Source organism: Endozoicomonas numazuensis, assembly GCF_000722635.1.
GTDB classification, from domain to species: Bacteria; Pseudomonadota; Gammaproteobacteria; order Pseudomonadales; family Endozoicomonadaceae; genus Endozoicomonas_A; species Endozoicomonas_A numazuensis.
On the sequence record NZ_JOKH01000002.1, the window covers coordinates 1,149,636 to 1,207,306 of the forward strand.

The 57,671-nt window shown below is 47.0% G+C and carries 52 protein-coding genes (1 of these 52 only partly in view); 16 read left to right on the forward strand and 36 right to left on the reverse strand.

Going from position 1 to position 57,671, the window contains the following annotated elements; all coding sequences use genetic code 11:
- Positions 1–47: 47 nt before the first annotated feature.
- Positions 48–752, forward strand: a complete 705-nt coding sequence (locus GZ78_RS12295) for a hypothetical protein (RefSeq protein WP_236631538.1) — start codon at positions 48–50, stop codon at positions 750–752.
- 189 nt (positions 753–941) lie between these two features.
- Here GZ78_RS12295 and GZ78_RS27440 read toward each other — a convergent pair whose 3' ends face one another.
- The 15 genes from GZ78_RS27440 to gspC all read right to left on the reverse strand — a co-directional run bounded on the left by GZ78_RS27440 (position 942) and on the right by gspC (position 13,273).
- On the reverse strand, positions 942–1,697 hold the full coding sequence (locus GZ78_RS27440) for a type II secretion system protein N (RefSeq protein WP_081869810.1): 756 nt from the start codon (positions 1,695–1,697) through the stop codon (positions 942–944).
- Between the two features lie 5 nt (positions 1,698–1,702).
- Positions 1,703–2,233 carry a type II secretion system protein GspM gene (gene gspM / locus GZ78_RS12305; RefSeq protein WP_034835848.1) on the reverse strand — a complete coding sequence of 177 codons (531 nt, stop codon included), beginning with the start codon at positions 2,231–2,233 and terminating at the stop codon, positions 1,703–1,705.
- Positions 2,230–3,480 (reverse strand): type II secretion system protein GspL, encoded by a 1,251-nt coding sequence (gspL, locus tag GZ78_RS12310; protein ID WP_034835851.1) that lies wholly within the window; start codon positions 3,478–3,480, stop codon positions 2,230–2,232. The genes gspM and gspL overlap by 4 nt, the downstream gene beginning before the upstream one ends.
- Entirely contained in the window at positions 3,477–4,484 is a 1,008-nt protein-coding gene (gene gspK, locus GZ78_RS12315) for a type II secretion system minor pseudopilin GspK (protein WP_051786102.1), read from the reverse strand. The genes gspL and gspK overlap by 4 nt, the downstream gene beginning before the upstream one ends.
- The gene (gspJ, locus tag GZ78_RS12320) at positions 4,481–5,137 is read right to left on the reverse strand and encodes a type II secretion system minor pseudopilin GspJ (protein ID WP_051786103.1); all 657 of its coding nucleotides are present in this window, start codon (positions 5,135–5,137) and stop codon (positions 4,481–4,483) included. Before gspJ ends, gspK begins: the two co-directional genes overlap by 4 nt.
- Entirely contained in the window at positions 5,134–5,571 is a 438-nt protein-coding gene (gene gspI, locus GZ78_RS12325; RefSeq protein ID WP_051786104.1) for a type II secretion system minor pseudopilin GspI, read from the reverse strand. The genes gspJ and gspI overlap by 4 nt, the downstream gene beginning before the upstream one ends.
- 64 nt (positions 5,572–5,635) lie before the next feature.
- Entirely contained in the window at positions 5,636–5,812 is a 177-nt protein-coding gene (locus GZ78_RS29460) for a hypothetical protein (RefSeq protein ID WP_161787368.1), read from the reverse strand.
- A complete protein-coding gene (locus GZ78_RS12330; protein WP_034835854.1) occupies positions 5,793–5,996 on the reverse strand; it encodes a hypothetical protein in 204 nt (67 codons plus the stop codon). Before GZ78_RS12330 ends, GZ78_RS29460 begins: the two co-directional genes overlap by 20 nt.
- Before the next feature lie 2 nt (positions 5,997–5,998).
- Entirely contained in the window at positions 5,999–6,253 is a 255-nt protein-coding gene (locus tag GZ78_RS12335; RefSeq protein ID WP_051786105.1) for a BrnT family toxin, read from the reverse strand.
- 60 nt (positions 6,254–6,313) lie between these two features.
- Positions 6,314–6,880, reverse strand: a complete 567-nt coding sequence (gspH, locus tag GZ78_RS12340; RefSeq protein WP_034835860.1) for a type II secretion system minor pseudopilin GspH — start codon at positions 6,878–6,880, stop codon at positions 6,314–6,316.
- Positions 6,880–7,314, reverse strand: a complete 435-nt coding sequence (gspG, locus tag GZ78_RS12345; RefSeq protein ID WP_034835863.1) for a type II secretion system major pseudopilin GspG — start codon at positions 7,312–7,314, stop codon at positions 6,880–6,882. The genes gspH and gspG overlap by 1 nt, the downstream gene beginning before the upstream one ends.
- A gap of 56 nt (positions 7,315–7,370) precedes the next feature.
- Entirely contained in the window at positions 7,371–8,591 is a 1,221-nt protein-coding gene (gene gspF / locus GZ78_RS12350; protein WP_034835865.1) for a type II secretion system inner membrane protein GspF, read from the reverse strand.
- Positions 8,591–10,141, reverse strand: a complete 1,551-nt coding sequence (gspE, locus tag GZ78_RS12355; protein ID WP_034835869.1) for a type II secretion system ATPase GspE — start codon at positions 10,139–10,141, stop codon at positions 8,591–8,593. Before gspE ends, gspF begins: the two co-directional genes overlap by 1 nt.
- Positions 10,116–12,374 (reverse strand): type II secretion system secretin GspD, encoded by a 2,259-nt coding sequence (gspD, locus tag GZ78_RS12360; RefSeq protein WP_169741418.1) that lies wholly within the window; start codon positions 12,372–12,374, stop codon positions 10,116–10,118. Before gspD ends, gspE begins: the two co-directional genes overlap by 26 nt.
- Before the next feature lie 2 nt (positions 12,375–12,376).
- On the reverse strand, positions 12,377–13,273 hold the full coding sequence (gene gspC, locus GZ78_RS12365) for a type II secretion system protein GspC (RefSeq protein ID WP_034835872.1): 897 nt from the start codon (positions 13,271–13,273) through the stop codon (positions 12,377–12,379).
- Between the two features lie 603 nt (positions 13,274–13,876).
- On the opposite strand from gspC, the gene GZ78_RS30660 reads away from it, so the two are divergent.
- Positions 13,877–14,005 (forward strand): hypothetical protein, encoded by a 129-nt coding sequence (locus GZ78_RS30660; RefSeq protein WP_269078760.1) that lies wholly within the window; start codon positions 13,877–13,879, stop codon positions 14,003–14,005.
- A 117-nt stretch (positions 14,006–14,122) separates the two neighbouring features.
- On the opposite strand, the gene ptsP is transcribed toward GZ78_RS30660, so the two are convergent.
- The 17 genes from ptsP to GZ78_RS12455 form a co-directional block, all read right to left on the reverse strand.
- On the reverse strand, positions 14,123–16,642 hold the full coding sequence (gene ptsP, locus GZ78_RS12375; RefSeq protein ID WP_034835877.1) for a phosphoenolpyruvate--protein phosphotransferase: 2,520 nt from the start codon (positions 16,640–16,642) through the stop codon (positions 14,123–14,125).
- Between the two features lie 110 nt (positions 16,643–16,752).
- Positions 16,753–17,058 (reverse strand): PTS fructose transporter subunit IIB, encoded by a 306-nt coding sequence (locus GZ78_RS12380; RefSeq protein ID WP_034835880.1) that lies wholly within the window; start codon positions 17,056–17,058, stop codon positions 16,753–16,755.
- Positions 17,059–17,212: 154 nt separating this feature from the next.
- On the reverse strand, positions 17,213–21,682 hold the full coding sequence (locus tag GZ78_RS12385; RefSeq protein WP_034835882.1) for an OTU domain-containing protein: 4,470 nt from the start codon (positions 21,680–21,682) through the stop codon (positions 17,213–17,215).
- A 186-nt stretch (positions 21,683–21,868) separates the two neighbouring features.
- Positions 21,869–22,717: a helix-turn-helix transcriptional regulator gene (locus GZ78_RS12390; protein WP_034835885.1), complete on the reverse strand. Its 849-nt coding sequence runs from the start codon at positions 22,715–22,717 to the stop codon at positions 21,869–21,871.
- A 146-nt stretch (positions 22,718–22,863) separates the two neighbouring features.
- The gene (locus tag GZ78_RS12395; RefSeq protein WP_081869812.1) at positions 22,864–24,237 is read right to left on the reverse strand and encodes an undecaprenyl-phosphate glucose phosphotransferase; all 1,374 of its coding nucleotides are present in this window, start codon (positions 24,235–24,237) and stop codon (positions 22,864–22,866) included.
- A gap of 75 nt (positions 24,238–24,312) precedes the next feature.
- On the reverse strand, positions 24,313–25,191 hold the full coding sequence (locus GZ78_RS12400) for a glycoside hydrolase family 16 protein (RefSeq protein WP_051786108.1): 879 nt from the start codon (positions 25,189–25,191) through the stop codon (positions 24,313–24,315).
- An 8-nt stretch (positions 25,192–25,199) separates the two neighbouring features.
- Positions 25,200–26,120 carry a glycosyltransferase family 2 protein gene (locus GZ78_RS12405; protein ID WP_034835888.1) on the reverse strand — a complete coding sequence of 307 codons (921 nt, stop codon included), beginning with the start codon at positions 26,118–26,120 and terminating at the stop codon, positions 25,200–25,202.
- On the reverse strand, positions 26,120–27,052 hold the full coding sequence (locus GZ78_RS12410) for a glycosyltransferase family 2 protein (protein WP_034835890.1): 933 nt from the start codon (positions 27,050–27,052) through the stop codon (positions 26,120–26,122). The genes GZ78_RS12405 and GZ78_RS12410 overlap by 1 nt, the downstream gene beginning before the upstream one ends.
- A gap of 17 nt (positions 27,053–27,069) precedes the next feature.
- Positions 27,070–28,263: a hypothetical protein gene (locus GZ78_RS12415; protein WP_051786109.1), complete on the reverse strand. Its 1,194-nt coding sequence runs from the start codon at positions 28,261–28,263 to the stop codon at positions 27,070–27,072.
- A 77-nt stretch (positions 28,264–28,340) separates the two neighbouring features.
- Positions 28,341–29,219: a polysaccharide pyruvyl transferase family protein gene (locus GZ78_RS12420; RefSeq protein WP_034835892.1), complete on the reverse strand. Its 879-nt coding sequence runs from the start codon at positions 29,217–29,219 to the stop codon at positions 28,341–28,343.
- Positions 29,220–29,222: 3 nt separating this feature from the next.
- The gene (locus tag GZ78_RS12425; RefSeq protein WP_034835895.1) at positions 29,223–30,704 is read right to left on the reverse strand and encodes an oligosaccharide flippase family protein; all 1,482 of its coding nucleotides are present in this window, start codon (positions 30,702–30,704) and stop codon (positions 29,223–29,225) included.
- A 71-nt stretch (positions 30,705–30,775) separates the two neighbouring features.
- Positions 30,776–31,663, reverse strand: coding sequence for a glycosyltransferase (locus tag GZ78_RS12430; RefSeq protein ID WP_051786110.1), 888 nt, complete (start codon positions 31,661–31,663; stop codon positions 30,776–30,778).
- A gap of 1 nt (position 31,664) precedes the next feature.
- Positions 31,665–32,654 carry a glycosyltransferase family 2 protein gene (locus tag GZ78_RS12435; protein ID WP_034835900.1) on the reverse strand — a complete coding sequence of 330 codons (990 nt, stop codon included), beginning with the start codon at positions 32,652–32,654 and terminating at the stop codon, positions 31,665–31,667.
- 28 nt (positions 32,655–32,682) lie between these two features.
- Complete coding sequence (locus tag GZ78_RS12440; RefSeq protein ID WP_034835903.1) at positions 32,683–33,909, reverse strand: O-antigen ligase family protein; 1,227 nt, start codon at positions 33,907–33,909, stop codon at positions 32,683–32,685.
- A 10-nt stretch (positions 33,910–33,919) separates the two neighbouring features.
- Positions 33,920–35,977 carry a GumC family protein gene (locus GZ78_RS12445; RefSeq protein ID WP_034835906.1) on the reverse strand — a complete coding sequence of 686 codons (2,058 nt, stop codon included), beginning with the start codon at positions 35,975–35,977 and terminating at the stop codon, positions 33,920–33,922.
- On the reverse strand, positions 35,977–36,531 hold the full coding sequence (locus GZ78_RS12450) for a polysaccharide biosynthesis/export family protein (protein ID WP_081869814.1): 555 nt from the start codon (positions 36,529–36,531) through the stop codon (positions 35,977–35,979). Before GZ78_RS12450 ends, GZ78_RS12445 begins: the two co-directional genes overlap by 1 nt.
- A gap of 25 nt (positions 36,532–36,556) precedes the next feature.
- Positions 36,557–37,711, reverse strand: coding sequence for an outer membrane beta-barrel protein (locus GZ78_RS12455; protein WP_034835909.1), 1,155 nt, complete (start codon positions 37,709–37,711; stop codon positions 36,557–36,559).
- 957 nt (positions 37,712–38,668) lie between these two features.
- Here GZ78_RS12455 and GZ78_RS12465 point away from each other — a divergent pair.
- The 10 genes from GZ78_RS12465 (at position 38,669) to GZ78_RS12510 (ending at position 48,188) form a co-directional block, all read left to right on the forward strand.
- Positions 38,669–39,730, forward strand: a complete 1,062-nt coding sequence (locus tag GZ78_RS12465) for a PTS fructose transporter subunit EIIC (RefSeq protein ID WP_034835913.1) — start codon at positions 38,669–38,671, stop codon at positions 39,728–39,730.
- Between the two features lie 82 nt (positions 39,731–39,812).
- Positions 39,813–40,124 (forward strand): PTS fructose-like transporter subunit IIB, encoded by a 312-nt coding sequence (locus tag GZ78_RS12470; protein ID WP_034835915.1) that lies wholly within the window; start codon positions 39,813–39,815, stop codon positions 40,122–40,124.
- Between the two features lie 432 nt (positions 40,125–40,556).
- Positions 40,557–41,243, forward strand: a complete 687-nt coding sequence (locus GZ78_RS12475) for a thermostable hemolysin (RefSeq protein WP_081869815.1) — start codon at positions 40,557–40,559, stop codon at positions 41,241–41,243.
- Positions 41,240–42,691 (forward strand): AMP-binding protein, encoded by a 1,452-nt coding sequence (locus GZ78_RS12480; RefSeq protein ID WP_034835918.1) that lies wholly within the window; start codon positions 41,240–41,242, stop codon positions 42,689–42,691. The genes GZ78_RS12475 and GZ78_RS12480 overlap by 4 nt, the downstream gene beginning before the upstream one ends.
- On the forward strand, positions 42,688–43,362 hold the full coding sequence (locus GZ78_RS12485; protein ID WP_034835920.1) for a TenA family transcriptional regulator: 675 nt from the start codon (positions 42,688–42,690) through the stop codon (positions 43,360–43,362). The genes GZ78_RS12480 and GZ78_RS12485 overlap by 4 nt, the downstream gene beginning before the upstream one ends.
- Positions 43,362–44,165: an SDR family oxidoreductase gene (locus GZ78_RS12490; RefSeq protein WP_034835921.1), complete on the forward strand. Its 804-nt coding sequence runs from the start codon at positions 43,362–43,364 to the stop codon at positions 44,163–44,165. Before GZ78_RS12485 ends, GZ78_RS12490 begins: the two co-directional genes overlap by 1 nt.
- A gap of 32 nt (positions 44,166–44,197) precedes the next feature.
- A complete protein-coding gene (locus tag GZ78_RS12495; RefSeq protein ID WP_201772706.1) occupies positions 44,198–44,884 on the forward strand; it encodes a tetratricopeptide repeat protein in 687 nt (228 codons plus the stop codon).
- A 1-nt stretch (position 44,885) separates the two neighbouring features.
- Positions 44,886–45,578, forward strand: a complete 693-nt coding sequence (locus GZ78_RS12500; protein ID WP_034835923.1) for a response regulator — start codon at positions 44,886–44,888, stop codon at positions 45,576–45,578.
- A complete protein-coding gene (locus tag GZ78_RS12505; protein ID WP_081869817.1) occupies positions 45,579–47,003 on the forward strand; it encodes an ATP-binding protein in 1,425 nt (474 codons plus the stop codon).
- A gap of 192 nt (positions 47,004–47,195) precedes the next feature.
- Positions 47,196–48,188 (forward strand): Gfo/Idh/MocA family protein, encoded by a 993-nt coding sequence (locus GZ78_RS12510; protein ID WP_034835925.1) that lies wholly within the window; start codon positions 47,196–47,198, stop codon positions 48,186–48,188.
- A gap of 50 nt (positions 48,189–48,238) precedes the next feature.
- Here GZ78_RS12510 and GZ78_RS12515 read toward each other — a convergent pair whose 3' ends face one another.
- Positions 48,239–49,627 carry a glycoside hydrolase family 1 protein gene (locus GZ78_RS12515; RefSeq protein ID WP_034835928.1) on the reverse strand — a complete coding sequence of 463 codons (1,389 nt, stop codon included), beginning with the start codon at positions 49,625–49,627 and terminating at the stop codon, positions 48,239–48,241.
- 238 nt (positions 49,628–49,865) lie between these two features.
- On the opposite strand from GZ78_RS12515, the gene GZ78_RS12520 reads away from it, so the two are divergent.
- From GZ78_RS12520 to GZ78_RS27445, 4 genes are all read left to right on the forward strand, one after another.
- Positions 49,866–50,159, forward strand: a complete 294-nt coding sequence (locus GZ78_RS12520; RefSeq protein ID WP_034835931.1) for a PTS fructose transporter subunit IIB — start codon at positions 49,866–49,868, stop codon at positions 50,157–50,159.
- 267 nt (positions 50,160–50,426) lie between these two features.
- Positions 50,427–52,880, forward strand: coding sequence for a heavy metal translocating P-type ATPase (locus tag GZ78_RS12525; protein ID WP_081869818.1), 2,454 nt, complete (start codon positions 50,427–50,429; stop codon positions 52,878–52,880).
- Between the two features lie 3 nt (positions 52,881–52,883).
- On the forward strand, positions 52,884–53,291 hold the full coding sequence (gene cueR / locus GZ78_RS12530; protein WP_034835934.1) for a Cu(I)-responsive transcriptional regulator: 408 nt from the start codon (positions 52,884–52,886) through the stop codon (positions 53,289–53,291).
- A 120-nt stretch (positions 53,292–53,411) separates the two neighbouring features.
- Positions 53,412–53,840 (forward strand): peroxidase family protein, encoded by a 429-nt coding sequence (locus GZ78_RS27445; protein ID WP_051786112.1) that lies wholly within the window; start codon positions 53,412–53,414, stop codon positions 53,838–53,840.
- A gap of 47 nt (positions 53,841–53,887) precedes the next feature.
- Here GZ78_RS27445 and GZ78_RS12540 read toward each other — a convergent pair whose 3' ends face one another.
- The 3 genes in view from GZ78_RS12540 to GZ78_RS12550 are tightly spaced (at most 31 nt apart) and all read right to left on the reverse strand, a layout consistent with a single transcriptional unit that may run on beyond the window.
- Positions 53,888–54,337 (reverse strand): DUF411 domain-containing protein, encoded by a 450-nt coding sequence (locus GZ78_RS12540; protein ID WP_034835935.1) that lies wholly within the window; start codon positions 54,335–54,337, stop codon positions 53,888–53,890.
- Between the two features lie 31 nt (positions 54,338–54,368).
- A complete protein-coding gene (locus GZ78_RS12545; protein WP_034835937.1) occupies positions 54,369–57,497 on the reverse strand; it encodes an efflux RND transporter permease subunit in 3,129 nt (1,042 codons plus the stop codon).
- Positions 57,498–57,507: 10 nt separating this feature from the next.
- Positions 57,508–57,671, reverse strand: the end of a protein-coding gene (locus GZ78_RS12550) for an efflux RND transporter periplasmic adaptor subunit (RefSeq protein ID WP_051786113.1). Its footprint extends 1,432 nt past the window's final position; the window shows 164 of its 1,596 coding nt (coding positions 1,433–1,596); the start codon falls outside the window, past its right edge; the stop codon is at positions 57,508–57,510.

The following is a 57,671-nucleotide window of genomic DNA, read 5'->3' on the forward strand; positions in this document are numbered from 1 at the left end:
TAGAGGTTAAACCGATGTTGTGGTTAAAACGATTAACGGCTTCCAAGATGAAACCGGTTGGTATTCCCGATTTTAATAAAGCCCCCTGGCGAACGATTAACCTCTCTGGTACAGAACTCAGATTCAAAAATCCATCTCAAACCACAGGTATTTTTGCTGAACACTTTCCTGATAGGTTTTACCTATACGGCGAAGACTATGAATTGTGGCCAGATGGTCTTGGTATGACACAGGATATATTTAAAAGTGGCTGGTCATTTTTCGATCATCTGATCTGGGGGGAAGGTAGCGTAGGGGGACTAGATGTATACATCCAAGTTCAGAGAAGACACCCTCACAATCGCAGCATTGATTCCCTGTTCAAAGATGAAGATGCCAGACAGTGGATACAGCGAATTAATGATAATAGCTTTAATGATTCAGATTCAGATCAAAACTGGATATATCCCAGGGCCGCCCATGAACTGCCGATCTCCGAGATAAATGGGACGGCATTTTACTCTTATAAAGCAACTGATTGGCCTCATACATGGAAGAGTTATTTTGAAACTCCTATCACTGACGATCATCTTCTGATCTTTCGATTCAACCCCTCTTCATGGCACAAACACTTAATCAACGATCTCGATACAGTGTCAGAAGCAGCAGAGAAGACGGTTCAGTCCTTTATGGAAAACGTCCATATCAAGCTATCGGACGATGCGCTTCGGTGCCAGGCGGTTTATCAAAGCCCATCAAGTTGCCCAGCTTGATTGCAGGCTAGCATCGCTTGTTACCCTTTAAAAATATTTGCAGGGTTATACCAATCGTGCTTTCTAACTACCGTAATGAGCATGGCAAGCTGGACGGCAGAACAAGGCGGAACGACAAGTAATAGCTAGACGCAGGGCTACGTGTTCAGATTGTCAGCGCAATAGCGTAGTTAGAAAGTACGATGGGTATTATATCCGCCCCCTGAATGTCAGCGGATAACGCCCCTGAGAATCGGGTCTTCCCAGAACTTTCAGGCCGTTTTTCATGGTTTCTGGCAGGGCTTCACCTTCCGATACCTTGCCACTCAGAGAATAACTGCCGCTGAGATTGAAACTGAATACAGCATTGGTCGTCAGAAACTCTGAAGACTGGCGAATCTTGCCTTCGAGGGTATTTCCTTTACAGCTGAGGTCAGCATTAGCTTTACCCAGCTTCACATCACCCAGGGGGCTGCTGATCCGACCTCTTTCCCAGGCCATACGACCTTCCAGCTCAACGCATTGCCCTTCAGCATAGACCAAGCTATCAGCCACCAGATTGATATTGCCCCGAGCGGTTGCCGGAACAGGCATGGGCGCCAGCTGTTGCAGCCAGTCTGCTGAGGCATCGGCCTCAAGATCTTCGACGGTGACACCCTGCGTGCTGTAGGTGACTGTAGCCTCACCCACTACGGCAGAAAAATCATCGCCGACCTCAAGGTCTGCCCTGATCTTTCCGGTTAAAAGCGCAGAAGGCTGAAGATCCCAGCTGACCTCTTGCAGTTCGATCCCGTTCAGGGTGACTTCCTGAGCCGACCCGGACCAGACAGAGCCAGAAAGGCCTTCCAGTTCAATTCCCGGCATTTTGGGTGCATGACTCCAGACAAAAGCGGCTGGCAGCTCTGTCAGCATAAAACCTGTGTAGGAAACAACGGCCAGTGCAGCCAGAGACATTATTTTCTTCATGTGACTTAACTCTCGCTGAAGGCTCTCTGTATTCTCAGTGCATTAACATTCACCTGACCGGGCTTTTCTGCAGCTTCTACCTCCAGCTCCCTGATCTCAACACCACCCTGTTGCTCAAGATTGACCAGCCATTCCAGTAAACGATCAAAGCCCACTGTATCAAGATCGACCTGCAAGCTGTCACGAACGGATCGAACACCAGTGATCCGCAGGTCAAAATCTCGTGCGGTTCTGTTCACCATTTGATCCAGTGGTAAAACCAGATAACGGGTCTTGTCAGGCTGGCCCTGTCGCAGATTTACAATCTCGCTGGCCTGTTCCTGAATGGAAAGCAATAATTTCTGACTGGCAACCAGTTTACGCTCGGCAGCCAGCTGACGTTCTGCCAATGGATTAAGAATACCCTGCCAGATGATCCAGACAATAATGGCTGCACTACCCACCATACAGAGCTGCTGCTCGCGTCGACTCAAGCCATTCCAGTAGCTCTGAACCTGCTGCCAGAGCCCATTAAGATAACCCAGAATACCACTCATGAGTCGTCTCCCTTGATAATCAGCGTGCCATTGGCCAGATCACCGCTCTTCTCCAACGTTTCAACTGTGATCACCAATTGTTTTCCTGACTCTTCCCGGAATGCCGTAAAAGTATCAAAGTCTTTGGCTGTAGCTTCCAGTCGCAGTGATTGCTGAGACTTATTGTACGACAGAGTTACAGGTTTCAGTTCCGGGTACTGCTTAAATAATGGCGCGGTCTGATCCAGTAACTTCAAAAGACCCGAGTCATCGCTGTTATTGCTTTTCAATGCCATGAGCTTCTGCCTCATCTGCGACTGCAGACGTACAACTCGCTCACCGGGAAACATGTCACTGTAAATTTTCTGTGCCTGTGCCTGAAGCTGATCAGACTGCTGTTCCAACTGAACTGACTTCAGCACGGCCTGAGCAGCAAACAGACTGATGGTGAAAGCCATGAGCCCGGCAGCCAGTCCCCAGGGTTTCAGGCTTTTGATGACGGATGACTCAACCTGCCAGGCACCTTGCAGCAAGTTAGCACTCTCTTTCCCTATATAGCTCTTCGCTGAGGCCGCACTGACAGCGCCAGCAGCCAGAACTTCCATAGCCGGTCCCAAATCCTCCTGATACCACTCACCTGGACCGTTTTCAGCTATCTCGCTAAAACTATTTACCTTCAGAGGTTCTTTATCAGAATCACTCTCTGCCAGATAGAAACTCAGCCAGGATGGATCACAGGCGGCCCACTGCCAGCGACCATCACGGAGTAACCAGCGCCCATCCATTTCAAGTGCAGAACACTCACCCTCTGTCCAGGGCAAGGCCAGGGCTTCAGGAATCATTGTTTTGAATTTCAGCCCGGACTGGTTCAGGGCTTCATACCAGAAAGCCATTTTTTTCCGGGCTACCACTGAAATATGAACCTGATCTCCCTCTCTGGCCATCACTGAAATATGTAGATCATCAACATCTTCAGCCAGATCATCTTCCAGGCGATAAGGAAGCGATTTCAGTACTGCCTTACTCAGGCCACCTTCAACCTGAACCCGGTGAACACTCACCAGTTCAGAAGGTACCAGAGCAATGGTTTTAGTATCTGGGAATAACTCAGTCAGTGCCCCCAGGCCTTCAATAGACGACAGGCTACCAGAGGAAGCTCTATTTCCGTCTGCTGTCTGCGCCACTGGCTCCTGGTTTACAGGCCATAATTGCCAGTGAACGGGCTGACCGGGATCTCCGGGCAACCTGATGATAAGATGCTGGCTCATTCAAGCCCTCCAAACTGTCGGCGAATCACGCTGAACTTATTCTCTTCTTCCCGCCGCAGCAGGCTCTTTATTCGGACTTCCGAGTCCGCAAAGGAAGCGGTTGCATCCATCACAAAATATTGACTGTCGACCGACATCAACTCACTGGTGCCTTCAGCGCTGAAGTTGGAAAGTGAAGGTTGTTGAATAAACTCATCCACATTCTTCCAGCCCTCTTCCGGCCTTTGCTCCAATATCTCTTTAGCCTGCTCTACAGGGAGTTCTCCCAAATACAGAGCACTGAGAACGGCTGCATGATCCGGCGACAAGGTATTGATATTTATTTTCATCTCAGTGGCAGGGAGTGCACAGACATAAGGCTCTACTTTCCTCATCAGGCCTGCACTGACACCCTTCACGGCTCTTAGCTCTGAAGCGGATCTCATACTGGTGTTACTGGCCAGATAGGGGACCGGCAACGATTGATAGTAACTGTCTTCAGCTCCGGTGCCTGAACCCTGGGTATCATCACCATCTACCCAGTCTCTCGCCGATTGAGCAATGACATCCGCCTGATAAGGCTCAACCTCCAGAGCCTCCATCAGGGATTGAAAGACTTTCACTTCTGCCGGAGCCTCTCCTTCTTTATCCGCAAGATGCAGGGCATTCAGATTCAAACAAGCTTGGGCATCCATGATCTCACCGCTGATCGTTCCACCATCAACGGGAAAGGTTACCTCACCGGTAGCCCAGTTTTGACCAAGATTGACCGTTTCTTCTTTTTCTTCAAACTCATCCTGAAGCACCTTAACGGCCAGCTCTTCAGCAGATAGGGCATACCAGCGAGCCTGCTCCATTTGCTGCAGCGTCGCTGTCCGCCGCATTTGCAGCGAGAAGCCAAAGGTAATCTCTGCAGCAATCAGCACCATCAGAGTCAGTACAAACATGACAATCAACAGTGCAATACCAGACTGTCGACGTTTATACAAGGTAGCTTTTTCTATATTTGAGCTGAGGCGCCTCATGAAGCCTCCTCCTGAACTTCCCAGGTACCAGGAAGAACAAAGCGGCGTTCAATAACACCCAGGTCATTCAGCTCGAAGGTAATCATCAGCCCCTGGGGAAGGGTTTTGCCCAGTTTCTCGACCCACTTGCCGTTTATAAAGTACTGGAACTTGAGTGAACGAACATCCGTCAACAAATCCCTGACTACGGGCTCAGCATTTTCTTCCGGGTCCAGCACATAAAAGTGCTGCCGCTCTAATACACCATCTTTGAGTCGGTAACTGACTTTCTGAAGTTCTGACCGGGGCAACTTTTGCTGTGGATTGCGCCACCCCAGACGAATAAAGGCGGCCGCTTCATCATCCGATTCCAGCATATCTTCACCGGCAAACAGACTTTGTTCTGTCAGTTCACCGTCTACACGAACACCACGATCAATCATTTGCCTGAAATCCTGCTCCAGAACAATCATGGCGTAATCTAATTCTTGAATACGGTTCTGGTGATCGTTAGAAACGTCTCTGGACTTCATGACACCTTGTAAAATCTGCCAGGCACTCAAACTCACCAGTGCAAAAATGGTCAAGGCCACCAGCATTTCCAGCAAGGTAAAACCCCGATTATTTGGGCGTTTCATGCGGTTTGAAGCGTTCATGACTTTTGATACGTTCATGACTGCTTCACCATATAGGTTTGCAGACTTGCCAGCGCTGGCTTTTTCTCATCACGATCCAGCCTGACTTCTACCTGAATGGCTCGAAAGCTCTCGTCTCCCGTGCGAAGACTACGGTATCGTACCTGCCAGGTCTGATTGGCCAGCTCACGGGTTTCCTTCTTCCAGGTCTGGGGAGGCCATCCTTTTTTTGAAGAGCTGTGTGTCAGATAAAGGTCTGCCAGTTCATTGTCAGCTACCCAGCGAGCCATGGTCTTATTCTTCAGATACTGGCTGTTATCCAAGCTTTCACTGGTGGTTCTCAGCACCGTAATGCCAGCAATGGCCAGAATGGTCATAGCCATCAGCACTTCCAGCAGGGTGAAGCCTTTAGCTCTTCTGAAGCAGCCCTTTGACTTTCTGAACGTTCTTGAATGGTCTGAATGACGTTTCATTGCTGAGCCCCATTGTCAATTAATACCATGACTGACAAGCGGTTCTTGCCCCATTCCTCTAATTTTACTTCTCATCATTCAGGCGGCGAATCTTGCCTGATTTCAATACAGGGTTCTCACTATCAACCATGGCATCATGATCGACAGCATCCTGGGACTTTCCACAAACACGATTCCAGTCTGTTTTATCACTCAGTTTTTTAGCTTGATCAGCCCTGGTTCTAACTTTTTTTGCTTTCATCAGCCTTACCTCGTCTTTTTGCAGGCCTGAATTGTTCTAGCTCCTTCTCTGACTGAATAGGCACATCCGGATCAGACTGAGCATTCTCTCGAATTTCTTCATCAGTCATACTATTGACTCGCTCATAGTCTGTTTTTTCCTCCATACTATCGATCTCTTCCTTGGTATACTTTTTAACAGACATATCTAACCTCTTCTCCAAGAGCGGTATTTTGCAATTTCACTTCTTTCAGCACGTCTCGCCGATATGATTCTGATAGTATTTCCATCATCACGTTCAGTAAATGCAACGAATAATACACCTGGGCGTGCCATTCCAATAATTTGATAACGATCTTCAGAAGTCGAGTTTTTATCGTCAAATTGCTCTATAGCATTTGGATCATCAAAAATAGAAATGACAGAAACAAAATCTATTCCGTGTTTCTGCATGTTTTTCATGCCTCTTTTCTTCGTCCCATTCAAATTCCATTTATAATCCTTTTTATACTACCGAAAAACTTAGCCATCTTTATTTTGTACGACCTTTACTTCACCGGTTTCCCTGATCATCACGCTATAAAAACGACGACCGTCGCTGGCAGACTGGAACCGTACTTCGGCTGGAGTCACTTCTCCACTGGACCAGATATAGAGATCAGGTGTTTTCTTGCTCTCTTCTTCATTATCAAACAGCCCTGAGCGGGTAAAAAGAGAGCTACTATCTTCCTGTTGTTCGGCGTCCAGGGCTTCCTGCCAGACCAGTTCTCCCGGCATAAAGTCCAGACTCATGGCTTCTGGCAACTCTTTCTCTGTGAGCAGCCGGTCACTTTGCAATGGTTGCCACTTGCCTTCATGCCATTCCATGAACTGATAACCATTGCGGGTAAACTTGACGCCAAGATCCTTTCCTTTTACCAGCGATTCTTCATGGCCGGTTTTCACCAATGCAGCAAAGCGCTCAGCATCCGTTTTCAATCGGGCTGAACTGTCACCCGGTTCCAGTGTGGGCAACACCATGGCGGTAGCAATGCCCAGTAATACCAGAACCAGCATGATTTCCAGCAGGGTGAAACCGGCATTCTTCATTAGGAATTCATGTTCCAGTTGCCGATATCGTCATCAGAGCCTGCCTGTCCATCGGGTCCGGCCGAGAAAATATCGACATCGCCAAACTCACCGGGAGACTGCATCAGGTAGTCATTACCCCATGGGTCCTGAGGTAAACGACGGATGTAGCCGTTATCGCGATAATTTCTTGGCTGAGGAGTACCTGAAGGTAGCTCTACCAGAGAATCAAGACCTTGCTGAGTAGAAGGAAAATGATTGTTGTCCAGCTTGTACATATCCAAAGCATTTTCCAGTGCCACGATGTCACTGACCGCTTTTTGCTGGTCTGCTTTTTTCTTGTTACCCAGAACGTTCGGAGCCACCATACTGGCCAGAACGCCGAGAATCACGATCACCACCATGATCTCTATCAAGGTAAAACCCGACTGTTTTCTTTTACTTTCTCTCTTCATGTTTATTTACTCAAAATGAATAGGCTCAATTTTTTAAATAATGACTGGTATCTTACTTAGCCTGACACCAGAGAGTTCAGGTCCAGCATCGGCGTCAAAATGGCCATGACGATAAACAACACCATGCCTGCCATGGACACAATCAGCAACGGTCCAAAAACGCCAAGGGCTATATTGACCTGGTTTTCAAACTGACGATCCTGGCTGTCGGCTGCACGGCCCAGCATTTGCTCCAGCTCTCCTGACTTCTCGCCACTGGCAATAATGTGGAGCATCATGGGAGGAAATAACTGGGTTTTATCCAGTGCAATCCACAGGCTGGAACCCTCCCTAACTCGTTCGGAGGCTTCTTCAAGTGCCTTACGGATAAAACTGTTAGACATGACTTCTGCTGAAATTCTCATACCATCCAGCAAGGGAACCGAGCTACTGCTGAGAATACTGAGTGTTCGAGCAAAGCGTGAGGTATCAACCCCTGCTCCCACCTCACCAATGACCGGCATTTTCAACATAATTCTGTCGTAGGTGAGCCGTCGTTTAGGGTTTACCAGCAAACGTTGCCTTAGAAATAACAGAGCAACCAGTCCCCCGAGCACTGCAAAACCATAATCCCGGACGAAGTCACTCATGGCAATCAGGGCCAGAGTCATGCCTGGCAGATCCTGACCAAGGTCAGCAAACTGTTCTACAACCGTGGGAACTACGGTTGCCAGCAAGACCGCTATGACCGAGACCGCAACAATAGTCAGAATGGCCGGATAGATCATGGCCTGAATCAGTTTGCCACGGATGACCTGACGCTGTTCGGTGTAGTCAGCCAGACGTTCCAATACCGTATCCAGATGACCGGATTTTTCACCGGCCGCCACCATGGAGCAATACAGGGTATCAAACGTTTTAGGGTAAATAGCGAGACTTTCAGCCAGGGTTCGGCCTTCCAGTACCTTGGCCCGGACTGTAGTAATCATGGTTTTCAGATGGGATTTCTGAACCTGACGGGACAGCGCCTGCAAACACTCTTCCAGAGGAATAGATGCGGCCACCAGAGTCGCCAGCTGGCGAGTCAGCATGGCTACTTCGCCAGGACTGGCTTTTTTCTCAAACAGTGAAAACGATGCGCGCTCACCACTGCTTTTTTGCTCAGACTCAGCAATAGAAACCGGAGCCAGACCTTCAGAACGCAACTGTTGGCGGAGCTGACGGGCAGAGTCTGCCTCCAGCACGCCTTTGCGCTTTTTACCCTTTTTATCAAGAGCTTCGTATGCAAATACGCCCATTATTCCTCCCTGGTCACTCGCAGCACTTCTTCAATAGAAGTCTTGCCTGCAAGGACTTTGTGGAAGCCATCTTTCTGAATGCTTGGGCTGCTCTTGCGAATCACATCTTCCAGAGCCTGCTCACTGTCCCCTTCATGAATCATCCTTCGCACTTCATCATTCACCAGGAACAACTCATGGATACCGGTTCGGCCTCTATAGCCTCCACCGTGACATTCAGAACATCCTTCAGGGCTGGCTTCATGCACAGGACGATGATCAGACTCATCCATGGCCATCAGTTTACGTTCATGGGGCGTAGGTTCTCTGGCCACTTTACAGGATGAACACAGAGTTCGAACCAGACGCTGGGCCAGAACCCCCAGCAAGCTGGACGACAGTAGGAAAGGTTCTATACCCATATCCCGAAGTCGAGTGACAGCACCAATAGCGGTATTAGTGTGCAGTGTACTTAAAACCAGATGACCGGTCAGAGAGGCCTGAATGGAGATCTCAGCGGTTTCAAGGTCCCGGATTTCCCCGACCATCACCACATCCGGATCCTGACGAAGAATGGCTCGCAGTCCACGGGCAAAGGTCATATCAACCTTGGGATTCACCTGAGTTTGACCGACACCTTCAAGGTCATACTCCACAGGATCTTCAACGGTCAGAATATTACGTTCTGTGTCGTTTATTTCGGTCAGACCCGCATAAAGGGTTGTACTCTTACCCGAACCGGTAGGGCCGGTGACAAGAAGAATCCCATGGGGCTTATGCAGGGCTTCACTGATCTGTTCATGGATACCGGGGGTCATACCCAGACTGGACATGTCCATGCGAACACTGTTGCGGTCCAAAAGACGCAGTACAATTCGTTCGCCGTGACGGGAAGGCAGTGTCGATACCCGAACGTCCACTGCACGGCCACCCAGACGCAAAGAAATACGGCCATCCTGAGGCACCCGCTTCTCGGCGATATCCAGTTTGGCCATAACCTTGATACGAGACACCAGCAATGCTGCCAGTTTACGCTGAGGTCGCAGAATTTCTCTCAGTACACCGTCTACACGAAAGCGAATGACCAGGCAGTTTTCGAAGGTTTCGATATGAATATCGGAAGCCCCTTCCTTGATCGCCTCGCCCAGCATGGCGTTGATCATTCGAATAATAGGGGCCCCATCGTCGGCGTCCAAAAGATCTTCATTGTCTGGCAACTCTTCTGCCAAAGAATAAAGTTCCTCATCATTACCGATGTCATTCATCAGCTGTCGAGCTGCTGATGAATCTTTTTGATAATAAGCCGAAAGCCTGGCTTCGAACTCACCTTCTGAAAGGGATTTAATGTCTATAGGGCCTGCTACAAAACGCCGTACTTCAGTAATCGCCGCCTTTGAAGGACGCCCATTGACGTACAAACAGGGTTTACCCTGCTGTTCCTGCTCCAGCAGAACACCAAAGTTTCGGGCAAAAGCAAAGGGCAGCTCCAGAATACCAGCCGGGGTATTCTTGACTGTTTCTTGCGCGAAGGCTTCAGTTTCCTGATCAGCTGTTATCGCCGGACTCTGCATCGTTTTTCTCCGACTGATTACTGGCTACCGGACTTTCTTCTGAAGAGCTATCGTCTTCTTTAACGTTTTTCTCTTGCTCGGCTTCTTTCTGTTCCGCTTCTTTCTGTTCCGCTTCTTTCTGTTCCGCTTCTTTCTGTTCCGCTTCATCCAGCTTCTGGCGAGCTCTGTTCATTAAGTCAGAGTTCGATGGATATTCTGGAAGTACAGGCGTTCTTGCATTGGGCATCAGCTCAACGCCCTGATCACGACGGTCCAGCTGACGGGCACGCATATAGCTGTACTTCTTACCGCTGATGCTGGTCAGGATGTTATCGTCACGAATGATGGTGGGTCTCAGGAAAACCATCAGGTTGCGTTTTTTCACTTCACTGGATGTGGAGCGGAAAAGAGCACCAATAAAAGGAATATCTCCCAGCAGTGGCACTTTGGAGACACTCTCCTGAACGTCTTCATCCAACAGTCCGCCAATGACAATGGTGTCACCACTGCGGGCCAACACAGACGTTTTCACTTCACGTTTGGAAAAGGTTACGTCGACAGAAGTAGTACCATTTACTCCAGAAACTTCCTGTGTAATGGCCAGCTTGACCGAGTCACCTTCATTAATCTGAGGTGTTACCGTCATTTTTACGCCCACTTCTTTACGGTCAACCGTCTGGAAAGGGTTGTCGTTATTAGAGCCGGAGGCGGCTCCAGTAATAACAGGAACTTCGTCACCTACAATAAACGACGCTTCTTCATTATCCAGTGTCATCAGGCTAGGCGTCGCCAGAACATTGGACTTGGACGACGTGGTCACTGCCTGAAGCAATGCGGTCCAATCACCTGATGTAATACTGAATGCAGCACCTGACACCCCGGCGAGTGCATCATAGAGCTTGCCATAGTCGCCTGGCTGATCAGGGTTAATCGTGGTATTACCATCAATAATGACAGTTGAACCCGGTGTGTCTTCAGCGTCTTTCAAACCCGCCATAATCTGACCAATGGGAACGGTACGGCCATCATTAAACTGCATCAGGCTGGAGCCATTAGCATTAGCCAGCTGAAATGACAGGTTAATGCCGTCGCCATCAGTGACTTCTACAATAATGGCTTCAACCAGAACCTGAGCTCGACGAATGTCCAGCTGCTTAATGACGCCTTCCAGGCTTTTCATCATGTCAGGCTGAGCGGTGACCACCAAAGCATTGGTTTGTTCATGAACATTAATACTGAACTTCTGGTCATTACGGCGAGTAGACTTACCGTTGTCTTTTTCTGCCTGAACGGTTTGACCGACACCTTCCATAACCTCTTTCAGGTCAGCTGCTTTGGCATATCTCAGATAGAAGACACGGGTATTACCCGATGATTCCTGTTCAGCATCCAACTGGTAAACAATGCGGTTTACTTTCTGGAGCTGTCTTGCCTGCCCAGCAACAATCAGGCGATTACCTCGGTCATCGGCCACAACGGTCACTTGCGAAGCTCCGCCCTTGCCGCCTTTTTCCTGCAGCAGAGAAGTCAGAATTCGCTGCATTTCTGAAGCAGAAGCGTATTCCAGCTGAATAACAGAGAAGTTTCGGTTGCCGACCATGTCTACTCGTCTGACAATTTCAACCAGACGCTTAACATTGGCAGCACGACCGGTGAGCAGAAGAATATTGGATGGATCATAATGAACAACATTGCCTGCAGTGTCGTTCAACTGACGCAGCAAGGGAGATAACTCTCTCACTGGTACGTTTTGAACCGGAAGCACCCAGGTAACAAACTCATCACCCTCACCCGGGTGTTGACTGTCAGCCACCTGAATAGCAGACATTTTTGCGTTTTTATCCTGAACGATTTTCAGAACATTATTATCTTGTTCTATGACAGCAAAACCATGCACTTCCAAAACATTCAGAAACAACTGGTAATACTGTTCGGCCGTCAGCTTGTCATAGGATCGAACCGTGACAGAACCACGAACAGCAGGATCAAGAATAATGCTTTTGTTCAGAGTTGCACTCACCGTATTGGCGAATTCACTGATGTCTGCTTTTTCAAAACTGGCAGAGTACTGTCCATGAGTAGCAGCTGAAAGCTCACTGGCAAAAACCGGAGCCGATACCAATAAAAAACCTGCTATCAGAGAGCAGACTTTTCTTCGTACCTGTTTTCCAAATATCCGGGCACGGGCCCCGCTAAGCTTTTCAGGGAATGATTGGTCGAACCCTGTCTTTCCTGTGACAATTTTTCTTGTCATGATCATAGCTTTACTTCTATTTCATAGAGACGGCCATCACGCTCAATGGTCATCGATAACTGGGCGAGCTGATTTATTTCTTGCAGCAACTTCATGGTGTCGTTGCTATCGCTTAGGTCATATCCGTTAATAGACAGGGCTACATCATTCGGCTTAAGGCCTGATTGACGGAAAACTTCAGGAAACTTGCCAGGGTTTAACTGATATCCAACAAGCTGACCACTCTTCTGAACAGCGGTGAACTGAACAAAGTCTGTGAAAGAAGCAGGATCGGAGATCAGTTGTTGACGGACTTCTGTCAGGCGGCCACTGTTTCTTTTTTCTACTTTTCGACCGGCTTCATCGGGGTAAAGCAACAGGGCTTCGTGTTTGCCTCTGTTTAATACAATCACCCGATCCTCATAAATATCTTTGACTTCAGCGTTAGAACCTTGAAGCTTTTCACCTATTCGATACGTGCGATCTCGTCCACCCGCTTGAATCACCGCTACTGAATCAGCAGGCAGCGTACTGGCAACAATACCTGTTACTTTTGCAGAAAGGCGAGATTTAGGAACCGCATTGGGATCAATATCACTGCTCTCGCTTGTCGTCAGCTTAATAGGCTCCTGACCAAACAGATGCAGATTATTAAGAGCTGGGTATACGTCTTTATCCGACTGTCGGCCATTCACTGCAACCGAACTTGGTTGCCATGCCTTCATCGAAGCATTATCTGAGTTATCAAGGAATTGCCAGGTAAGACGAGCTAACTGCTGGGTAAGAAGAATAACCAGAAGCACTTCGCAGCAGATAATAAGTCGCCGCACCCCAGTCTGTGACAACACACTGGCAATATTAAAGTCAGGCGACGACTGAGGGCCGAGGCCTTTGAGTCTGTTTAGCAGGGTTGTCGACATGGTACAGCTTATTTATTAATTCGTTTATTTGTCCGATGCACACAAAACCGGCAGTGAAGAATTTTATGCTTTAAATGTCTCATCTGTCTTCACAGATGGTACATAGGTGCCACACACAATTGTTATACGTGCAAACACCTACAAAAACAATGAAATCTTTTGCAGCCAACAATATACGCGGCCTGAAGACAAACTACCTTGATTCAAATCAAGCCATCTGTCTTATATTTAACACTTAGGATTTGCCCCAAAGTAACTTCCCGATTTTCACCCGGATTCCGTTCGCCCTGAGCTTGTCGAAGGGTTATGGCATTGGGCTTCGACAAGCTCAGCCCGAACGGATTTTGAGCAGATTTGAATAAGGAAGTTATTTTGGGACTATTCCTTGACTAATTGACTCCATTGAAAAAATCACCGGACAACTATTTTCCATTCTTTTCAGAGAGGTCATTGGCACCCTCGACAACTGCTCCTGCGTTGCAACTCTGGTCACATAGCTGGCTATGCTCCCGCCGTTACGCTTTGCAAGACACCTGCCCTCGAAGAACTACGGGAATTTCAGCTAGCATCAGAGCGGAGAAAGGAGAGAAAGGAGAGAAAGAAATGACAAGGAAAGTTTACAACCCCAGAACAAAAGAAGAACTGAAGAAGCTTTTCAGAAGAACGCAGTGGGGTAAGGCTCTCAAGGAGGCCGAAGATAAGGGATTGATCAAGAACCATAAGACATGGTAGAGCTTCTTAGCTGCATATTATTGCAGCTAAGAAGCATGAGTTTTGCTGTGTCAAAATGATACGCAAGATGGTTTGAATAGTGAAAAAATGGGCAGCCCAGAGGCTGCCTGTGAGACCTTAAAGCTCCAGCTCGCCAGAAATAAATTCCAACAATTCCTGCTCACTGGTGCAGGCTCCCAGAGAATCGCGAAAAGCACCGCGCATAATGCGGCGGGCTAACTGAGCAAAAATCTGCATGTGCACACTGCCAGCTTCACTGGCCCGAACCGTCAGCATAAAGACAGTATCCGTCATAACCTGATCCCCTTCATTCCAGAGAATCGGCTCTGCCAGTTTCATGATACTGATACTGTTAACGGCAATACTGTCTGACTTGCAATGAGGAATCGCAATACCAAAGCCCAGCATGGTAGGAGAAATGGCTTCCCGTTCCCAGATGGCCTCTTCGGCACCCAAGACATCGGACACCCGGCCATTCACATCAAGATTGTCCACCAGCGTTTTGATCACTTCAGCCTTAGTGCGGCATTCAGCATGAATGATAATGGAATGCTCAGCCAGAATGGGCATAACTTCTTTCTTTTGGCAGGCGTTTTGCAAAAGCTCAGACACTTCTTCGGATGTTTCCATATTAAGAGCCTGCTCCAGTACAGCTTTGCTATCTTCCAGTGTCAGCTGACTGATCGCTTCCTTAACCTCAAGAATACGGGGGGCACTGAGACTGACTTCATCCAGACCCAGCCCAAGAAGAATCGGAAGATGCTCAGGATTTCCCGCAAATTCGCCGCACATTCCTACCCAGGCTCCGGCTTTGTGAGCCTCAGTGACTACATGTTTCAGCAATCTCAGGAAAGCCGGATTCAAAGAATCATAAAGATGCTCAACTTTACTGTTACCCCTGTCGGCAGCTAACAGATATTGCGTCAGATCGTTGCTACCAATACTGAAGAAATCAACATAGCGAACCAGCTGATCAATGATGAAAGCACAGGACGGGACTTCCAGCATTATCCCCAGCTGTACATCAGAATTATGCTCAACACCCTCAACCTTCAAAGATTCAATCACATTGTTGAATATTTCTCTGAGCCATTTGGCTTCTGCCAGAGTCGCCACCATAGGCACCATAATCTTACACTGCCCGTAGTGACTGGCTCTCAGGATAGCTCGCAGCTGGGTGTGAAAAAGATTCAGATACTCTGGATACAAGCGAACGGCGCGATAACCCAGAAAGGGGTTTTCTTCAGTGCCGATATTGAAATAGTCCACTGGTTTATCGCCGCCAATATCCATGGTTCGGATAATCACCGGTTTGTCATTTGCTGCGGTTAACGCTTTTCGATAGATTTCAAACTGCTCTTCTTCACAGGGTGGTTCAATGCGATCCATATAAAGCATTTCAGTCCGGAATAGCCCTACGCCTTCCGCACCCTGCGCAAACGCCACTTCTGCTTCTTCGGCACTGGCAATGTTGGCCGCTACTTCAACATGATAACCATCCAGTGTAACGGCTCTCTGATTAATATACTGTTCACGTCGCTTACTTAAGCGTTCCTGTTTATTCTGCTCCAGATCATAAAATCGGGTCACGCTTTCAGATGGGTTACTGATTAACAGGCCAAGATTGGCATCCATAATCACCTGACGGCCATCAGCAGCCAGAGTGCGGGCTCCCTCAACCCCGACCATCACAGGAATGCCAAAGGATCTGGCCAGAATGACAGTGTGAGATGTTGTACCGCCAGCTTCCAGCACCAGACCTTTCAGGAAGCTACGATCCAGAGATAGAAACTGACTGGGAGCTAACGAACTGGCAACACACACCGTATCCGTTGTCAGCTGAGTGTCTGTTTTTTCAAAACTGTCTTCACCATACGTTTCTACAATCAGCTTGTAGCACAGGTCACGAATATCCAGTGCACGTTCCTGCAGATATTCACTGCTGGAACTCTCTAACACCTGAACAAAGTGCTCCTGCGTTTTCAAAACAGCAGAGAGAATAGAGGCGCCATTGGTAACCGCTTCTGAAACACTACTGATCAGCTTTTGATCACACAATAGAGAAAGGTGAGCCTTTAGAATGGCTTTTTCTTCTCCTGCGGATACTTCGGCCTGTTGCTCAAGTTGTGCCTTCAGATGCTGTCTCGATTCATCGAAACGTGCCAGTTCTTCCGTCACTGGCGCCTTTTCCTGAGTTTCAGGATTCAAAGTCAGGCGAGGCTCACCCAATACGAGAGGAATTCCTCTGGCCAGACCCGGGCTCACTGAAACACCCCGAAGGCTCTGCAGCTCTTCACTGCGAAGCATATGAGGCAGAGGCTTCTGTTGTTTATCCTCAACGACTGTCAAAGGCTCATCGCAGGTTAGAAATTCAGTTGCCAGAAATACTTTGAATTGATTCAGGGTAGATTCTGCCTTATCCCCCGTTACCTTAACCAGAATAGGGTCGTTCAGAGCAATGTCTGAAGCAATCATGGATAGAACAGAACAAGCATCTGCTTCCTTGTTATTTCGAAGATTAGTAATAGTGATTGAGTCGCTGTAACTTTTTACGGCCTCTTCAATAAAACTGGCAGGTCTGGCATGCAATCCATTGGGCAAAGGAAACGTATAATTAAAACTTGCTGAACTGTTCATCGTTTGAAGTTATCTACAATAGGTCAAATGTCGTATGCATCAACAAGTCTTGCAGACGCATTTCATATTCTTGGATCACCAGAATCACAATACTTTGATTAAAAGGGGCTTCAGGGTTCTGAATTAATTTCGGACATGATGTCCTGAGGCGACTCCAGGATGTCACTAATGGATACGTGAAATGTTTTAATGCCTTTAAAACGATCATCGCCATTGATAGCAATGTCGTTCGTCAAAATCGCAATATCGGCACTTGCGATATCCTGACTCGACAGCTTATCCATAATGCCCAAAGCACCCTGGGTCTCTACCTTGATGGAATGTCCACGAGTCCTGGCACAGCGTTCCAGCACTTCTGCAGCCATGTAGGTTTCGGCAATTCCCGTAGAACAGGCAGTCACTGCGATAATATTCATGGATAGCCCCGTCTGGTGATTACAGGGGCCATGTTAGGGAGGTCAAGTTTGCGGGGGAATCGTAAAATTCAATCATTGAGGTCAAAAAAGTACCAAAGCTTAAAAATGTTGACAGAAATCAACATTTTTAAGCAGATCAACAACCCTGAACAACTCACTCGATCTTATGGTCAAATTCGTTTATATGTCTTCTCAAATACTGAATTCCGCCAACTTGATATTGGATGTTGCATTTATGGCAAACCAGATGAGGGTCCAGAGGCATACCAACAGCCCACATTGAAGGGCGAGTTCCAACAATTTGCCCCTCTATTGTAGGCTTCTCTTTAGCAATAATACCCACATCCTCTTGCTCTACCACTGGTTTGAGTTCTACCTCAACTTCTTCCACCTTGGCATCTATTGCCTTGCCAGGAGAGAATGAGATATTTTCTGATACGGTGTTTGGGTCAGATTTAATCTCAACCCGGAACCGGTCAAGCTGCTTGATTCGCAGCTCAGGAGCAACAAATGCCTGACCGGCAACTGCTCTGTTTTCAACTCTAAGGCTTTCCATGTGACCTCTTTGCTGATCCAGTCGCTGCTGATATCTATGAGGTTCTTTCTGAAGAGCTACAGGCTCAGGTGCAACACGCGCAGCAGATCTGGGGGGGCGTTGATAAGCCGGTAGAGGAACAATAGGTTCCCAGTGCTCCCAACCTTTTCGACCCAGATTCATGAGCCCAATAGTGTCCTTTTGCCCCAGCAACTGATGGGCCCGATCCATATCGCCCCATAACAACTCTCTCTCTCCGAACTCATTAAAGCAGAACTCAACCGGCTGATTGCCTTCGACCAGTATTGCGGGGTTAATGACATAGATAGATGGACGGCCATAGGCTACTGATACAAACTGCAGGTCTTCCGTTTTCATCCAGTAATCTTCCGGTACTCGGCCGTTCGGTACGCCTTCTTCTTCCAAAGGATGATTCAGAAATTCGACTCGATTACCAGGAGGTGATTCAAAAGCAATGATCAGCTCTTCTTCACTCTGTAACCTCTGCTCAGCAGCTCGAACCACACGGTTAACATAAGCAGGATCCGCCGAAGAAAGTTGCTTGATGTCTTTTGTTCTCACGTAGACATCAACATCTCTCGCAGCCCAGGCACAGCGTCTTCTCACTTCCAGTGGAGAGTCACCTGTTGTATGGGCGATAGCATGAAATCCACAACTGCCATCTGGAACTGTCTTCTGCCCCAGACGGGAACCCAGTTCATTGACCAGGAACCGCGTGACCTCAGGGCGATTGTAACTGTTCTGGAAGTCTTCCCTCTCTCCAATATGCTTGGCGAACTGGCCTGTTACCGAAGAAGCCTCCAACAGCGGAGTATATTGCTTCATTCGCTCCGCCATACCTGACAATTGCTGTTCGCCCATATTCCATATGACGATGCGCATATGATTCTGCACTTCCTGATCGTATCTCTTGAAGAAATCCAACCCAGTGGCAGGGTTCGCCTGTTTCTCACGGATATACTCACTCAATACATTACAAAGATATATGGACCACTGCTGCTCCTCAGGTCTAAAGCCACACCAGCCTCTGATTTTATCTTCCAGTTCATACTGATTGCTCAATGAGATATGGGCAGTAGCCAGACCAAGATGCATGATACAACTATTGATTTTATTTCTGTGCTCAGGCTGGTTTTCCATATGAGCCCTGAAATAAACAGCCGGTTTGTTATGGTATTGCACCAGTTCATCACACACTTGGAAGGTAGTCAGACTTGGAGTCCGGCTTATTTCTCCTACTTCAGGAACCTGACTCATTGTCTGAAAATAAGCGTCGCCACTGGCCTGACTCCGCAGCTGTTTCATTCGCTCCACTTCATCAGGAACGTAGGTTGAGGCATGGGCGGCCTCACTTGGAGTCACCAAATGTTCACTGGCTGCATAGGCCAGATCCCGGGTGTAAAGATGCTGATCTGACAGTACTGAATGCATGGCATAGAGATTGATCATGGCATCCAGATCACTCTTCAAACGAGGATTCCACAAATTCAGCACAGTCAGGTTTTCCAGCTCGGCTTCTGAGGCTGCTGCCAAAGCAGGATGAGATTTACAGTAAGCCTTCATGATGGGCACTGCAGATTCTTTGAAGAGACGTTTACCTTCCTGCGAGTCCATGCCTTTGCTCATAAAGGCGTAGGACACTATTACCTCTTCGCACATTTCCTCAGTGATCATGTTCTTTGAAGCTAAACCATGAAACTCTAAAAACGACAACGGTATTGCTTTATCTCTCAAAGTAGCCCAGGCAAACATTTGATGATCAAATTGTTGGGATTCAATATCGACGGGGGGCATCCTTCTGATAATTTCCAGATCTCTTTCTGACAGTTTGTACTTCTGCCCGTAATGGCTCAGTACAGACTCAAATCGTCTCAGAGCTGGATCAGGCATGATTTCTGCTTCTGGCATAACCATTCCTGCTTCCGGTCTAGCCAAAGATTGTGGCGGATGAATATCAACAGGACTGGGCAGAGGCAAAGGTACTTCCTCAGGTACCAGCGCCTTCAATTCCTGCTCCAGCTTTACGAATAGCTGCTGATCCACTCTGGGCCTGAATTTTTCAACGTTCTTAAGTATGAGTTCTATTACCTGAGCTTTTTTTGTGTTCTCTGAGACTTTGGGCAAGTAAGTCTCAAAGTAGATTTTTATCAGCTCTTCTTTTTGTGCAGAAGCAATGCCCGGATCAGAGCAAAGCTCACAAAACTGACGGGTGAGTGCATTCAACGTCTCATAGCGAAGGTCTTTGTAATGCAAATAGAGCTGAAACTGCTCAATATGGGTCTGCCATAGATCCTTCTGTTCTCCTGGCAAGGGGCCTTCATTCTTTCTATAGTCTGCCTTACGTTGCTCAAGGTGATTTTTAAAAGTCACATCTGCTTCAGGATCATGGGCACAGAGCTTCAGTACTTCAAAGTTCAGATAACCCGCATCGACCAGCGCATCAACTCGCTCTCTGGAGTTTTCAATACGATACAAAGTCTCTTTCAGCTGGTTAATCTGTTCCATGGGATCAGGTAAAACAAGCATTTTCTTAAGGCTCATGACAGGCAAAGACTTTGGACTACCCAATACCTCATCTTGTGCACCTTGAACGCTCCCTGTTTCTTGAAGCTTAAGGTTCCCCAGAGCGTCTGATACCATATCTCTCCGTTTCTGTACTTCCTTTTCGCCTTTCAATTGGGCCGTATTTATCCACTGCCCCTGAACCAGCTGAATAGCCAATGGTTCTGCTTCTTCGACGGTGAAATTTGACCCCATCAGGATGTCTTTAACGGCGCGTTCATCGTCTGACAACATCTGAACCTCTGCAGCCCTTGAAACTATTCCTAATGCCTCTTGTGCCAGCTTTATTTTCAGATTATCCAGCTCTACCAGAGCTCTTAACTGAGCCGAGGTATAATTGGTTTGATGGAAAATAGTAGGATCGATCATCTCTTGTTCTAATGCTCTGCACAGTTCATTATCACTGAACTCCTCAGCACTTATACGTTGCCTGAAATCTGTGAATGCAGAATGATATTTGACAGCAAGTTGCTCTGGCACCCTGCTTCTAGTCAGTAATTTTTCAACCGTTTCATCAGACCCTTCACCCAAAATATTGATGGCTTGCTGTCTATCATACTGCTCATTGGCCAGGGTTGAATCGGACGTTTTCTTGTGAAGAGGTTTGAGTGGGTGTTGCAGGCCTTCTTTTTTAGCTGCAGGAGGACGAGGAGGCTCTGGCATTCGTTCTCTTTCTGACTGAAGTTTTCTTTGCTGAATAACCCCCAGTGCTTTGGGAAGATCTGCACGTCGTGCCATTTGCTTTGGCCTGATGCCTGTACTGTTAAAGATAGCACCATCAAGAATGTTATGTATCACCCCGTAATGCAGGTCCATATCACTGATGTCATTCTGGCCAAAAAGGCTCCGATACCGCATAAACAAAATTCTTTGTTCTGGTGTCATTTCAGGCGCAAAAAAATCAACATTATGTTTTTCAGCTATCTGCTTGGCGGCCTCTACGAACGAAGCATGGCACTGACGATGTGATCGGGCACGATCCAGTGCTCTGGGAAGAATGACGGCGAGATGTTCCACATTATATTTTTTGAGCTGGGCGTCCATTTCCTTAACAATCTTTGCCACCAAACTCGGATCAACCTTTTCAGCATTTCTTTTTTCTTGGCCCAGCACCACAGGCAAGTCCTGTACAAACCAATGTGTAAGATCTTCATAGGAAGCTCTCTCACAACTCTTCAGCGCTTGGGTAATTTCAACCAAGTCCTGGCTTGTTACAGCTCTGCCAGCGTCTTTAATGGGAGTAATCAAACGTTCTTTGAGGTTACTTTTCTTCGAAAACTCATCAGCCAGCTCACACAAACCCTCAAGTTTTTCTATCAGCGCGGCTCTTTCCTCCTTTGAAACCCCTTGATGCCGTGCAATAGAAACAAGCATTCCTGTCCAGGACTTTGTATTACCTGCCTTTAGAGCTATACCCTGCTGCCCTGCTGATGCGCCTAACTCTTCCCTTTCATGACAACCCAGACTCTGAAGCTGATTATTGAGTGATTCTAACTGTCCAAGCATCCTTTTCTCCCTGTGCAAAATACGTCTGTTATTAGCACTATAGAAAAAGAAAAATAACTGTGGGGGGGACTGTCAGAAACCTGACGATGAGAATGAAAGATAAGGGAAATAATTAACTGGAAAGGAGAAACTCTGTCACAGGGTTTGATTGGCAGGAAAGGCTCTCATCCTTGAGAAGTTCGTGATTCAGGCAGCATACTTGGCCCGATATTCACCCAGAGTCATGCCGGTGTGCTTACGAAAGACCCGCCCCATATAACTGCTGTCTTTGAAGCCAGTTCGAGCGGCTATTTCGGACATGTTCATCTGATATTGACTGAGCAGCATTTTGGTACGGTCAATTCTGACCAGGGTCAGATATTCATTGAATCCCATTCCACCTTCTTCTCTGAATAAGCGTGAAAGATGGTTAGGAGAAATACCATACTCCAGAGCCACTGACTCACGAGAAATCTTGGCACTGAAGTTTTTCTGAAGATACATACTAATGGCGCGCCATTTATCGTTCGAACGTCCGGCATGTGAATAACGATGATCTTCAATTTTACCCCTACAATACCTTAACAAGCCCTCAGCAATACAGGATGCAGTCCCATTATCATGAGCAGCAAGAGCCGATTCGCATAATGCCTTTTCAAGATAGAGGCCTTCCTGCTGCATAGGTTCAGGCACACTACACTTGATGACAGACGCTGCTTTAGTCTGATAATCACTGAAGGTTAGGCTCATACCGATTTGATAATGGCCAAATAACAGGGTCAGTACTTTGCCCTGGGTATTCCAGTCTGGTAAATCCCAGGTTTGTGACGGTATATAAATCACATCACCCTGCCGGGCCTCTATTTCCAGATACTGTCCTTTGTGACCAATCGCTGTCAGGTAGGTTCCCTCCAGTATTACCACCATTCTGGCAAATTTCACCAGAAAAGCATTTGGAGGGTATTCATCGGTGTGCGAAGCAAACCAGATACGTCCGAGTCTTCCCCTGGAAAGAAAACCGTCGATCTGCCTGGCAATCATGGCTGATTTGAGCATGGTGATTTCTATTAAATTTCAAGTCACGTGATCATTGGTAATCTTCTTCTCTAAAGTGTTGATATACATCAAGAGATGTTTGTTTTCTAAAAGGCCTTGATAAATTAAACAGAGCATTGCATCAGAAATGTCAGCTATAACTCAGATCAATAAGCTTTATCACTAATAAAGCCCTTGAATACTGTCTTGAAAACGATTTTTATATCAAGCCATAAAGACCATTGCTCCAAGTACTTAATGTCGAATTCAACCCGTTTCTGCATTTTCTCCAGAGTATCCGTTTCCCCCCGGTAACCATTAACCTGAGCGAGACCCGTAATACCCGGTTTGATTTTATGACGCTTCATATAAGAAGCCACTTGATCTTTATACTGCTCGTTATGAGCTACAGCATGAGGTCTGGGCCCTACAATAGACATTCGTCCCTGCAGTACATTGATAAACTGAGGCAATTCATCAAGACTGGTACAACGCAGAAAGGCTCCTAGTCGGGTAATTCTGGGATCGCCCTTAATGGCCTGTGTCACCGAGCCTGACTCCTCCTGATGCAGCTTCATTGATCTGAATTTATACACCTTGATCTTTTCTTTACCTTTCCCGTAACGATACTGCTTGAACAAAACCGGTCCAGGTGAAGATAACTTTACAGCTAGCGCAATCAGAAGGCAGAGAGGGCTGATAAGAATTAGAATCAAGGATGCGATAACAATATCTTCTGCCCTCTTGAGAATGCTGTTGAAGCCATCCAGAGGGCTTCGAGTAATGTCAAATGAATAGATATCACCAATAGTTGTCACCTGATGATTAATCAGCGGTAGTTCGCTCAAGCCCGGCATATATTGAATGTCGCCTGTTTCATGCCTCAGCGTATGTACAATATCTTTCACTGCATCACTGCAGTTCAGTGGCAGAAAAATCCAGTAAGCATCAAACTGCTGACCTTCATTAATCCTGTTTTGTAGCTGACCCAGAGCATCCTCAAGATTCTCGAAATAAATCGTATCTTTAATCAGGTAGCCTTCACTATTAGGCTTTAGAAACCGATCAACTGTTTTTTTGAAGCCTGCACCCTTTCCGATAATCAATACTGAACGAGTATTTTCTTCTCTGGCCCAGTATCGTTTTACAGCTACAGAAACCATCGAATAAAACAATACAGCCAGAGTTGCATGAGTCAGCATCCATATTGATAACCAGACTCTTGAATATTCATGGGACATTTTGAATGCAACTAAAATCAGGAGTAAACCACTGAATGCCATAACAAATGCAGTAGAAAGCTTTCTGATTTGTTCAAGCCACGGATATCGATGCCAGGAACTGTTTGGACCAAACACACCAAAAGAGACTACGGCCAAAAGTGAAAAAATGATAATCAGTGTCTGGTAAGATTCAGGAAGATTCAAATCTCCAAAACGCATCAAATAAGCAAACCAGCCACTGGCCAGCGCTATAAACAAGTCAGAAAGCACAAAGAGAAGTAGAACGCACAAAGAGCGTCTATCAGATGAATCGTACATTTTTATTACAGCCTTTTTCTGAACGAAAGGTTTAGTGCTTTGCCATCTCTTTATGATGGCGAACTTCAGCGGTTGTTAGTGTTGATAGATGCGGACAAAATCAATGAGGAACTGCTGAGGAAAAACGGCACGATCGATGCCTTCTTTGCCTCCCCATCCCCCTCCAATAGCCAGGTTTATAATCAGATACATGGGGTCATCAAAAGGCCAGTCAGCAGCACTGCCTCCCTCCTTCTGATAAATGAAATATTTCTGATCATCAAGGTAGAACTCTACAGTGTCACTGGACCACTCCACAGCATAAGTATGGAAGTTCTTCCCTGTGTCACTGACAGAAATAGAACCTGTAGCCGCATTACCTTTTTTGTGATTTCTATTGCCAGTATGCAATGCGCCGTGAATACGGTCTGGTTGATAGCCGACAAATTCCATGATGTCGATTTCACCGGTCGCAGGCCAACCCACTTCTTCAATACGAGTTCCCAGCAACCAGATTGCAGGCCAGACTCCTCGACCTTGCGGCAACTTTGCCCTGACTTCGATTCGTCCATGGGTCCACTCAAATCGGGATTGAGTCGTCAGGCTTGCCGATGTGTAATAGTAAGCTTCTTGTTTACTGCCAGTCTTTCGGCACCACCACTGGATAATCCGATTGCTGGATGTACAGGTATTGGTATTGGCATCTGCACGCTTTTGCTGGTGAGCCTCAATAATGAGAATTCCGTCTTCTACACGAGCATTTTGCTTGTCTCTGGTATAAGTCTGCAGTTCAGAATTACGAATATAGCCTTCTTCATAGTTCCATTTCTTATTATCAGGCAGACCTGTGTAGTCGAACTCATCCTGCCAAACCAGCTTCCATTCGCTGGCGGAAGAAACATGGCTCACGAACAGGGTAAAGAGAGTCAGCCATACCCTGACACTGCAAAAGCCTGTTGTTTTCTTTTTTTTCATGGAGGTTTTCAAGTGTAAGATCGAACGGTTCCACCAGAGAACAAGCCATAATAGAAGCCATATCCGTGGGATAAATCACACAATGATTCAAGAGGGGACTTGCTCGAAGCCAACCCATATAGAGGCAGGGTCAATAAGCCACGAGTCAAATAAGCACTCCCTTTAAACAGACAAGTGAATACTGCTTTTTTTCTAGACTTATTACAGCGTTCAATCATTAATCCAGTGGCCCCCATACGAAACGTTCTTCTGACAGCCCACTGAGGTTTAAGCCTCTCACCAGAGATATACTCACTGACAACCGCCTTTTGGCACCAGTAAATAGAAGCACCGGATTGCGTCACCCTCAAAAACAGCTCCTTGTCTTCACCGCCATGGATCAATTGAGTATTGAACTGAAGCCCCTTCTGATGCAGAAAGCTCACATCCATCAGGATGTTATTGGTAGCCCCCCAACTGACTTTCTGGCCATTGCTGATTTTCCGTTCATGGTAAACAGGGGCATTCCTGAACATTGGTGATGTATCATCAGGGAAAATAGCTTTCTGAGGCCCTGTCACTGCCTGACATTTGTACCTCCTGACCGTGCAAGCCAGTTGAGCAATCCAATCCTGTTCAGCAAAGGCATCGTCATCAATAAATGCCAGATGGCTGAAGCCAAGCTCACCTGCCAACTTAAGAGCCCGGTTTCTGGCATAAGGGATACCCTGCTTACATTCAAGCTCATGATAGATATGAACAGGAGAACGCTTTCTCAGTTTTTTAATGATGGACTGCACAGATTTGTCCGACGCCAGATTATTCTCTACCACTACTATAGAAAGCTCTGTCTGGTCAGGCAGATTCTGCTTCATCAAACTTTCCAGACATTGAATAAACGTCTTGTTACGTGTACCTGTGGTGAGGGTTGCTGCCAGAATTTTCATCATTAATATCCCAGCCATCTTTTTCGCACAGGAAGCCAGAGCAACATGGCACTTCTGGGTGAATTAAACACAAGCTCCAGACCTTTGAGCATCTGCCTGCTTTTGATATAACGTACCAATTGCAGAAAATCACGCCCTCGAATCAGGTTTCTGGTTCTCAAGCCCTGAGCTTTTTCACTCTCTTTTTCCAGAGAAAACTGAGATAAAAAACGCTCATCATTGGCAAGAAGAACATGGATATCTTCTACATTCATCGTACGGGAAATAGAGTCTGTACGGATGGTATAAACATAACCAGACTGTTCAGCCATTCTGGCTTTTGCTCCGTGAGCTAGGCAGGACGCCAAAAAATAATAATCTTCACCGATTCTAACCTCTGGCCAATAGGTTATTTGGTTTTCCTGTAAAAACCGTTTGCGAAAAACAGGCTTCAGATAACCCGTTGATTTTATGTTGGTAAAAATCAGATTGGTTGATATCAGATGCGACAAAGTGAGCTCATCGGCTGGTAGTTCACCCTGGTTGAAAAAAGGAACGTGCTTGTCATCTCCATGGTGTTGTTCAACCACAGGATCGATAAGAATATCGACTGTTTCATCTGCATGGCTCAACAAGCCAGCAAGACGGCCCGGTAGAAAATAGTCATCCGAATCCAGAACCGCAATCCACTCTCCTCTTGCTGCTGCAAACCCGAGATTTCTGGCAGCGCCTGGGCCCCCATTATTCTCTGACTGAATTAGAACAACACGCTTATCTTGATAAGCTTTCACCACTTCAACCGTATTGTCTTCAGAAGCATCATCAATCACGATGACTTCAACCTGAACATTTTCCTGACTCAGAGCAGAATCAATCGCTTTTTGGATGAAATCAGCAGCATTCCAGGCGGCAATGACCACCGAAACACCCACATCGGAAACTTTACTTGAGGTCACAGCATTACTCCTGATGATTAATGAGCATTAACCGAACGACCGAAAAACTTTTTAGCCAGGCTTATTGAGTGCCTGAAAACGTATCTGCTACCACTGGTGCAGAAGCGAACCAGAGACCCTAAATGAGACGACAATGGAAAGCGAAATGACTTTTTATTGGCCAGCAGAGCAATTTCCCTCTCCAATGGAGCCCTGCTTATAAGTATCCTGCTGCAATACCGGTCTTTGTGCTGTCGATAAACCTCCAGATCGAAAACTTGGGAATACTTATCCAGCTCACCGGCTATATCCAGTGTTAACAACGTTCTCAAACACTTTATGCATTGACTGCAATTACCTGCAACTTCATCCCCTACACAAACGTCTAAAGACGTATAAGAATCTTCAACACCTGCCACTCGAATGGTTTTTTCAGCCCGTGTGTACTCACTGCCCACTGAGAGCGAACTCAAAGACTCAGTAGACAACATGGGTAACGCCATTAAGTCACTGTGTGCCATAGAATCGGTTTTACCGATGAAGACTTCCGGATAAGCATAGGCAGAGCCATATAAGTAACGACCTATCCCTTTTTGAAGTAACAAAGCGACTGAAGTATTTCGTGCTGTATGCGTTTGCATAAAATGCAGTCGATCACAATAAAAGTGGTCGAGGTTTGAATTAACCTTGATGAAAGGCAGCCCTATCTTGTCAGCAATAGGCTTCAACGCTTCGTAACGGTCATTAAAGAGCACTTCCGGGTTCGTTTTTTTACCATGTGAACCAACATTGTTATAAATCAGATGAGTCACTTTGAAGCCAGGCAAAACATCGGCATAGAAGTAGTCAGCAAGCGTGCAGTATGAATCAATGCCGCCTGAAAAACCGGTTGCAACTCCTCTGCTCTCATAAGATGTTTTGTCAATCTCATCTACAAAAATATCGATCAACTGAAGATGAGGCATAATGCTTTTTAGTACGTGTTGATAAGACCCAGACAAATGATGATACAAGTGCTCTGAAACAACACCTTCAACCTTGATAGGCTCCCCCCTGTCCATTGCTGGTATCAACAAAGCCAATAAAGCAGCATCTGCCCGATCGGACACCAGTTCTGAGAACTCATCCGGAAGGGAGTATTCCAACTCATCGTTGCCCAGAGCATAACTGATTCTTGCTGTGTACCTGGTGAAACCACTACTGCGGGTTACTTCCGGTTTACTGATTATCATGATCAAACATCTTCAATTTTTATTATTCTGTACTGGTCAGGGTCTTACTAGCTCTCTTTTCGTAAGTAGCTAGTCATTCAAACTTTAACGGGGGCAACCGTTGATAAAGCATCTATTGCCTGATGCGCTCTGCTCTTGAAAGTGGCTTCATTACTCAGAAAGCCCGACTCTTTTGATAAATGACTCAATCGACTGGCAGCGTCCTTAACGAAATAATGCTGAGTAAAAGACAGAACTCTTTCTGCAAGCTGACTTTTTCTGCCTAACCCGGTCCCACCTGCAGTTTTTGCCCAGAGATCTCTTATACTTGAAACAGGCATCGACCTGAACTCCAACGTCATTCCTAATGACTCACTCCAGTCATACCACTTATTTCTATGCAAGCTTGCCAATGGTTCAACAGCAAGCCAGGGCGTTCTGAGAGTATCTGCCAGAATGGCTCCATGCATGGCTTCCGAAATCAGCAGCTCACTCTGCTGAATATCATCCAGTACTTTCCTTACCTCAGCACGAGGATCAATAAAGTGAATACCTGCGAGCTCACAGGCTCTCTCCCAATTGCCTCGTTCGATACTCTGAAAATGAGGCATAAAGCTCGCTTTAAACTTTTTTTCCATCGATGGTCTGGCAACAAAGTGAGTCAGGATGGCGGAGTCTGTAATCGCAAGATTCTGCTCTAACCCTAACCGGGAGGCTGTTCGGGGTCCTCGTACAAAACAGAACTGCCAGTTACCGTCATGCACGTCTGGCAAATCGGTATAACCTCCATAGCCTGAGCCTACAACCAGCTTTTTTGCAGCAGGATTAAAGTCATTCCAGATGATGGACCCCACCCCCAAAAAAAGTTGAGAGTCATCATCATTGAAAAATCCAGGCTCAATGAGCTCATCCCACAAGATGCTGTTCAGCTCATCCCCAAAATTAGGCACTTCACCCCGGTAATACGTTAACTTCATTGATCACCTGAAAATTAAATTCAAACAGCATTCAAGCTTGTCAAAAAAAGGCTGATATCTGGGCATCAAGTCACAGAACATTGCTTTGACCCGCTGATAATCCAGCAGCATAACTACAAAGAGGTAGATGAAAACTGCGATAACAGCATCTATTAAAAGGTGAATGACCGGATACAATTGAAAAGTGTTCTCAGTCATATAAAGAACGACACTGAACGTAAGACAGCCCAATATCGCCACCCGGATATTGTTCAGATATTTCGTCAGCGTTAAATCAAGCAAATCGCAGGATTTGACCATGGAAATAGTACAGAAAATAAACTTGCTGAATACAAACACAAGCAACAAAAACTGCATTCCCTGTGACGCTGCCAGAGCTGTCAAAGGCATGATAATCATCAGCAGTGTTACCTGCCTCCTGACCCACCACTGGGCATGGTCACAGATCAGAATAATGCTTTTCTGAGGAACTCCAAGGGCAATGCTGAACAAGATAAGACAGAAGGCCTGAAAGACACCAACAGCACTGCTCCATTGCTCTGTAAACAGAATCTTGAAAATCAGGTCGGCTTCAATAAACAGCAATGTAAATACCGGAAATAGAAGCATGGAAGTCAGATAGACAGAGCTCTGAAATGAGGCTCTAACTCGCTCAAAGTCACTTTGTTGAGACGCCAGCAATGGAAAGTTGACATCATTTATCGTGCCAATGCAGATATCACTGACTATATCAGACAGACGCTTGGCAACATTAAAAAAGCCTAACTCCTTATTACCGAGAAATGAGCCGATGATGACAGAATCGTAGTGTTTAGCCAGTTCAGACAGCCCGGTTGTCAGTGTACTGTACCAACCGAATGTAGCCATCGACTTAAGTATGTCGATGGAGAAATAGCACTTCAAATATTTTCTTGTGGGAATAAACACTGCAATAAAATTTACAACAGCCAATATGACCTGAGACCAGATCAGTGACCAGACTCCAAACCCGGAATGAATCAGGGCAATAATGATGGCAGCGGCCAAGAAGGTAGATACTGTTACCCTGACGGCAATAGTTGTGTACTTCTGCTCTCGAAGAAGTACCGCATTAAGAGTATTGAACAGACCGTCAGCCAACAGTTTGAGACAAAGGATTCTCAACGCCAGATTGAACACGTCCGTTTGAAACTCGAATAGAGACAAACAACTAAAACCCATCAGAACAGTGCTAATCGCCAATGCAACAAATAAGTTGAACCAGAAAACACTGCTAATATGTCGGCTATCTATTTCTTCAAACTTTATCAATCCATCTCGCCAACCACTGGGAAGCAAGCATGCTGCCAGAAAAATCACGGCCAGCGCAAACGCTACCAGACCGAAATCTTCAGGACTGAGAATCCTGGCAGTGTAGGTAAAAACAGCAAAGGTGATGGCCGGAGGGAAGAATTTGCTAATAAATAGCCATATTACGCCCCGGGTCATTGTACTTTTATCAGACATACTGACTACTTAACCAGATTAACCCAGGAATCCATGGGTTCTATTATTCTTCTTATGTTTGAAGCGTTGGATTAATACTGCTTCAGGTCATCTCTTCCAATGAGTTTGGAAGCCACTCCCAGATGCAAGCAGCTTCGAAGCAGCCAATAGTTTCTCTTTACAGGATAAATCGACAACATCAAAGCGCTAAAAAAGCAGACAAGAACCTTAATTCCCGCCTTCACCAACTCAACAGCACCCATGGTTTTTCTGTCAGCTACCAACAGCTGACCATGAGATTGTCCTGCACAATATCGCCTTTTAATCAGCCAGCTCAATGTTGCCCGGTGTGCAGGCACTTTTTCATACGCTATAGCGTCATCGTCATAAACCAGTTTTGCCCCCTTTTTGTATAGCCTGGCAAAAAACTCGGTGTCTTCACCGCCTGTCTGTCCCAAAGACAGATTAAATCTCTCACCCTTTACAATGTCAGATTGCATGTCCAGAAGCGTATTACCGGTATAGCCTGTCTTGATCTCACCTTCGTCATACTCAGGTTTTGTCGTATGAAGGTCGCACTGCCTCATCCATTCAGGACAACCTTCAGGGTATACAGCCATCACAGGCCCAAATACAACCTGGGCTCCCGACTTTCCTGCCCTATCCAGCATGGCTATCAGCCATCCTTCAGAGACTTCTTCATCGTCATCAATAAAGATCAGATAGTCTGAGTTTTGATTTTCGAGACAGGCATTTCTGGCGACCGAGATATTTCGATAAGGGGCATGTACATAGGTCAGGTTCAAGCCGGTTTCCGCGGCAATCGCCAAAATGCGACTTTTCATTACCGGCTCCAGATCATTGTCAGCCACCCGTACTGATAATGTCATTCCCTCTGGGACTTGCTGCCGGGCCAGAGATTCCAGTGTTTGCCTGATAGCAGGACGCTGAAAAGTACAGATGGCTACACATACGTCCATATCAATACGCTCTACCCTGAAGTCGACGCATTAAGCCTGCTGTCACTTCACGACAGAACCCTAATGACCACCCCATGTGCATGGCAGCAGCGGCCAGCCCTGACAGACAACTGTTCAAAGAACGATTCCGAACCCCAAGCAACAGGCCATAGCCAGCACAAACGAGACACCATAAAGCGACTGGAAGAAAAAAAATGTTGCTGACTGGAACCAGTAACAACAGAAGAACTGACGGAAATACCAGCATGGGCAGAGCCTGACGTAACTTCAAAGATTTTTTGTGCTGTAGAGTGTGACTGGCCACTCCCACACCATTTCGATGATATTGAGCAAACAACGAAGCCAGCGTTTTTCGTGGGTAGTAGCCCATAACCGTTTCTGCGGTATGCCAGATTCTGTAGCCTGCCTGAATGAGTCGATAATCCAGCTCAAAATCCTCATTCGCTACATAAGACTCGTCATAACCCCCAACAGCCCGAAATGCTGACACTCTCATCAAGGCATGGTGACCATGATCAACCCATTGCCCTTCCTGTATTGCTTTTCGATGTGCTGAGCCTCCATTACCCAGTCTGGAATTCTGGGTAATCGCCACTACTTCCTGAAACCGTGAATGTCCACAGGTTTCCATAGAAACCACCACAGAATCAGCCGACTGTTTCTTGAATTCATCCATCAATCTGGAGATAAAATCATCAGGATAAGAAGCATGGGCATCCAGCCTAATAAAACACTCATAGCTCTCCCCATATTTTTCAATAGCCAGATTCACGCCAGCACTTTGAATTTTTTTGGGGTTATCCAATAGACTAACCCTACTGTCCTCATCTGCTAATTGAGCGACGATAGAACGCGTTCCATCACTGCTGCCACCATCAGCTATTACTATCCTGCTTTTTTGATAGTTATCCAGAATCTGTCGGATTAACGGTTCGATATGCTCAGATTCATTGAGACAGGGAATCACTACCAGAACATCTAGTTCGGCCATACTTTAATCCTGCAAAACGGCTTTATTACTAATAGACAACGCGGATGGGTTTTATTTCTGAGTGTGGACTCAGATAAACCCAGGAAAAGCAGATAAGCAGCTGCATCATAGAGAACTCTCTGAACCAGCTGACCTCAAGAATGGTCTGTGAAAGCATGAAAATGAATATAAATACGGCATAGCTTTCACGACTACCCAAAGCAATAGAACGTCGCAAGAGAATCCTGCGACACTGAATAAGAATGACTGACAAAAAAATGGTGAACCCAACCGCTCCCAACTCAATCAAAATATCCACAAACATATTGTGAAAGTTGAACTTGGCTCCGGATGCAAAGTTCAACGCTTCCCAGATATCTTCAGCAACATTATTTCCCTGATAGAAAACCGCTTGAAAACCCGTCCCAAAAATCGGGTTTGACCAGAAAAACTCTAACCCTCTCTGCCAGATATAGGTACGGCCTGTCAGAGTGGGGTCTTTGTTCAGGCTGTACATGAGCTCATCGAAATACCCTTGTGAGACAAAGATCACGATGGCAATACCTATACAGACAGCAGCAAGAATCAGGAAGAAATTCATAGCTCTACGGCTAAAACTTCTCATGTTCCAGTTGAGGTACAAGATGACAACCAGGCCAGCAACAACACTCATGATCACAGCCACCAGCCCACCCAGAGACTTGGCATAAATCAGAACGACGAAACTGGTCAGCATCAACAAAGCGCCCAGCCCTCTGAAAACCAATCGGTGACGACGACTAAACATCAGTGTCAGGCCAGTAAAAATGCTCAAGCCCGAGTGCACAGACAAAAAATTCTTACTCTGGTAGATCCCAGTCAGAACCACATCCTGAGTCAAGCCATTAATCGCAGTCCTGCCAAAGAACAGAGACATCAGCATGGCTATCAACATGGCGCTGGCTGCTGCAGAAAGAAAAGTATCGTCTTTGATCGTTTCGGCCAGCACAATGGCGATAATGCTGGTCAGGAATAACTGAAAACCACTCCTCAGACTCTTACCTGGCTGATCAGACCAGAGAAAAGACAGCATACTCATAACAGGGATCAGCAAGATCACCCAATGTCTTCGACAAAATGCCAGTGACTGTCCATAGTCAAGTATCACAACCAATATCCCTGCTGCCAGAAACACCAGCCCTGCCAATACGCCAAACATTGAATTGAACATTAATGAGAAAACAATGATGAAGGCGAATGCGAACTCTTTAAGTTCCGATCGGTTGACAGCAATCAACGTCTTACCCCTATCCCTTATACAGGGTTCTGGATGGGTCAGCCTTGTTGAGAATCACTCCAGCCATATCAGCTCCTGACTGGATGATCCGAGCAATCCCAGCATTGACGCGTTCAACATTGAGTTTCCCTGCCCCGACTATATACAGAACACTGTCACAATGTTTTGCAACAACCAGCGCGTCACTCACCTGCTCCAAAGAAGGACAATCTACAAAAACATAGTCGTATTGATCTCTTAATAGACCCAGCAAGTTTGAAAACTTTTCTGCAACTAGCATCTCCTGAGCATATACTGTCTCACGCCCTGCCGAAATAATGCTCAGCTTTCCATATCGAGCTGTACAGCTTTCAACCTGAGCCTGACTTTCCAGAATATCAACCAACCCTCCTGTGCAAACATCACTCTCGAGATAGTGATGAATAGCTGGCTCTCTCAAATTGGCTTCAATATAGAGTGTTCGCCCCAGCTCTGCGAAAGCCAGAGCCGTATTAAACGCAACACTGGTTTTTCCTTCTGATGCAGCTGTTGAGGTAACTGCAAATACCTTGTGATCCAGACTGGAGCGGTTCAGGTGAATGCTAGAGCGAATCGTTCTGATAGCTTCGGAATAAGCATCTGAAGAGACTGGAGAAAACCGCAGTACTTCATCTCTTTTACGTTTGGAGAACTTTTTGTCAGGTACTACGCAAAGCAGTGTCTGATTGAGTTTTTCTTCGGCATCTCTTGCTACACGAACAGTGTTATCCAGCATTTCTCTGATTATCACCAGAGCCATCGATAATATAAAAGCAATGACAGCGCCCGCCAGAACAATCAGCTTTTTTATCGGACTGCTCGGATTCAAAGGAACGAGTGCTTCATCAATAATTCTGGCATTACTGGTGTTCAAATCAGAAGTAGCCTGGGTTTCGCCAATACGGGTAAAGAATACGTCGTAAAGATCTCGCTTCGTTTTAACTTGTCGCTCCAGCTCATTCAAACGAAACTGCTTGCGGTTGATCGCCTGCACCCTGCTTCTGGCTCTTTCAACATTGTCTTGAATCGCTTTCTCGTTGGACAACACAACCTCATACTCACGCTCAGCACCTTGGACTATTTTCTTTATCTGTTTCTGGATGTTTTGATTAATACTTTCAAGCTTACTGAGAGCCGATTTCATCTTCGGGTGTCTGGGTCCATAACGACGGGAGAGCTGCTCCACTTCCCGCTCCAGAACTGATTTGTCTTCTTTTAGTCTCTGTATCAGGCCGTTTTGAAGCACAATAGGCAAAGAGCCCAGGCCTTCATAGTTGTCCTTACCGGTATTTCTGATTTGAAGATAAACACTTTCAGCTTCAGCCAGCTGCCCCTGGATAGATGCCAGAGACTGGGTGAGTGCAGTCAATTCACTCCGGGATAACACCAGTTCTCCCCCCAGGTCTATTAACCCTTCCCGCTCACGATAGCCCTGAAGAGCTTGCTCCGCCTCTTCCAGCTCTGCAGTCAAATCCTTGAGTCGAACCTGCATCCAGTCTTTAGCATTCGTCGTGACAGCCAGCCTTGAATCCAGCCAGGTTTCTGTGTAGGCATGAGCAATAGCGTTAGCAGCACTAGCAGCTAACTCAGGGTTTTCGGACTGATATGAGATATAAACAATCTGGGTTTTTCTAACCGGACTGACAGAGACGTTCTTGGCAAAATCATTCAGCAGGATATTGTAGTCCTGCTCAACATCGCTCAGTGAAATCTTTTCCTTTTGTATCAAGTTATTAAAAGCTCGCTCCATAACAGCTCTGGACTTCAGAATCTCGTATTGAGTATTCAGGTAAGTATCGCTACCAGCAATGCCATAAATATCCTTAATCGAAATGATGCTCTTATCTCTATCCTCAATCATCAAGGTAGCGGTTGCCAGGTATTGAGGCTGAAGACTGATTGCATAGAAAATGACCGCTAAAGTTACCAGGCCTGTGAATGCTGGTATCAGCCAACGATAAATCTTCAGCACACTCAGCAATTCACTGATAGAAATAACTTCAGCATCTCTGGGTTTGACGACGGTTGAATACTGTACAGGCTGGTTCATTAAAAGAAGCTTTCTTGAATGTTTATGATATCACCTGGCTGAAGTCGTTCGTTCAGCTTGAAGGCCAATGTGTTTTGCTCTCCCTGAACATTTTCCCTGATCACGGTCACAGTTTTTTTAGCTGCGCGCTCTGTGAAGCCACCCGCTAACGCTACCGCTTTCCCTAATGTCAGGCCGGGCTCAAAAGCAAAAGCTCCGGGTTTCTTGACCTGCCCCCGAACAAAGAACTTTCTGTATTCAAGAATTCTCACAGTGACAACGGGCTCTATCAGATAATCACCTCTCAGCTTGTCTTCGATAAACGTTTGCAAACGACCTACCGATAACCCCCTGACTTTGATTTCGCCAATAAACGGCATGGAAATAGTGCCTGCATCACTCAGCCTGGTTTCTTTCAAACTCATTTCTTCCTCACCAAAAACAGTGACACTGATCCGGTCTCCGACACTGAGCTGGTAGGAAGAGCCTTCCAGAATATTGGACTGGCTCAGGGATAAAGGGGAAAACAAAGTGGCAAACAGAAACAGTTGGATGATTGTTATTATTTTTTTCACGTCTTACTTCCATATAACCTCTAGCTCAGAGGCTGATTTTTCCGGTCACTGCATAGCGGTTTCGAGCATACCCTTCAGGCTCAGAACCTTTAGTGACACTGTCTTCTCTTCTGACGGTGTACGCCCAGTTGAGTGATAGTGTGAGCCAGCGTCGTAGTTCATAGAAAAGACCTAATGAATATTGATAAACGTCTCTCTGTTTGAGTTTCGTTCCTGCTCCATTCAATACCCAGTCATCTGAATAACTCCAACCTACTCTGGTTGCTAATCGTGCTCTCCAGTTATGATTCCAGGAAAAACGAATAAAGCGCCCCCGGGTAAAGTCTGCACTTTGTGGCTCATCAGCATCTAAACCATAATTCTGACCAGCTGTCAGTTTGAATGTCGAATATGTTTTGGGTTTGTATACAAAACCCGTATCCCAGCCAGTGAAACCTTCTTTGCCTGCCAGGCTCGCATCAGTTGTCCTGAAGCGACGACCCAACTTCAAAGACAATGAAGTCTTGACGCTGAAATCCCAGTTAATACCAGCCAGATAACTGGTGATTTCATAGCCCGTATCATCCAAATCAAGGTATTGTAGAGTACGACGGGAAACCTCGAATACTGCATCTGTATCAGGCATCAACTGGAAATAAAATGTTGTTCCGTAGTCTTCAACCTGACGATCATTGAAACCTTCATCGCTATAGTTTCTTGTGTTCATCTGGTATACAAAATCTATCCGGGCTTCTGCCTTCTTGGAGCCAAAACCATATATTCCAGATATTGACTGCTGCCTGTATTCAGGAAAAAGGGTGTTATCACTTTCATTTTCTGAACCAACATCATGAGATAGTTCATGAGATAGTTCATCAGACACCTTAAAGTTGACTCTATGTCGACTATTCAGCTCATGTTTGATTACCCCTGACAAGCTGTAATCAAAAAAGCTACCAGACTGAAATCTAGAATAATCACTTTTTTCGGCGCTGAACGTCAGTCGATAGACATTATTTTCTTTTCTGAAAAGGGTAGAAAACTTTGGACTAAGAATATAAACCGGAGAGCTTCTCTTTCTTTGGCTACGAAAGACATTATCGTCATATTTTACCTCTGCAGTTATCTCTGACTGCAAACATAATGAATCAAAAGATAGAGCGTTTATACACTCACTGCCCTTTACACCGGAAGAACTCATTAAGATAAGAAAGAAACTCTTATTAACTAACTTATAACGCCTTTTTTTCACAGATATGTTTTATCTCTTAAGAATTCGTAGTCCAAAAAGACTATCTTTTATTTATTGTTTTTAGCACGCTACCGCCCTTCAACTAACACCTTAATGTTGAAACGGCATAACAAGTAGAACAAAATTTATTTGTATTTTTATCTAAGAGATAAACCTGAGAACAACAACTTCTGTCACTCAAAACTTTGAGTTTCAGGAGGTATCTATCTGTATTACCTCGTCACTAACGGTCGTTATTTTTATGAAAGGCTTCACACTTTCAGACCTTTCGGCTTAAACCCAACTGAAAGTTCGACTAGCATGAATGTATCAAGAGTCCCTGTGCATCATGCAGAAACCCATTGTCTTATAGACATACTCACATATGTAACCAAGAGCACTTCCTATAGTGTTAACCCTCTGAAAAACAGGTATTAAACCCTATAAGAACAACACTAGGCGACATGCCGAAGAAAAAGTGTAAGGGTATTCCGAGGGCGATGATTACAAAATTTTCATACCATATCAATAAACAATCACTCTTGTATAACCACGAATTTAATAAGGTTTTTCAAGCCTGCTCTACAATATTGTTACAATAATCCTATAATCCTGTTTACTAATAACAACTTAATCAAGTTTGATTGTACGACAACACACACATAAAATACCTCTCTCAGAATTACCAACAGCTTATAGCATTGATTCTCTCCATAATTCCTATGACTGCATGCTGACTTATTCTTTGCAGGTCATTATCTTTGTTGATATGCGTCAACAAAGAATCACATTGCTACAAAAGTCCGTAATACGCTTCATTTATCAGATTTTCGTCCTCCCCCCCTTCTCTTATAGTTCCCTCAACAGCAACAAACTGTTCAAGTTTGTGACCTCTTATACAGCACTGGATGATGAGAAGGACTCGTTATGAAGAATGATCTTGCAACCCTGAAGCGGCATTTGCTGACAGGTACCAGTCACATGCTGCCATTTATCGTCGCTGGCGGTGTTTTGCTGGCATTATCAGTGATGCTGAATGGTAAAGGTGCCCAGCCAGAAGGTGCTTTCTTGACTGGCATCTGGGATATGGGGATTGCAGGCTTTACTCTTTTTGTTCCGGTTCTTGGCGGTTATATCGCTTACTCTATAGCAGACCGTCCCGCACTGGCTCCGGGCATGATTGGCGCTTACCTGGCGAATGCCAACGGTACTGGATTTCTGGGTGCTATCATTGTTGGCTTTCTGGCTGGCTACATCGTAAATCAGCTGAAAAGAATTCCTCTGTCTAATAAGTTCAAGGCTGTTTCTACTTACTTCATTCTGCCAATAGGCGGCACTTTTATTGTATCTGCCATTGTTATCTGGGGTATTGGTCAACCCATTGCTGCTCTGATGGAAGCTCTGAATGGCTGGTTGTCAGGCATGGGTGATGGATCAAAAGTAGCACTGGGGACTGTGCTCGGGGGTATGACTGCTTTTGACATGGGCGGTCCCATCAATAAAGTAGCCACTCTATTCGCCCAGACCCAGGTTTTCGAACACCCGGAATTAATGGGAGGTGTTGGTGTTGCTATCTGCGTTCCTCCTCTGGGCATGTTTCTGGCCACTCTGTTTTCAAAAAGCCGTTATAGCGATGAAGAGCGTGAAGCTGGCCGTGCTGCAGGCTTGATGGGCATGATCGGCATTACCGAAGGGGCTATTCCCTTCGCGGCTAACGACCCACTGCGCGTTATTCCGTCCATTGTTGCTGGAGGCATTGTAGGTAACGTAATTGCCTTCCAGATGGGCGTATTAAATCACGCCCCCTGGGGCGGCTGGATTGTACTGCCCGTAGTTGATGGACGTATGGGCTATATCATCGCCACCATAGCCGGTGCAGCCACTACCGCTCTGATCGTCAACATTCTCAAGAAACCGATCGATCAACGTTCTGAAGAAAAAGAAGAAGAACTGGATAACTCTGACGAGCTGGTGCTCGAATTCGACTGAATAACAAGGTGCTCCAACAAAACGGAGCTCCAGACACCTGACACTCACTTTCGCAGTTATAAAGATTAAATGGAGTACAACGATGAAAATGCTGGCTGTTACATCCTGCCCTTCCGGTGTTGCCCACACTTACATGGCGGCTGAAGCACTGGAAAACGCGGCCAGGGAAAAAGGCTGGGAGGTCAAGGTAGAGACCCAAGGCTCTTACGGGATTGAAAACCGTATTGAACTGGAAGAAGTAAGGGATGCCGACTTTGTTCTACTGACCAAAGACATTGCTATCAAGGAAGAAGGTCGATTCACCGGTAAACCGATTATTCGTGTGGGTGTGGCCGATGCGGTTAAGAAAGCGCCTCAAATTGTTGAGCAGATTGAGAAGAAGCTGAAAAAGTAATCCTGAATCGTGCATCGGCTCGTTGACCCAGCCGATGCAGATAATAAAGAAGCATTCAGATTGTTGCCCCCTCAGGGCCTGCTCTTATCAACCCATGACCTGAACGACAAACACCATTTAAGCGGGTAAGCGGGTAAGCGGGTAAGCGGGCTGTTTTGAGTCAGTTCCCCACTCTGACTCAAAACAGCTACCCACTCAAACAGCTCGCTTACTTACACACACGATTCAACTATTCAACTTAAGGCATGCTAAAAAGTCGTGCTTTTAGCGTAAAAACAAGACGATAGGCTGCTTTTGTAAAAGCACTTATTGCTTGAATCCAGCCTCACCTTACAAGCCTTAGATCATCACAAATATTCTCTCTCTTAATTTTCTCTTAATTCTGTCCTCATATCCTGTCTGACATCACAGATCACCATGGTGATATGAAGAGTGTCTACTCAACCTCAAACGAGTTTCCAGACATTGGAAACCCGCAGATTCCAGCATGCTCTTTCAGGTGACTCTCACAGAGAAGCGTTTGAGAGCCTGATCAGAAAAAAGTTCGCAGAACATCATGGTGCGATCATAGCCAGATTCCTGCCCATTCTGGTTGGTGTAATCGATAAGAATCTCCCTTCTGCTGTAGCAGGTATCAGCATAGCCAGTGAAGGGCCTTTACTGGTTGAATCATATCTCAAACAGCCTGTTGAATCAGAAATCAGGCAACTCTCTGATTATCGAATCGATCGCCAGCACATTGTTGAGATAGGCAATCTTGCAGCTTCCTCCACCCGAGCCTGCCAAGCGTTGTTTATTGTTCTGGCAGATGTGCTTTATCAGGCAGGTTTTAAATGGGTGATATGCACTGCTACTCCACTTGTTCAGCGACAACTGAAAACCATGCAGTTTCAGCCCGTTTTGCTGGGACAGGCAGATGGCCTGAGCCTTGGTGAGCAGCGTGTTTACTGGGGACGCTACTATGATGCCTCACCGAAAGTCCTGGCTGGAGCCATTGAACCTGCTGTTGCCCACATCCGTAGAAAACCTCACCTTCAAGGCACATTGGATCAGTATCAAGACGAGCTGCCTGCCATTGTGGAGGTCATTTCAAAATCAGCCAGGGAGTACGCCCGGTGAATACCGTTATCGATGCTCTGAAAAAACACGCAAACCAGATATCTAACAAGCCTGCTCTTGAAAGTGGTAGTAACACCTTGTCGTGGGAGAAGCTCTGGTTTGAAGTACAAGGCTTTGCAAAAACGCTGCAAAATCACAAAATTCGTAAGCTGGCGATCGATGCTGATAATGGTTTCGGCTGGGTGATAGCCGACCTGGCCTGTCTGGAAAGCCAGATTATTTCAGTACCGATCCCTCCCTTCTTTACTGCCAGCCAAAAAGAGCACCTGCTGAAAACAGCCGGAGTGGATGCCATTCTCTCCTCCAGTATCAGTGGCAACCCCATTGCAGAATGCCATGACCTGTCTCTATTCAAACATAGGGTAAAGGTTAACTCACTCCCCTTTCAGAGTTGTCAGAAAATCACGTTCACTTCGGGCTCTACAGGCTCACCCAAAGGCGTTTGCCTGTCAGCAGAACATCAATTGAATACCGCACAAGCCATCAATTCTGCTATTGGTTCAGTGGAAGGTGACAAGCACCTCTGCCTTCTTCCTCTCAGCACTTTGCTGGAAAACATTGCTGGTCTGTATGTTCCGATTCTGAGAGGGATGTCGATTGCCGTTCCATCAACATCAGACGTTGGACTGAAGGGCAGTTCATCTCTGGATACTTCCAAGCTGGTTCAATCTCTAAGCCGGTTTCAGCCTGCCAGCCTGATTTTGACGCCTCAGCTTTTACTAGCATTAGTTGCGGCTACCCAGCAAGGATGGACTGCCCCGTCTTCGCTGAAATTCATTGCAGTGGGTGGTGGTCGTGTATCTCAGGGGCTTCTGGAGAAAGCCCACAAAATGGGACTACCGGTGTTTGAAGGTTATGGACTGTCCGAGTGTTGTTCTGTGGTCAGCCTGAACACTCCCAGAGCCTTGAAAGCAGGCAGTACCGGGCGCCCTCTGTCTCACTGCCAGGTTGAGATAAACAATGATGAGGTGGTGGTAAAAGGCAGCTGTTTTCTAGGCTACCTTGGCCAACCGGAAAACCTGAACGAAGCCGTCTTTACCGGCGATACCGGATATATCGACGCCAGTGGATTTCTTCATATTACAGGTCGTCGCAAGAACCTGCTGATCTCTTCATTTGGCCGCAACATATCACCTGAATGGCCGGAGAGTGAACTCATGCAGACAGGCCTCTTCAGCCACTGTCTGGTAGCAGGAGACAGTCGTCCCTTCTGTACCGCCCTGGTCAGACTTTTACCCGGTGTTACCGATGAGCAGGTTATTTCAGCCCTGAGCATTGCCAACCGACAACTCCCGGACTACGCACAAATTAAAGGCTGGACGCTCATGGCAGAGCCGCAGGCTGACCAATGGACTGCCAATGGCCGTCCCCGTCGAGACAAGATTCTTCAAGCGAACCAACGGGATCTCGATAAACTCTATCAACAGCTGCAGGAGCCTGCTGCATGAATTTCTTTGACTTACTGCAGAGCAATACAGAACTACAACGAGAATCTCTGCTTAAAACACCGATCATTCAGCGCTGCTTTCAACGCGACGTCACACTGGAAAACTATGTTGCCTTTTTGACCCAGGCATACCATCACGTCAAGCATACTGTGCCTCTGTTGATGGCAGCAGGAAGCCGACTTCCCCAAGAAAAGGAGTGGCTCCGTCAGGCGATAGCTGAATACATCGAAGAAGAACTGGGACACCAGGAATGGGTTCTTAATGATATCGCCGCCTGTGGCTTTGACAAGGAAGAGGTGCGCCATAGTCAGCCCCTTCCTGAGACAGAGATCATGGTCGCTTATCTGTACGACACTATAAACAGAATCAACCCTGTTGGTATTTTCGGCATGGTTCAGGTTCTTGAAGGCACCAGCATTCTACTCGCCAGTGCTGGCTCCAAGGTCGTGCAGGAAGTGCTGGAACTGCCAGACAGCGCCTTCAGCTACTTAAGCTCTCATGGGGAACTGGACATTGGTCATATGAAGTTTTTTGAAAACCTGATGAACAAAATCAACGATCCACAAGACCAGGCTGCCATTATTCACTGTTCCCGGATGATGTATGGACTGTATGGCAATATTTTCCAAAATCTGGACAACGTCATGCTGCCAGACAAGAGAGCAGCATAATGGACATTAGAAACAAAACCATTCTGCTGACAGGTGCCACCGGAGGGATGGGCTCGGCTATAGCCCAAAAACTGGCTTCTGAGGGCGCTCGGTTACTCCTGGCGGGCAGAAGACAGGAACGGCTGGAAGTTCTGCTTCACGCCCTTCCTGGTCAGCTACACAGAACCATAGTCGTCGACCTGGAAAGTCAGGAGGAGCGAAGTCAGCTGATCAACGTCTGCAAGAAAGAAGCTATAGATATTCTGATCAATAACGCGGGGATTTGTCAGTTTTCTCTGCTGGAATCAACTTCGGAGCAAAGCCTGAAAGCCATACTGGCTACGAATGTCGAAGCACCGGCACATCTCTGCCAGGCATTACTGCCCGTTCTGAAAAACAAGCCTGAGGCTGCCATCGTTAATATCGGCTCAGTTTTTGGCGCTATTGGTTACCCTGGCTACTCAATGTACTGCGCCAGTAAATTTGCACTTCGCGGCTTCACTGAAGCCCTTCGCCGCGAGCTGTCTGATACTGCAATTCGTGTACACTTGCTGTCTCCCCGGGCAACAGAGACTGATATAAACTCTCAGGCAGTCAATGCACTCAACCAGACTCTGGGCATTTCGGTTGACTCTCCCGATTTCGTGGCCAACGAACTATTGTCCCTGTTACTCAGCCAAAGGAGTCAGCAGAAAACCCTGGGGTGGCCTGAAAAACTGTTTTCCCGCATCAATGGCGCACTGCCGGGTCTGGTTGATGGCTCCCTTAAAAAACAACTGCCCATCATTCGCAAATACGCTCTGCTGAACCAGCAAAAGAGCTGACATTATGCAATCACTGTTACAAGGCACCGACTATGAAAGCATTGAACCGCCTCCCTGCATGGATGCCCTCTGCCGGAAAATATCTGACCGTTTTCCTTTGCACAGGCTTCTTCAATTCAGCATTCGCCTCCCAGAACCTTCTGTCTATACAACGGGAATGGGCACAAATTGAATACGGCCAGCTTGACGACGATGGTAAAATTAAGGCTCTGGAAAAACTTGAGAATGAGGCAACCGGGCTGGTTGAAGCGAGTTCAGACTCAGAAAAGGCCGGTTTTCTGATCTGGCGCGGTATTATTCGCTCTACTGAGGCAGGTATAGACGGAGGAATAGGGGCTCTGTCACTGGTGAAAGACGCACGGAGTGATCTTCAAACTTCCCTGAAGATTGATAACACAGCTCTGCAAGGGTCAGCTCTAACAAGCCTCGGCGCCCTGTACTATCAAGTACCCGGATGGCCACTGGCTTTTGGTGATGACAACAAGGCCAGAACCTATCTGGAGCAGGCTGTGAAGGTGAACCCTAATGGCATTGACAGCAACTATTTCTATGGTGACTTTCTGGCCAGTCAGGGTGAGAATCACAAAGCCATCGACGTACTGAAAACTGCACTGAAAGCGCCTGCCCGTCCTGATCGCCCTTTGGCTGATAGAGGACGCCGTCAGGAGATCCAGAAGTTGATCGAAAAGTTGATCGAAAAGTTGGAGCCCTCTCTTTAAGATGAAAGTTCTACTGGTTGAAGACGACCTTCTTCTGGCTGACGGAGTCCAGGTGGCTTTGTCACGCAAGGGGTATGCCGTTGATCATGTGACCCGGGGGAAAGATGCTCTGTCTCTGGTTTCCAGTGAGGATTCCTGCCCGGATCTGATTATTCTGGACCTGGGATTACCCGATATGGATGGACTGGATCTGCTACCCAAAATTCATCAGAAAAGTGCTGCAGATAACTTTGTGCCAGTCTTAATACTCAGTGCAAGAGATGCCCTGCCTGACAAAGTCGCAGGGCTTGATAGCGGCGGCGACGATTACCTGACTAAACCTTTTGAAGTGGCTGAACTGCTGGCTCGATTAAGAGTTCTGGAGCGCCGTGCGGGCAATAGAACACAGACCAGTCAAAGTGCTACGATTGCGCTTGGGCCAGTTTCCCTGAACACCTCAAATCATCGCATGCGCCTGAATAGCGGTGAAGAAATAGAACTTCCCCGTCGTGAGTTTTCTATTCTCAGAATTCTTATGGAAAACCCTGGGCGTATCTATTCACGAGAGCAGCTGAACAGCAAGCTCTACAACTGGGAAAACGATGTTGCCAGTAATGCTGTTGATGTCCATCTTCATAACCTCAGAAAAAAAACCGGTGCTGACTTTATCCGAACCATCCGAGGTGTAGGCTGGCTTGTTGAGAAGCATCCCTGAATGAAAATCAAATCTCTTCGACGCTTTTTGTTCACCTGGCTACTAGGCACAGTAGCGATTGCAGGGTGCTTTGCTACCACCTGGGGCTATCTCGCCAGCCGACATGAAGTAGAAGAGCTATTTGATGCCCAGATGGCCCAATACGCCCGAATTTTGGATCAGCTAACAGCCCCTGCAATAAAGGAAGGAACAGCAAGCGTAGTGCCTTTTTTTGATGATCCGGACAACTGGTCAGGCAGTGTAGCCGGACGTATGGGTCATAAATACGAAGCCAAACTGTTTTTTCAGATCATGGATGATGACCTTCAACTGATTGCTCGTTCTAAAAGTGCCCCCGACCTTTACCTCAGAGATCCTGAACCCGGCTTCTATAATGTCGAAGCGAATGGCTATCTCTGGCGACTCTTCACTCTATATAGTGATGCTGACCATCACTGGATAATTGTGGCTCAAAGAGACGATATTCGCAGTGAACTGGGTGGCGTCATTGCGCTACAGAGCATACTTCCCTTTCTCTTTACTCTGCCGGTTTTATTTCTGCTGGTCGGTTGGCTGGTCAATAGAGGCCTGAAGCCGGTTAAACAGCTGAGCTTCGAACTTGAACTAAGAGAAGCCAATGACCTTACAGCCATTGATCTGAAGGATATTCCCAAAGAACTGATACCATTAACTCACTCAGTTAATAGTCTGCTGAGCCGATTGTCGTCTGCATTCTTGCGTGAGCGACGCTTTACAGCAGACGCCGCTCATGAATTGCGAACCCCTCTGGCCGGACTTGGCATTCACCTTGAAAACGCCAAGTCGGGTAATAGAGATGAATGCCATCAGGCCCTGATTCAGGCAAAATCAGGCCATCAACGTATGGTTCATCTGGTTGAGCAACTTCTGCTGTTAGCAAGAACCACACCTGACAGCTACACAACTCGCTTTCAACCCATTGATCTCCATAAACTCTGTCAGACTGTTATTGGCGACACTATTCATTTGGCTCTTAGCAAACATCAGACCGTCTCACTCACCGAAGGGCCAAAAGAGATCATCTGGGGAGACCGGCAGGGTCTTGAAATTATGTTGAATAACCTGGTTCGCAACGCCATTCTCTACACACCTGACGAAGGTATTGTAGAGCTGGGTATCAGCCGATTCCACGAAAAGGTTCTATTGTTCGTTGCTGATTCTGGCCCCGGCATACCAGAAGAACAAAAAGAAAGGGTTTTTGACCGCTTCTATCGAGGCGGAGGAGATCGACATAGCTCCAGTACAGTCGGTGCAGGTATTGGCCTTTCAATCGTTAACCACATCGTCCAGCTTCATAATGCAGCTATTTATCTAGATAAATCAGCTCATGGCGGACTCAAAGCAACCGTGACATTTTCTAGAATGTCCTCTCAAAGCTCTGATCTGGCAAGCACCCTTAGTCGATGACCTTTAGATGACAAGTCAGCACTACTATGAAACCTCGATATATACCCAATGGCGGATTTGATAGCACTGAGTTACAGCCCAAAAGACAATTTATCCGCCATGGTCATTCCAGTACACTCCCTGATGGAAGCCATAAAAGCACAGTAACCCTCTACCCACCTCTGCCGCTTCCACGCAACGGAGAAAGAAGTAATGATTCGTTTTGCCGTCATAGGAACCAACTGGATCAGTCACGCCTTCTGCAGGGCAGCTCACGAAACGGGAAGACTCCTGCTCCAGGCTGTTTATTCTCGCCAACTGGACACTGCTCAATCTTTTGCTGCAGAGTACGGTGTCAGCCAATGCTATGACGATCTGGAAGCCATGGCCGGGAATAAGGACATTGATGCGGTGTATATTGCCAGCCCCAATGCCTTCCACGCCTCTCAAGCCCAGCTATTTTTGAAGTATGGTAAGCACGTCATTATTGAAAAGCCGATTGCTTCCAACGTGACCGAAGTCAATCAGCTGATAAATCTCGCTAAAGAGAACAATGTCGTTTTGTTTGAAGCGATGAAAACCCGTTACCTACCCAATATGGACGTATGCAAAGCGACCCTGCCAAAACTGGGTAAATTACGCAAAGCCTACTTCTCATACTGTCAGTATTCGTCACGCTATCAGCGATATCTTGACGGAGAAAACCCCAATACTTTTAATCCCGCTTTCTCTAATGGCTCGCTTATGGATATTGGCATTTATCCATTAAGCGCTGCCGTGGAACTGTTTGGAGCCCCAAATAGCTTTACAGCCAATGGCAATCTTCTGGAATCGGGTGTGGATGCAGAAGGTTCTCTGACGCTTCACTATCAGGATTTCGAGGTATTGATTGCTCACTCCAAAGTCAGCGACGGTCACATTCCCAGTGAAATTCAGGGTGAACAGGGCACTTTGCTGATCGACTTTATTTCTGAATGCAAGGGAGTCACCCTGATGGAGCGAGGCCACCCGGTGAAAGATTTAACCCGAATGCCCATAGCGAAAGAAAGCCAGGCAGAAAATACCATGGAGTATGAAGCCGCTGCTTTTGCCGAATTGATTGAAAATAAAGAAATTGATCATCCAGGACTGGCAAAAACCCTTGAGGTTAGCCGGATCATTACAGAAGCCCGTAAAACTCTGGGCGTTATTTTCCCTGCTGACTGATAGCAAAAACCCCGGAAATCCGGGGTTTTCTTGACTCAGAAGTGCCTGTTTCAGAAACCGTTTTGTTGAGCAACATCCCTGAACCAGAGACCGCTCTTTTTAATGGTTCGCTCCTGAGTTTCCAAATCCAGACTGACAAAACCATAACGGTTTTTATAAGCATTCAGCCAGGACCAGCAATCGATGAAGGTCCAAAGGTGGTAGCCACGAACTCTGGAGCCTTCTTCTGACGCTTTGTGAATCCACTTCAGGTGATCACTGATAAAGTCGATGCGATAGTCGTCCTGTATCTGACCATCGACTTCAAACCGCTTCTCACCTTCAACACCCATACCATTTTCTGAGATATAAACTTCGATGTTATCGTAGTTATCTCTCAGATCAAGCAATGTGTCGTATATCCCTTTCTCGTAGATTTCCCAGCCACGGTGCTCATTCATCTTGCGACCGGGCATTTCATAAAAGTCGTAGAAATTTTCGGGAACAAACGGGGCATCTGCAGCGGGAGCGACATCTCTGGATTTAACTCGACGAGGCTGATAGTAGTTAAAGCCCAGAACATCAATGGTATTAGCAGCAATGATCTCAAGATCAGCCTTATCATAGGCTGGCAGCTGATCATGCTCTTTCAGCAGCTCCACCAGCTCACGAGGGTAGGCTCCCTTGGTGACCGGATCAAGGAACGCACGAGTGCAGAACAAATCAGCCATGTGGGCCGCTTTCTGATCTTCAGGCGAGTCACTGCGAGCATAGGTCGGAGATAGGTTCAGGATAATACCGATCTTTCCGTCCAGTCCGGCTTTGCGATAACGCTCAATCGCGCAGGCATTGGCCAGAATGGAGTGGTAAGCCACCTGAGCAGCTCTTTTGAAGTCAACGACGCAGGGCCAGTGATAGACATTCAGGTAACCTGCTTCCACAGGCACTATGGGTTCGTTCTGGGTAAACCAGTAATTCACCTTGTGACCAAACAGTTCAAAACACTTCTCAGCGTATTCAGCAAAAGCCTCTACCGTTTCCCGGGATTCCCAGCCACCTTTTTCCACCAGCGGAACAGGTAAGTCAAAGTGGAACAGATTGATGACAGGCTCGATACCCTGCTTGATCAATTCATCAATCATGTTGTTGTAGAAAGCCACTGCTTCCGGATTCACCTCACCCGTTCCGGCAGGAATCAAGCGAGACCATGAGATAGAGGTACGGAACGAGTTATGACCCAGTTCTTTCATCAGAGCAATATCGTTCTTGTAATTCTTGTAGAAGGTAGAGGCTTCGCAGGAGCCTACCTGATTGTGGAATTTCCCGGGCTCTTTTTCATGCCAGAAATCCCAAACGTTGGGCCCACGACCGCCTTCACGGGAAGCGCCTTCACACTGGGTTGCAGAGGTCGCGCTGCCCCACCAGAAATTCTCGGGAAACAGGTGTTCAGGTGTGCTCATAGGAAACTGCTTTCTATCAACAAGGGGATAATGGTGCCCACCTTAATGGATCAGGCCATCACCATAAATTGACTTGCATCAGCTTTGTGCATGGATGGTTACAAATGTCCGCTAAATGTCGTTTTTCTTCGATTCCGATAACAAATTCGGACACTTATAGTCAGTGGCAAGCCTTAAAAATATTGAATCCGGAGACTGCCTGCTGACCTGGCAGATCCTGCGAAACAGGAACACACACATGAACATTGTCGCAGTGACCGCTTGTACCACGGGTATCGCCCACACCTACATGGCTGCAGAAAAACTGGCGGAATTCGCCCAGAGCCAGGGCCATGAGATCAAAGTAGAAACCCAGGGAGCACTGGGCATAGAAAACGAGATCACTGCAGAAGATATTGCAGCAGCAGACCTGGCAGTTCTGGCCATTGATGTGGAAATTCAGGGCATTGAACGTTTTGAATCCTTGAAGACCATTAAAGTGGCAGTGGGTGAAGCGATCAAAGACCCTGAAAGCATTATCGCACAGGCTTGATACCGCGCTCTGTTTCAGCTTCTGGACGCGACGGAAGCTGAAGCCCCCTTCCCTTACGACCCCCTCTTGAATTCTCTCTAATAGACCCTCTCTTTCCCTCACCAGAATCGGCTAAACCCTGCTCTCTTTTGGAAAACAATGACCTCGATTTAGCGTGTTATAAGAAACATCTATGGCCTCTTTTCCCTATCAACCTTTACCTTCCAGTTAGGGTAAGGGTTATTCTGTGTACTGTTCCCCTTGAAATTGATGTCCGGGAGTAGAACTATGAACGCTTTACAGATTCAGCTGGCACTGTCCGGAGTCAACTGTGCCGGTTGTGTAGGCAAAATTGAAAAGGCTCTGAAAGGCGTGACTGGCGTGCATGAAGCCAGTGTGAACTTTGCAGATAAAACGGCCATGGTCGAAGGCAATGCTGACTCTGCCTCTCTGGTTTCAGCAGTGGAAACCGCCGGATTCGGTGCTGAAGTGATACCGTCCGATTCAGAACGACAATTCTCTATACCTTCTATTCACTGTGCATCGTGCGTCAGTAAAATCGAATCCGCTCTATTGAAAGTTCCTGGCGTTGAGAGTGCATCAGTCAATCTGGCAGACAAAACCTGCTCTGTTCAAGGACAACCGGAAGCAGGTGCTATTCTGCAGGCTTTGGAAAATGCCGGTTATCCGGGTACTGAACTCACACCAGAAAGCGATATCCAGGAAAAGCAGGAACAGGAAGATAAAAAACAGTATCACCACCTGTTAAAACATACGGCTATTGCTCTGGGCCTGGGTATTCCCCTTATGATCTGGGGTGTTGTCACCGGTGAAATGAGTGTCAACACACCCTTTCAACAAATAGCCTGGGGAGGTGTTGGCCTTGCCACCCTGCTTATTCTGGTGTTCTCCGGTAAACATTACTTTACCGGCATGTGGAAAGCTCTGAAGCATGGCAACACCAATATGGATACCCTGATTGCCATAGGCACGGGGATCGCCTGGCTTTATTCTATGGTAGTCGTGCTATTCCCCCACCTTCTGCCATTTGCCGCTCGCCATGTCTACTTTGAAGCCAGCGCCATGATCATCGGTCTTATCAACCTTGGCCATGCTCTGGAATTAAGAGCCAAGGGAAAAACCAGTAAAGCTATCAAGCGGCTGCTGGGGCTGCAGGTAAAAACAGCCAGAGTCGTACGTGACGGACAAGAGATTGATATCCCCACTCACCAGGTTTTGAAAGGTGATATCGTCAGAGTCAGGCCTGGTGAAAAAATCGCGGTCGATGGTGTTGTCACTGAAGGTAGCAGCCTGGTCGATGAATCCATGCTCACAGGTGAACCACTGGCCGTGAAAAAAATGCCAGAGGAAGAGGTTTCTGCCGGTACTTTGAACAAAAATGGCAGTTTGCTGTTCAGGGCTGAAAAGGTCGGCAGCGAAACCGCTCTGGCCCACATCATTGCCCTGGTGAAAAAAGCCCAGAGTTCAAAGATGCCTATTGCCCGCATGGCCGATCAGATCTCATCTGTTTTCGTACCTGTTGTGCTTGTCATCGCTATTCTGGCCGCCAGTATCTGGTTTTTTTTCGGACCTGCGCCAGCACTGGCTCATGCTCTGGTAGTAGCCACAACCGTCCTGATTATTGCCTGTCCCTGTGCCTTGGGTCTGGCCACTCCCATGTCAGTCATGGCAGGGGTCGGCAAGGCAGCTGAACTGGGTATGCTGATCCGCAAGGGTGATTCTTTGCAGCAGGCCAGTAAGCTGACCACTATTGTTCTGGATAAAACAGGCACTATTACTGAAGGCGTTCCCAAAGTGACCGAACTGATCAGTACTACTGCTGACACTGAGGAAGAAAGGAACCGGATTCTGCAGATAGCTGCCAGTATTGAAAGTGCATCGGAGCATCCATTGGCAGACGCTATTGTCGACTCTGCAAAACAACAGTCGTTGTCACTTTCACCCGTATCCGATTTCCATGCGGTCACAGGACAGGGTGTCACCGGGAGTGTTGCAGAAAAGTCTGTGATGCTGGGTAATGAAAAGCTGATGGCTGCCAGTAATATTGATGTTTCTTCTCTGGCATCCACTTCAGAGTCACTGGCCAATCAGGGTAAAACCCCCATGTATCTGGCTGTGGATAATCAATTGGCTGGACTGATAGCGGTTGCCGATCCTGTGAGGAAAGACTCTAAAGCAGCCATTGATAGGCTGCATAAACTGGGCATCAAAGTCATGATGCTGACCGGTGATAATAAGCTGACAGCTGCCGCTGTCGCCCAACAGGTTGGGATTGATGATTTCCAGGCTGAAGTCATGCCTGAAGATAAAGAAAGCTATGTCAGACAGTTGCAGGAACATGGGCTTAAAGTTGGCATGACAGGTGATGGTATTAACGATGCCCCGGCTCTGGCTCGTGCAGACGTTGGGTTTGCCATTGGTTCAGGTACTGATGTAGCTATTGAATCAGCAGATATCACTTTGATTCGCTCTTCACTTCACGGTCTGGCCGATGCCGTCGAACTGTCCAGAACGACCCTGAGAAATATCAAACAGAACCTGTTTGGTGCCTTGGTCTACAACTCCCTGGGTATTCCTATTGCTGCCGGTATACTGTACCCACTGACCGGAATACTCCTTAACCCTGTGGTAGCAGGGGCTGCCATGGCACTGTCATCGGTTACTGTAGTCAGCAACGCCAATCGCCTGAGGCTGTTCAAGCCCACTGCCAGGGAGGCCTGAATCATGAACATTTCCAAAGCGGCACAGGCTACCGGACTGACAGCGAAAACGATTCGTTATTATGAGAGTCTGAAATTGATCTCCCCCGCCCATCGTCTGGAGAATGGTTATCGGGATTATAATGAATCACACCTACGAGAATTGTCTTTTATAAGCCACGCCAGAGAGCTGGGGTTTACTCTGAAAGAGTGCTCGGACTTACTCGGCCTCTACAACGACAATGGTCGTAAAAGTGCCGATGTAAAATCATTGGCTCTGAAAAAAATTGCTGATGTGGAAGATAAAATCAGTCAACTGCAGGTTATTCGTGAAAGTCTGCAAAAACTCACAGAATGTTGCCATGGAGATGATATGCCGGACTGCCCTATCATCGACCGGCTGGCTAAAGGAAAAGACTCTACTTCTGCATAAGCTCTGTTTGAAATGCGAACGGCATGGGGAATAGCGCTTAGTCTCACTATTCCCCCTCCGTTAATATGCGATAGACACCAATAATGGCGGTGTAGATGCAGTTATTCTTGGTCTGGTGGTTTGGCAGAAACTCCCAGAGGGAACTCTCTGGTGGGTCCTCTCTTTCATACCCTCATAAAGGACCAGTTCCTGTTACTGAGAGATGGCGATCGCCTCTGGTTTGAGAATATGGATGGAACCACCAACCCTGATCACCTGACCAGCGACGAACTGGAAGATGTCAGAAGCACTACTTTGAAAACACTGATTGTAAGAAACACGGGTATTTCATCTTCCCTCATTCCTGATAATGCCTTCTATGTTGCCAGCTTTCAGCCAGCAAACTTGAAGCCAGGCGTCAACAACGCACTCAACAACCTCGCCGAAACCGAAGCTCGTGGAGACGTGCTGGTCACAACAGCTTACGACCAATTGATGTGGGCTATAGCGCGCAGAGACTCTCTGGTCAGTAGACAGAGAGCCAAGGTTGATAAACAAAGATTGAGATAGCCCTGGGGCAAAGAAGCTCAGGGATGAGCTTCTTCAGATTACAGTGATCAATAGGAAGCAAACACACTGGTTTTACCATTAGCATTGAAGCTAATGACTTTATAGGCATCTTTGCGGTCACCGTAGTCCATACCCGGCGAGCCCATCGGCATGCCTGGAACCGTCAGTCCATTAACGCCCTCAGGCTTTTCACTCAGCATACGCTTAATGTCCGCCGCCGGAACATGACCTTCAACGGCATAATCACCAATGAAGGCTGTATGACAAGACTCCATACCTTGTGGAACCCCCGCCTTGGCACGATACATGGCAGTACTGGGCACATCATGCAACATCACCTTAAAGCCATTTTTTTCCATATGCTTTGCCCACTCTGTGCAGCAGCCACAGGCAGGGGTTTTGTAGAGCATGACGGTGGGCAGAGACTCCTCAGCCTTGGCCAGCATGGACGACATCAGAACAGCAGTTCCCAGGAACAGGGCATTCAGCTTTTTCATTGTTTTATTCTCCTTTTCAAATTTTGGCTATTTATTGTGCAACAGTTTCAATCGGTGTCTGCTTTCGGCTATGCCAGAGGAAATAGATGGCAGGAACCAGCACCAGGGTTACGGCCAGTGAACTGACAATACCGCCAATCATGGGTCCGGCAATACGTTGCATGACTTCAGAGCCGGTTCCGTCATTCGTCATGACCGGGATAAGGCCAAATAGAATCGTGGTTACAGTCATCATGATGGGTCTCAATCTCAGCACAGCTCCCTCTTGTACGGCCTGCTTTATGGACTGAGTTGATATCACAACACCCGATTGCCGCAACTCAGCCAGAGACTGATTGAGATAAACCAACATCATGATGGCGTTGCCTACCGTGACACCTGCCAAGGCTATAAAACCAACGCCTACAGCAACAGAAAGGTTGTATCCCTGAAGATACATCAGCCAAATACCGCCTATCAGAGCAAAAGGCAGGGTACTGAGTATGGTCACCACTTCAAAAGCACTTCTGAAGGTCAGGAATAACATCACCGTTATGAAAAGCAACGTGACTGGAATAATGACACTCAGTCGTTCATTGGCTCTTTCCAGATACTTGTATTGGCCCGTCCATTCCAAAGCATACCCTGCAGGCAATTCCAGATTCTCAGCGACCAGAGCCTTGGCTTCTTCAACATAAGACCCCAGATCCTTTCCTGCGATATCGACAAAAACCAGCCCGGAAGGCCTTGCATTGACTGACTGAATAGACCCTGGCCCTTTCTCAATGTAAATATCAGATACATCACCCAGTGCAATGGTCTGGCCAGATGGTGTGACGACTGGCAGTACCTTAAGCTTTTCAATTGAGTTGCGGTAATGCTGGGGATATCGAATATTGACCGGATAACGTTCCAGACCTTCTACTGCCTGAGTCACATCCATACCGCCGATGGCCGCAGAAGTAACTGACTGAATAGCATTGATACTCAGACCATATCGAGCGGCTTTGGTACGATCAATGTCGACCCGGATATAACGCCCGCCTGCCACACGATCTGCATAAACAGACAATGTCCCATCCACAGGGGTTAACAGCTTCTCCAACTGTTTACCAATGTCTTCTATTGTGTCCAGATCAGGTCCCGTCACCTGAATACCCACAGGGGTTTTAATCCCTGTCGATAACATGTCGATTCGAGTCCTGATGGGCATGACCCAGGCATTGCTGACACCAGGGAGTTTCACACGCTCTTCAAGCTCAGCCTTCAGCTGATCGGGTGTCATGCCTTCACGCCATTCACTTCTGGGTTTGAGCTGGACAACGGTTTCGATCATAGTGAGAGGAGCAGGGTCTGTAGCAGTATCGGCACGTCCAACCTTGCCAAAGACTGTTTTCACTTCCGGTACTGTTTTGATCAGCTTGTCTGTCTGCTGCAGAAGCTCTCTGGCCTTGCCCACCGATATCCCCGCATAAGTGGTGGGCATATACATCAGGTCACCCTCGTCTAAAAGCGGCATAAACTCGCTCCCCAGTTTTGAAGCCGGAAGAAAGCCTACCACCATCAGAACACAGGCTGCAGCAATCAGGGACTTGGGGTACTTCAGGGAAAAGTTGACGACAGGTCGATAAACGGACATCAACCCCTTGTTCACCGGGTTACGGTCCTCAGATACAACATTTCCCCTGATCAGATAGCCGATCAGAACCGGAACCAGGGTGATGGTCAATCCGGCCGCCACCACCATGGCATATGACTTGGTAAAAGCGAGAGGAGAGAACATCCGCCCTTCCTGAGCCTGCAGACTGAAAACGGGCATAAAGCTGACTGCTTCAATCAACAGTGAGAAAAACAACGGAGGCCCCACCTCAAGAGACGATTGCCGTACAACCTGCCAACGGTTAGCTGCCGTAACTTTTACTCTCTGCATATGTTTGTGGAAATTTTCGATCATGACGATAGAGCCATCCACCATCGAGCCTATAGCTACTGCAATCCCCCCCAGAGACATGATGTTAGCATTCAATCCCTGAACATACATGATCACAAAAGCCCCCAGAATTCCCAGCGGCAGACTGATCACGATGACCAGGGAAGAGCGGAAATGCAGAAGGAAAAGGGCACAAATGGCCATCACTATGATCAGCTGAATGATCAGCGTACTGCTCAAGGTCTTGACCGATGAATTCACCAGGATCGAACGATCATAAGTAGTGACAATTTCGACGCCTTCCGGCAAGCCACTGGCTAATTCATTTAACCTGGCTTTTACCCCTTCGACCACTTCCCGGGCATTCTCGCCATGACGCATGACGATAATACCTCCGACCGCTTCTCCCTCGCCATTCAGTTCTGAAATCCCCCTTCGCATCTGGGGTCCCATCCGAACTTCGGCAACATCTCCGACCAGTAAAGGGGTTCCTTTTGCGTTTATTTTCAAGGGCAGTTGTCTGATATCGTCCAGAGTGCTCAGGTAACCATTCACCCGCACAATGTATTCCGCTTCAGCCATCTCAACGACAGAGGCTCCGGATTCACTATTTCCTTCTTTCAGGGCTGTCGCCAACTCCTGGAGAGAAATACCATAGGCTCTCAGCTTGTCTGGATCAGCAACCACCTGATACTGCCGAACCATACCTCCTTCTGTAGCCACCTCGCTGACCCCGGGTACGGATTGCAGCTGAAACTTGAGATACCCGTTCTGAATACTGGTCAGCTGAGCCAGATCATGCTTGCCGCTTCGATCCACCAAAGCATAATTAAACACCCAGCCGACACCTGTCGCATCAGGACCCAGAGCAGTCTTTGCAGAATCCGGAAGACTGGACTGAACCTGATTCAGATACTCAAGCACCCGGGAGCGAGCCCAATACAAGTCAGTGCCATCTTCAAACAGGATGTAGACATAGGAGGTACCAAATATGGAAGCGCCTCTGACATCTACAGCACCAGGTACAGCCATCATGGCGGTAGTCAGCGGATAGGTCACCTGATCTTCTACAACCTGTGGCGCCTGACCGGGGTAATCGGTCTTGATAATAACCTGAACATCCGAGAGATCAGGCAAGGCATCTACAGGTGTTTTCTTAGTAATCCAGACACCGGCAAACAGCAGGGCCAGCGCAGCCAGTAACACCAGGAAACGATTTCCCAGTGACCAGCGAATTATCGCAGTGATCATGGTTCGCTCCTCAGTGTTCCATCATGCTGTGGTCCATAGCAGGCATCTCGTCCTGACCATGATCCATATTCATATCTGGCATGTCGTGCCCACTATGATCCATGTTCATGCCTGACATATCGTGCCCACTATGATCCATAGCTTCTGAGTGACCGGGCTGGTTGTTTTCAGGTG

Excerpts from the sequence above, each read along its gene's own strand:
- GZ78_RS12295 (WP_236631538.1), top strand. The coding sequence starts at position 48 with ATGAAACCGGTTGGTATTCCCGATTTTAATAAAGCCCCCTGGCGAACG.
- GZ78_RS27440 (WP_081869810.1), bottom strand. The coding sequence starts at position 1,697 with ATGAAGAAAATAATGTCTCTGGCTGCACTGGCCGTTGTTTCCTACACA.
- gspM (WP_034835848.1), bottom strand. The coding sequence starts at position 2,233 with ATGAGTGGTATTCTGGGTTATCTTAATGGGCTCTGGCAGCAGGTTCAG.
- gspL (WP_034835851.1), bottom strand. The coding sequence starts at position 3,480 with ATGAGCCAGCATCTTATCATCAGGTTGCCCGGAGATCCCGGTCAGCCC.
- gspK (WP_051786102.1), bottom strand. The coding sequence starts at position 4,484 with ATGAGGCGCCTCAGCTCAAATATAGAAAAAGCTACCTTGTATAAACGT.
- gspJ (WP_051786103.1), bottom strand. The coding sequence starts at position 5,137 with ATGAACGTATCAAAAGTCATGAACGCTTCAAACCGCATGAAACGCCCA.
- gspI (WP_051786104.1), bottom strand. The coding sequence starts at position 5,571 with ATGAAACGTCATTCAGACCATTCAAGAACGTTCAGAAAGTCAAAGGGC.
- GZ78_RS29460 (WP_161787368.1), bottom strand. The coding sequence starts at position 5,812 with ATGAAAGCAAAAAAAGTTAGAACCAGGGCTGATCAAGCTAAAAAACTG.
- GZ78_RS12330 (WP_034835854.1), bottom strand. The coding sequence starts at position 5,996 with ATGTCTGTTAAAAAGTATACCAAGGAAGAGATCGATAGTATGGAGGAA.
- GZ78_RS12335 (WP_051786105.1), bottom strand. The coding sequence starts at position 6,253 with ATGAAAAACATGCAGAAACACGGAATAGATTTTGTTTCTGTCATTTCT.
- gspH (WP_034835860.1), bottom strand. The coding sequence starts at position 6,880 with ATGAAGAATGCCGGTTTCACCCTGCTGGAAATCATGCTGGTTCTGGTA.
- gspG (WP_034835863.1), bottom strand. The coding sequence starts at position 7,314 with ATGAAGAGAGAAAGTAAAAGAAAACAGTCGGGTTTTACCTTGATAGAG.
- gspF (WP_034835865.1), bottom strand. The coding sequence starts at position 8,591 with ATGGGCGTATTTGCATACGAAGCTCTTGATAAAAAGGGTAAAAAGCGC.
- gspE (WP_034835869.1), bottom strand. The coding sequence starts at position 10,141 with ATGCAGAGTCCGGCGATAACAGCTGATCAGGAAACTGAAGCCTTCGCG.
- gspD (WP_169741418.1), bottom strand. The coding sequence starts at position 12,374 with ATGACAAGAAAAATTGTCACAGGAAAGACAGGGTTCGACCAATCATTC.
- gspC (WP_034835872.1), bottom strand. The coding sequence starts at position 13,273 with ATGTCGACAACCCTGCTAAACAGACTCAAAGGCCTCGGCCCTCAGTCG.
- GZ78_RS30660 (WP_269078760.1), top strand. The coding sequence starts at position 13,877 with ATGACAAGGAAAGTTTACAACCCCAGAACAAAAGAAGAACTGAAGAAG.
- ptsP (WP_034835877.1), bottom strand. The coding sequence starts at position 16,642 with ATGAACAGTTCAGCAAGTTTTAATTATACGTTTCCTTTGCCCAATGGA.
- GZ78_RS12380 (WP_034835880.1), bottom strand. The coding sequence starts at position 17,058 with ATGAATATTATCGCAGTGACTGCCTGTTCTACGGGAATTGCCGAAACC.
- GZ78_RS12385 (WP_034835882.1), bottom strand. The coding sequence starts at position 21,682 with ATGCTTGGACAGTTAGAATCACTCAATAATCAGCTTCAGAGTCTGGGT.
- GZ78_RS12390 (WP_034835885.1), bottom strand. The coding sequence starts at position 22,717 with ATGCTCAAATCAGCCATGATTGCCAGGCAGATCGACGGTTTTCTTTCC.
- GZ78_RS12395 (WP_081869812.1), bottom strand. The coding sequence starts at position 24,237 with ATGTACGATTCATCTGATAGACGCTCTTTGTGCGTTCTACTTCTCTTT.
- GZ78_RS12400 (WP_051786108.1), bottom strand. The coding sequence starts at position 25,191 with ATGAAAAAAAAGAAAACAACAGGCTTTTGCAGTGTCAGGGTATGGCTG.
- GZ78_RS12405 (WP_034835888.1), bottom strand. The coding sequence starts at position 26,120 with ATGATGAAAATTCTGGCAGCAACCCTCACCACAGGTACACGTAACAAG.
- GZ78_RS12415 (WP_051786109.1), bottom strand. The coding sequence starts at position 28,263 with ATGATAATCAGTAAACCGGAAGTAACCCGCAGTAGTGGTTTCACCAGG.
- GZ78_RS12420 (WP_034835892.1), bottom strand. The coding sequence starts at position 29,219 with ATGAAGTTAACGTATTACCGGGGTGAAGTGCCTAATTTTGGGGATGAG.
- GZ78_RS12425 (WP_034835895.1), bottom strand. The coding sequence starts at position 30,704 with ATGTCTGATAAAAGTACAATGACCCGGGGCGTAATATGGCTATTTATT.
- GZ78_RS12430 (WP_051786110.1), bottom strand. The coding sequence starts at position 31,663 with ATGGACGTATGTGTAGCCATCTGTACTTTTCAGCGTCCTGCTATCAGG.
- GZ78_RS12435 (WP_034835900.1), bottom strand. The coding sequence starts at position 32,654 with ATGGCCGAACTAGATGTTCTGGTAGTGATTCCCTGTCTCAATGAATCT.
- GZ78_RS12445 (WP_034835906.1), bottom strand. The coding sequence starts at position 35,977 with ATGAACCAGCCTGTACAGTATTCAACCGTCGTCAAACCCAGAGATGCT.
- GZ78_RS12455 (WP_034835909.1), bottom strand. The coding sequence starts at position 37,711 with ATGAGTTCTTCCGGTGTAAAGGGCAGTGAGTGTATAAACGCTCTATCT.
- GZ78_RS12465 (WP_034835913.1), top strand. The coding sequence starts at position 38,669 with ATGAAGAATGATCTTGCAACCCTGAAGCGGCATTTGCTGACAGGTACC.
- GZ78_RS12470 (WP_034835915.1), top strand. The coding sequence starts at position 39,813 with ATGAAAATGCTGGCTGTTACATCCTGCCCTTCCGGTGTTGCCCACACT.
- GZ78_RS12485 (WP_034835920.1), top strand. The coding sequence starts at position 42,688 with ATGAATTTCTTTGACTTACTGCAGAGCAATACAGAACTACAACGAGAA.
- GZ78_RS12490 (WP_034835921.1), top strand. The coding sequence starts at position 43,362 with ATGGACATTAGAAACAAAACCATTCTGCTGACAGGTGCCACCGGAGGG.
- GZ78_RS12495 (WP_201772706.1), top strand. The coding sequence starts at position 44,198 with ATGAAAGCATTGAACCGCCTCCCTGCATGGATGCCCTCTGCCGGAAAA.
- GZ78_RS12500 (WP_034835923.1), top strand. The coding sequence starts at position 44,886 with ATGAAAGTTCTACTGGTTGAAGACGACCTTCTTCTGGCTGACGGAGTC.
- GZ78_RS12505 (WP_081869817.1), top strand. The coding sequence starts at position 45,579 with ATGAAAATCAAATCTCTTCGACGCTTTTTGTTCACCTGGCTACTAGGC.
- GZ78_RS12510 (WP_034835925.1), top strand. The coding sequence starts at position 47,196 with ATGATTCGTTTTGCCGTCATAGGAACCAACTGGATCAGTCACGCCTTC.
- GZ78_RS12515 (WP_034835928.1), bottom strand. The coding sequence starts at position 49,627 with ATGAGCACACCTGAACACCTGTTTCCCGAGAATTTCTGGTGGGGCAGC.
- GZ78_RS12520 (WP_034835931.1), top strand. The coding sequence starts at position 49,866 with ATGAACATTGTCGCAGTGACCGCTTGTACCACGGGTATCGCCCACACC.
- GZ78_RS12525 (WP_081869818.1), top strand. The coding sequence starts at position 50,427 with ATGAACGCTTTACAGATTCAGCTGGCACTGTCCGGAGTCAACTGTGCC.
- cueR (WP_034835934.1), top strand. The coding sequence starts at position 52,884 with ATGAACATTTCCAAAGCGGCACAGGCTACCGGACTGACAGCGAAAACG.
- GZ78_RS12540 (WP_034835935.1), bottom strand. The coding sequence starts at position 54,337 with ATGAAAAAGCTGAATGCCCTGTTCCTGGGAACTGCTGTTCTGATGTCG.
- GZ78_RS12545 (WP_034835937.1), bottom strand. The coding sequence starts at position 57,497 with ATGATCACTGCGATAATTCGCTGGTCACTGGGAAATCGTTTCCTGGTG.